At 68.5% G+C, this 57,671-nt stretch carries 43 protein-coding genes; 9 read left to right on the forward strand and 34 right to left on the reverse strand.

What is annotated here, in order from left to right:
* Window positions 1-371: 371 nt before the first annotated feature.
* The 4 genes from CSC68_RS04365 to CSC68_RS04380 form a co-directional block, all read right to left on the reverse strand.
* Window positions 372-1,565 (reverse strand): methyl-accepting chemotaxis protein, encoded by a 1,194-nt coding sequence (locus tag CSC68_RS04365; RefSeq protein ID WP_162202316.1) that lies wholly within the window; start codon window positions 1,563-1,565, stop codon window positions 372-374.
* 84 nt (window positions 1,566-1,649) lie between these two features.
* On the reverse strand, window positions 1,650-2,261 hold the full coding sequence (hflD, locus tag CSC68_RS04370; protein ID WP_162202317.1) for a high frequency lysogenization protein HflD: 612 nt from the start codon (window positions 2,259-2,261) through the stop codon (window positions 1,650-1,652).
* 9 nt (window positions 2,262-2,270) lie between these two features.
* Window positions 2,271-3,392 carry a tRNA 2-thiouridine(34) synthase MnmA gene (gene mnmA, locus CSC68_RS04375; RefSeq protein ID WP_162202318.1) on the reverse strand — a complete coding sequence of 374 codons (1,122 nt, stop codon included), beginning with the start codon at window positions 3,390-3,392 and terminating at the stop codon, window positions 2,271-2,273.
* Window positions 3,389-3,832: an NUDIX hydrolase gene (locus tag CSC68_RS04380; RefSeq protein WP_162202319.1), complete on the reverse strand. Its 444-nt coding sequence runs from the start codon at window positions 3,830-3,832 to the stop codon at window positions 3,389-3,391. The genes mnmA and CSC68_RS04380 overlap by 4 nt, the downstream gene beginning before the upstream one ends.
* 134 nt (window positions 3,833-3,966) lie before the next feature.
* On the opposite strand from CSC68_RS04380, the gene clpS reads away from it, so the two are divergent.
* Window positions 3,967-4,293, forward strand: a complete 327-nt coding sequence (gene clpS, locus CSC68_RS04385; protein ID WP_162202320.1) for an ATP-dependent Clp protease adapter ClpS — start codon at window positions 3,967-3,969, stop codon at window positions 4,291-4,293.
* A gap of 118 nt (window positions 4,294-4,411) precedes the next feature.
* Window positions 4,412-6,694, forward strand: a complete 2,283-nt coding sequence (gene clpA / locus CSC68_RS04390; RefSeq protein ID WP_162202322.1) for an ATP-dependent Clp protease ATP-binding subunit ClpA — start codon at window positions 4,412-4,414, stop codon at window positions 6,692-6,694.
* A gap of 108 nt (window positions 6,695-6,802) precedes the next feature.
* Here clpA and CSC68_RS04395 read toward each other — a convergent pair whose 3' ends face one another.
* From CSC68_RS04395 to trxB, 5 genes are all read right to left on the reverse strand, one after another.
* The gene (locus tag CSC68_RS04395) at window positions 6,803-7,162 is read right to left on the reverse strand and encodes a hypothetical protein (protein WP_162202324.1); all 360 of its coding nucleotides are present in this window, start codon (window positions 7,160-7,162) and stop codon (window positions 6,803-6,805) included.
* A 264-nt stretch (window positions 7,163-7,426) separates the two neighbouring features.
* Window positions 7,427-7,645, reverse strand: coding sequence for a translation initiation factor IF-1 (infA, locus tag CSC68_RS04400; RefSeq protein ID WP_162202325.1), 219 nt, complete (start codon window positions 7,643-7,645; stop codon window positions 7,427-7,429).
* A 78-nt stretch (window positions 7,646-7,723) separates the two neighbouring features.
* Entirely contained in the window at window positions 7,724-8,464 is a 741-nt protein-coding gene (gene aat / locus CSC68_RS04405) for a leucyl/phenylalanyl-tRNA--protein transferase (protein WP_425501203.1), read from the reverse strand.
* On the reverse strand, window positions 8,461-9,603 hold the full coding sequence (locus CSC68_RS04410) for a GNAT family N-acetyltransferase (RefSeq protein ID WP_162202327.1): 1,143 nt from the start codon (window positions 9,601-9,603) through the stop codon (window positions 8,461-8,463). The genes aat and CSC68_RS04410 overlap by 4 nt, the downstream gene beginning before the upstream one ends.
* A 79-nt stretch (window positions 9,604-9,682) precedes the next feature.
* Complete coding sequence (gene trxB / locus CSC68_RS04415; RefSeq protein ID WP_162202328.1) at window positions 9,683-10,636, reverse strand: thioredoxin-disulfide reductase; 954 nt, start codon at window positions 10,634-10,636, stop codon at window positions 9,683-9,685.
* A gap of 209 nt (window positions 10,637-10,845) precedes the next feature.
* On the opposite strand from trxB, the gene CSC68_RS04420 reads away from it, so the two are divergent.
* The 5 genes from CSC68_RS04420 to CSC68_RS04440 all read left to right on the forward strand — a co-directional run bounded on the left by CSC68_RS04420 (window position 10,846) and on the right by CSC68_RS04440 (window position 16,286).
* A complete protein-coding gene (locus CSC68_RS04420; RefSeq protein WP_162202329.1) occupies window positions 10,846-13,194 on the forward strand; it encodes a DNA translocase FtsK in 2,349 nt (782 codons plus the stop codon).
* A gap of 92 nt (window positions 13,195-13,286) precedes the next feature.
* Window positions 13,287-13,922 carry an outer membrane lipoprotein periplasmic chaperone LolA gene (lolA, locus tag CSC68_RS04425; RefSeq protein ID WP_162202330.1) on the forward strand — a complete coding sequence of 212 codons (636 nt, stop codon included), beginning with the start codon at window positions 13,287-13,289 and terminating at the stop codon, window positions 13,920-13,922.
* Between the two features lie 60 nt (window positions 13,923-13,982).
* Entirely contained in the window at window positions 13,983-15,395 is a 1,413-nt protein-coding gene (locus CSC68_RS04430) for a replication-associated recombination protein A (protein WP_162202331.1), read from the forward strand.
* 48 nt (window positions 15,396-15,443) lie between these two features.
* Entirely contained in the window at window positions 15,444-15,836 is a 393-nt protein-coding gene (gene crcB, locus CSC68_RS04435) for a fluoride efflux transporter CrcB (protein WP_162202332.1), read from the forward strand.
* A gap of 48 nt (window positions 15,837-15,884) precedes the next feature.
* Window positions 15,885-16,286: a DUF4124 domain-containing protein gene (locus tag CSC68_RS04440; protein ID WP_246193443.1), complete on the forward strand. Its 402-nt coding sequence runs from the start codon at window positions 15,885-15,887 to the stop codon at window positions 16,284-16,286.
* Window positions 16,287-16,520: 234 nt separating this feature from the next.
* Here CSC68_RS04440 and CSC68_RS04445 read toward each other — a convergent pair whose 3' ends face one another.
* Window positions 16,521-17,204: a hypothetical protein gene (locus CSC68_RS04445; RefSeq protein ID WP_162202421.1), complete on the reverse strand. Its 684-nt coding sequence runs from the start codon at window positions 17,202-17,204 to the stop codon at window positions 16,521-16,523.
* Window positions 17,205-17,357: 153 nt separating this feature from the next.
* Complete coding sequence (locus CSC68_RS04450; protein WP_162202334.1) at window positions 17,358-17,627, reverse strand: hypothetical protein; 270 nt, start codon at window positions 17,625-17,627, stop codon at window positions 17,358-17,360.
* 379 nt (window positions 17,628-18,006) lie between these two features.
* On the opposite strand from CSC68_RS04450, the gene CSC68_RS04455 reads away from it, so the two are divergent.
* The gene (locus tag CSC68_RS04455; RefSeq protein ID WP_162202335.1) at window positions 18,007-18,672 is read left to right on the forward strand and encodes a rhodanese-like domain-containing protein; all 666 of its coding nucleotides are present in this window, start codon (window positions 18,007-18,009) and stop codon (window positions 18,670-18,672) included.
* Here the strand turns inward: CSC68_RS04455 and CSC68_RS04460 are convergent.
* The 23 genes from CSC68_RS04460 to CSC68_RS04570 form a co-directional block, all read right to left on the reverse strand.
* Window positions 18,651-19,142, reverse strand: coding sequence for a type II secretion system protein (locus tag CSC68_RS04460; protein WP_162202336.1), 492 nt, complete (start codon window positions 19,140-19,142; stop codon window positions 18,651-18,653). The two genes, CSC68_RS04455 and CSC68_RS04460, sit on opposite strands and share 22 nt — an antisense overlap.
* Window positions 19,139-19,528, reverse strand: a complete 390-nt coding sequence (locus CSC68_RS04465; RefSeq protein WP_162202337.1) for a type II secretion system protein — start codon at window positions 19,526-19,528, stop codon at window positions 19,139-19,141. The genes CSC68_RS04460 and CSC68_RS04465 overlap by 4 nt, the downstream gene beginning before the upstream one ends.
* The gene (locus tag CSC68_RS04470) at window positions 19,529-20,008 is read right to left on the reverse strand and encodes a type II secretion system protein (RefSeq protein ID WP_211365686.1); all 480 of its coding nucleotides are present in this window, start codon (window positions 20,006-20,008) and stop codon (window positions 19,529-19,531) included. It lies immediately after the preceding gene.
* Entirely contained in the window at window positions 20,008-22,329 is a 2,322-nt protein-coding gene (locus CSC68_RS04475) for a secretin N-terminal domain-containing protein (RefSeq protein WP_162202338.1), read from the reverse strand. The genes CSC68_RS04470 and CSC68_RS04475 overlap by 1 nt, the downstream gene beginning before the upstream one ends.
* An 11-nt stretch (window positions 22,330-22,340) precedes the next feature.
* Window positions 22,341-22,832: a hypothetical protein gene (locus tag CSC68_RS04480; RefSeq protein WP_162202339.1), complete on the reverse strand. Its 492-nt coding sequence runs from the start codon at window positions 22,830-22,832 to the stop codon at window positions 22,341-22,343.
* Window positions 22,829-23,380 (reverse strand): hypothetical protein, encoded by a 552-nt coding sequence (locus CSC68_RS04485; protein ID WP_162202340.1) that lies wholly within the window; start codon window positions 23,378-23,380, stop codon window positions 22,829-22,831. Before CSC68_RS04485 ends, CSC68_RS04480 begins: the two co-directional genes overlap by 4 nt.
* Window positions 23,368-23,889, reverse strand: coding sequence for a hypothetical protein (locus CSC68_RS04490; protein WP_162202341.1), 522 nt, complete (start codon window positions 23,887-23,889; stop codon window positions 23,368-23,370). Before CSC68_RS04490 ends, CSC68_RS04485 begins: the two co-directional genes overlap by 13 nt.
* A complete protein-coding gene (locus CSC68_RS04495; RefSeq protein ID WP_162202342.1) occupies window positions 23,886-24,632 on the reverse strand; it encodes a hypothetical protein in 747 nt (248 codons plus the stop codon). Before CSC68_RS04495 ends, CSC68_RS04490 begins: the two co-directional genes overlap by 4 nt.
* A 4-nt stretch (window positions 24,633-24,636) precedes the next feature.
* A complete protein-coding gene (locus tag CSC68_RS04500) occupies window positions 24,637-26,343 on the reverse strand; it encodes a GspE/PulE family protein (protein WP_246193444.1) in 1,707 nt (568 codons plus the stop codon).
* Complete coding sequence (locus CSC68_RS04505; RefSeq protein WP_162202343.1) at window positions 26,340-27,518, reverse strand: type II secretion system F family protein; 1,179 nt, start codon at window positions 27,516-27,518, stop codon at window positions 26,340-26,342. Before CSC68_RS04505 ends, CSC68_RS04500 begins: the two co-directional genes overlap by 4 nt.
* A gap of 3 nt (window positions 27,519-27,521) precedes the next feature.
* On the reverse strand, window positions 27,522-27,959 hold the full coding sequence (gspG, locus tag CSC68_RS04510; protein ID WP_162202344.1) for a type II secretion system major pseudopilin GspG: 438 nt from the start codon (window positions 27,957-27,959) through the stop codon (window positions 27,522-27,524).
* Entirely contained in the window at window positions 27,956-31,807 is a 3,852-nt protein-coding gene (locus CSC68_RS04515) for an Ig domain-containing protein (protein WP_162202345.1), read from the reverse strand. The genes gspG and CSC68_RS04515 overlap by 4 nt, the downstream gene beginning before the upstream one ends.
* A 96-nt stretch (window positions 31,808-31,903) precedes the next feature.
* Window positions 31,904-32,365 (reverse strand): hypothetical protein, encoded by a 462-nt coding sequence (locus tag CSC68_RS04520; protein ID WP_162202346.1) that lies wholly within the window; start codon window positions 32,363-32,365, stop codon window positions 31,904-31,906.
* A 207-nt stretch (window positions 32,366-32,572) separates the two neighbouring features.
* Entirely contained in the window at window positions 32,573-33,472 is a 900-nt protein-coding gene (locus CSC68_RS04525) for a hypothetical protein (RefSeq protein WP_162202347.1), read from the reverse strand.
* A 103-nt stretch (window positions 33,473-33,575) separates the two neighbouring features.
* A complete protein-coding gene (locus tag CSC68_RS04530; RefSeq protein ID WP_162202348.1) occupies window positions 33,576-34,394 on the reverse strand; it encodes a hypothetical protein in 819 nt (272 codons plus the stop codon).
* Window positions 34,391-39,250, reverse strand: a complete 4,860-nt coding sequence (locus CSC68_RS04535; protein WP_246193449.1) for an RHS repeat-associated core domain-containing protein — start codon at window positions 39,248-39,250, stop codon at window positions 34,391-34,393. The genes CSC68_RS04530 and CSC68_RS04535 overlap by 4 nt, the downstream gene beginning before the upstream one ends.
* A 71-nt stretch (window positions 39,251-39,321) precedes the next feature.
* Window positions 39,322-45,735 (reverse strand): Ig-like domain-containing protein, encoded by a 6,414-nt coding sequence (locus CSC68_RS04540; RefSeq protein ID WP_162202350.1) that lies wholly within the window; start codon window positions 45,733-45,735, stop codon window positions 39,322-39,324.
* A 51-nt stretch (window positions 45,736-45,786) separates the two neighbouring features.
* Complete coding sequence (locus CSC68_RS04545) at window positions 45,787-47,334, reverse strand: hypothetical protein (RefSeq protein WP_162202351.1); 1,548 nt, start codon at window positions 47,332-47,334, stop codon at window positions 45,787-45,789.
* 68 nt (window positions 47,335-47,402) lie between these two features.
* A complete protein-coding gene (locus CSC68_RS16020; protein ID WP_162202352.1) occupies window positions 47,403-49,031 on the reverse strand; it encodes a hypothetical protein in 1,629 nt (542 codons plus the stop codon).
* Window positions 49,028-52,663, reverse strand: a complete 3,636-nt coding sequence (locus CSC68_RS04555) for an IPT/TIG domain-containing protein (protein WP_162202353.1) — start codon at window positions 52,661-52,663, stop codon at window positions 49,028-49,030. The genes CSC68_RS16020 and CSC68_RS04555 overlap by 4 nt, the downstream gene beginning before the upstream one ends.
* 536 nt (window positions 52,664-53,199) lie before the next feature.
* The gene (locus CSC68_RS04560) at window positions 53,200-55,119 is read right to left on the reverse strand and encodes a M61 family metallopeptidase (protein WP_425501204.1); all 1,920 of its coding nucleotides are present in this window, start codon (window positions 55,117-55,119) and stop codon (window positions 53,200-53,202) included.
* Window positions 55,120-55,423: 304 nt separating this feature from the next.
* Entirely contained in the window at window positions 55,424-56,035 is a 612-nt protein-coding gene (locus CSC68_RS04565) for an NADPH-dependent FMN reductase (protein WP_162202355.1), read from the reverse strand.
* 17 nt (window positions 56,036-56,052) lie between these two features.
* On the reverse strand, window positions 56,053-56,637 hold the full coding sequence (locus CSC68_RS04570) for a LysE family translocator (protein WP_162202356.1): 585 nt from the start codon (window positions 56,635-56,637) through the stop codon (window positions 56,053-56,055).
* An 83-nt stretch (window positions 56,638-56,720) separates the two neighbouring features.
* Between CSC68_RS04570 and CSC68_RS04575 the strand changes: the two genes are divergently transcribed.
* Entirely contained in the window at window positions 56,721-57,617 is an 897-nt protein-coding gene (locus CSC68_RS04575; protein ID WP_162202357.1) for a LysR substrate-binding domain-containing protein, read from the forward strand.
* Window positions 57,618-57,671 lie beyond the last annotated feature (54 nt).

Below are 57,671 nucleotides of genomic sequence, written 5' to 3' on the forward strand. Positions count from 1 at the left end.
TTAGCGTGGGTCCCCGCCCGTCGGTATACAACCGGTGGGGTGCCTCGGCAGCGGAGATGTTGATAAAGCGCCGGGCCTGCCGGGGGGGGGCTCGGCGGCACCCGCAGGCCCGGCCGTGTGGTCCGCGGTGGGGGCGGCGGGGGGAGCCCCCGCCGCACCGGGGACGCCAAGGTCCCAGTCCATGCATGTCAGCAGGGGCGCGGCAGGCGGCGTGTCGTCCGCCAAGGGTACAGCGCAGGCCAGTTCCTGCAGGGCCATGGCTTCCAGCCGGGCCATCAGCGTCGTCCGTGAGGCCGGGAATTCGGGAGCCTGCACGGCAGCAGGCCCCGGCATCGCGCCGGGGCCTGCGTCGGGAGTCGGACGGGTGGGGCTCAGAACAGCTCCACCGTGCCTGCGCCCATGCCCTGCTGGGTGACCGGCTTGTGCGGCGGGGTCTCCCAGTCGCTGCGCAGCTCGTTCAGGCGCTTGCCCAGCTTCTGCAGGGCGCTCAGCAGTTCGGCGTCATCGTTGCCGTTGTTGCGCTGGAGCAGCTCCTGCAGGGCGATGGCCTCGCGGTTGATCGCGTCCAGGCGGTCCAGGTGGACATGGGCACCGCCCAGCGCCTGGGTGGCGATGTCCTCGAACTGCAGGGCGCGCACGGCCTCGGCCACCGAGCCGTCGATCGCGCGGCCGCACTCGGAGATCTCGCGCATGCCGTCGCCCAGGGAAGCGTTGATCGCGGCGACGTTCGCCAGCATCTGCGCCGCCTCGGCGCGCGCCTCGCGGGAGCGGTCCAGGTCGCGGGAGGCCATGTGGGTCACGGTCTCGCGCACCTTGGCGATGGCGTCCTTGGAGCTGTGCGCCAGCTTGCGGATCTGCTCGTTGAACGTGGTCGAGCGCTCGGACAGGTTGCGGACCTCGTCGGCCACCACCGCGAAGCCGCGACCGGCCTCGCCGGCGCGGGCCGCCTCGATGGCCGCGTTCAGCGCCAGCAGGTTGGTCTGGTCGGCGATCGACTTGACGTCCTCCAGCAGGGCGAAGATGCCGTCCAGGTGCTGGGCCATCTGGTCGATGTGCTGCACCGTGGTCGTGCTCTGGCCGGCGACCTGCTCCAGGGCCTCCACCAGCTGCTCCATGCGGGAGCTGGCGTGCTGGGCGAAGCGGGCGACGTCGACGCCGCCGTTGCCGTCCTGGTCGGCGATGAGCCGGGCCATGGCCTGGCTCTGCTGCCGCGACTTGCGGTTCATGGCGTCGAAGCTGCCGCCCAGGCCGGCGACGGCCTGGCGGATCAGTTCGCGGGCACGCTCGATCTCGCTGCGCGAGCCCTCGATTTCCTTGCCGACGAAACTGCGCAGTTCGCCAAGCAGCTGTTCCTGCTCGCGGACCACGCGGGCATGTTCCCGCGACGGCGCCGACGGAGCCGGGCCGCGCAGCAGCAGCCAGGCGGCGAAGCCGAACCAGCTGAGCGTCTGGGTGGTCAGGATCGCCCAGCGCATCGGGGCCGGCCAGTCGAAGCCGATCGCGATGGGAGCGAGGAGGGTCAGCACCAGCGGTGCGGCCATGCGGAAGAACAAGCGGGAGTCCATGGGTGATCTCTGCGGAACCTCGTTCGCAGTATCGGCCGCACGGCCCTTGCCTTTAACCGGACATGCCCGAGTGCGAACTGCTGCTCAGTTGCGGTGGAGACGCACCGCTTCGGCCATGGCCCTGCGCGCGAACAGGAGGTGCCACTGGGCGCCGCCGAGCTGGCGCCAGAGCATGGCCGAACGCACCGCGGCAAGCAGCAGGGCCCGGATCTCCGACACGACCCCGGGCTGGCCGAGGTAGTGCGGGTTGCCCTGGACCATGATCCGCGGCCGCAGGTGGCTGATGGTGTCCGCATAGAGGCTGCCCAGGGCCGCCAGCACCTCCGGGTGGGTGCTGCCCAGCTCCTGCGCCCTCGGCGCGATCCCGGCCAGGCCGTTGGCCACGGCCTGCAGGGTCGCCGGCTCGGAGGAGAAACGGCGCTCCAGCTGCACCGTGGCCAGGGCCAGGCGCGGCAGCAGCGGATCGTCGGCACGGTTGGCCAGGTAGGCGTCGAGCAGGCGCAGTCCCGGCGCCAGGGCAGGAACGCCGCCATACACGGCCGCGGCCGAGGGGGCATCGATGCGGAACACGCTGTCCAGCACGGGCTGGGCGGAACCGGTGTCGCTGTGTCCGGTCTCGGCGATGCGCCGCACCTGCTGCAGGGATTGGGCCAGGCCGGCCAGTGCCAGCACGCGATCGCTGTGGGGATTTTCCATGCCCGTATTCTAGCCGGCGGCCCCGCCGCGCTGTCCCGGCACCGGCGCATCGGTGGAGGCGATGGCCGCCCCACCCAGGCAGGCCTGGCCGTCGTAGAGCACCAGCGACTGGCCGGGAGTGGCCGCCCGCTGCGGCCGTTCGAAGCGCACCGACAGGGTGCCATCGCCGCGCACCCGGACCCGGCACGGTTCCTCGTGCTGGCGGTAGCGGACCTGGGCGGCGCACCCGAATTCCGCCGCCGGCGGCGCACCTTCGACCCAGTGCATGGCCTCGGTCTGCACCGTGGTGGACATCAGCCAGGGGCTGTCGCGGTCCTGGTCCACGTACAGGATGTTGGTGGCCACGTCCTTGCCGACCACGTACCAGGGCGCGGCCGGGCGCCCGCGCACGCCGCCGATGTTCAGGCCCTCGCGCTGGCCCAGGGTGAAGTAGAAGACGCCCGGGTGGGTGCCGACCCGCACGCCGTGCGGATCGCAGATCTCGCCGGGCTGTGCCGGCAGATAGCGCCCCAGGAACTCGCGGAAGTCGCGCTCGCCGATGAAGCAGATGCCGGTGGAGTCCTTCTTGGCATGGGTCGGCAATCCGGCCTCGCGGGCGATCGCGCGGACCTCGGCCTTGGGCAGGTGGCCGATCGGGAACAGGGTCGCGGCGAGCTGCTCCTGCCCCAGCTGGTGCAGGAAATAGGTCTGGTCCTTGTCGCGGTCGACGCCGCGCAGCAGTCGCCAGCGCCCGCCCTCATGGGCGACCTGGGCGTAGTGGCCGGTGGCGATGCGCTCGGCGCCCAGCTCGCGGGCCGCGTCCAGGAAGTGCTTGAACTTCACTTCGCGGTTGCACAGCACGTCCGGGTTGGGCGTGCGCCCTGCGGCGTACTCGGCCAGGAAGTGCTCGAACACGCCGGCCCAGTACTCCTTCGAGAAGTCGCGGAAGTGGAACGGGATGCCCAGCCGGCCGCACACGGCCACCGCGTCGCGCCGGTCCTCCTCGGCGCGGCATTCGCCGCTGCCGTCGTCGTCCCAGTTCTGCATGAACAGTCCGGCCAGCGGCTCGCCGGCGCGGGCCAGCAGCAGGGCGGCGACGGAGGAGTCCACGCCGCCGGACACGCCGACGACGGTGCGCGGGTGCGTGCTCACAGCTGGCGCACCAGGTCCAGCGGCTGGCGCCGCCCGGCCAGCCAGTCGGCTGCGACCTGCCACACCAGCGGGCTGCGGTGGCGCGTGGATTCGGCCAGCAGTTCCTCCGGGGACAGCCACACGGCGCGCTCGATGCCTTCGTCCAGGGTGCGTTCCGGATGGTGCGCCAGGGCGGTGCCGGCGAAGGCGAAGCGCAGGTAGTCGCTGCCATCCGGCGCCTGCCACTGGTAGCAGCCGATGAAAGCGTCCAGGCGGATGTCCCAGCCGGTTTCCTCCAGGGTCTCGCGGACCGCGGCCTGGGCCAGGCTCTCGCCCGGCTCCAGGTGGCCCGCCGGCTGGTTGAGCACCAGTCGCCCGTCGATCCGCTCCTCGACCAGCAGCAGCCGTCCCTCGCGGGCGACCACGCTGGCGACGGTGACATGGGGGTGCCAATGGCTCATCGGATGCGTGTCCGTGTCGGTGGCGCCGGGCAACCGGCATCGGGATCCGGAATTGTCCGGCAGGCACGGCGGCGGCGTCCATCGCGCGCGCCGCGACCGGGCCCGCGTCGCGGTCGCGCCCTTATAATCAGCGCATGTCCAGCACCCCACGCCACGAGAACGAGCACGAACACGGCACCATGGTCGACACCGGCCGGCCGGAGATTGCCCCGCCGCCGATGTACCAGGTGATCCTGCTCAACGACGACTACACCCCGATGGACTTCGTGGTGCTCGTGCTCCAGCAGTTCTTCGGCCTGGACCTGGAACGCGCCACCCAGGTCATGCTCCACGTCCATACCCGCGGGCGCGGCGTCTGCGGGGTCTTCACGCGCGAAGTGGCCGAATCCAAGGTAGCCCAGGTCAACGAGTTCTCGCGCATGAACCAGCACCCGCTGCTGTGCACGATGGAGAAGGCCTGATGCGCGGGGGGACCCCGCCCGGTTGCCGGCCTGCCGCCGGCTGAACACGGCGTTGCGCCGGCACGCTGGAATTGCCGGTGACAGGCCGCATATTGTTGGCAAACCGCCGGAGCGAGCCATGTTCAGCAAAGACCTCGAACAGACCATCGGCCAGTGCTACAAGAGGGCACGCGAAGCCCGTCATGAGTTCATGACGGTCGAGCACCTGCTTCTGGCCCTGCTCGACAACCCGTCCGCCCAGGCCGTCCTGCGGGCATGCGGCGCCGATTTCGACCGCCTGCGCAACGACCTGGAGCAGGCCATCGAGGCCTCCGTGTCGCGCCTGGCCGAGGATGACGGCCGCGATACCCAGCCCACCCTGGGATTCCAGCGGGTGCTGCAGCGGGCCGTCTACCACGTGCAATCCTCGGGCAAGAAGGAGGTCACCGGCGCCAACGTGCTGGTGGCGATCTTCGGCGAGAAGGATTCGCACGCGGTCTACTTCCTGACCCAGCAGGACGTCACCCGCCTGGACGTGGTCAATTACCTGTCGCACGGCATCGCCAAGCTGGGCGAGGAATCCGACCAGGGCGCCGGCGCCCCGGACGGGGAAGGGCGCGCGGAAGGCGGCGAGGGCGAGGGCAAGACCGACGCCCTGACCGAATACGCCACCAACCTCAACGAGCAGGCCCGGGCCGGCAAGATCGACCCGCTGGTGGGCCGCGCCGACGAGATCGAGCGCACCATCCAGGTCCTGTGCCGCCGCCGCAAGAACAACCCGCTATACGTGGGCGAGGCCGGCGTGGGCAAGACCGCCATCGCCGAGGGCCTGGCCAAGCGCATCGTCGACGGCGAGGTGCCGGAGGTGCTGGCCGACGCGATCATCTACTCCCTGGACCTGGGCGCCCTGGTGGCCGGGACCAAGTACCGCGGCGACTTCGAGAAGCGCCTGAAGGGCGTGCTGGCCGCGGTCAAGAAGATCCCCGGCGCGATCCTGTTCATCGACGAGATCCACACCATCATCGGCGCCGGCTCGGCTTCGGGCGGCACCATGGATGCCTCGAACCTGATCAAGCCCGCGCTGGCCTCCGGCGAGCTGCGCTGCATCGGCTCGACCCCCTTCCAGGAATACCGCGGCATCTTCGAGAAGGACCGGGCGCTGGCCCGCCGCTTCCAGAAGATCGACATCGTCGAGCCGACCGTGGGCGAGGCCTACGAGATCCTGCAGGGCCTGAAGGCCCGGTACGAGGCCCACCACGGCGTGACCTATGCCGACGAGGCGATCCAGGCCGCGGTGGACCTGTCGGTCAAGCACATCGGCGCCCGCCGGCTGCCGGACAAGGCCATCGACGTGATCGACGAGGCCGGCGCCCGCCAGCGCCTGCTGCCGGAAGGCTCGCGCAAGGAGCTGATCGACGTCGAGGAGATCGAGACCATCGTCGCCAAGATGGCGCGGATCCCGGCCAAGCAGGTCAGCGCCACCGACAAGGACGTGCTCCAGCCCCTGGAGCGCAACCTGAAGATGGTGATCTTCGGCCAGGACCCGGCCATCGAGACCCTGGCCTCGGCGATCAAGCTGGCGCGCAGCGGCCTGGGCAACCCGGACAAGCCGATCGGCAACTTCCTGTTCGCCGGTCCCACCGGCGTGGGCAAGACCGAGGTCACCCGGCAGCTGGCCCTGCAGCTGGGCATCGAGCTGGTGCGCTTCGACATGTCCGAGTACATGGAGCCGCACTCGGTGTCGCGCCTGATCGGCGCGCCGCCGGGCTACGTCGGCTTCGACCAGGGCGGCCTGCTGACCGAGAAGATCGTCAAGACCCCGCACTGCGTGCTGCTGCTGGACGAGGTGGAGAAGGCCCACCCGGACATCTTCAACATCCTGCTGCAGGTCATGGACCGCGGCGTGCTGACCGACACCAACGGGCGGGAAGCCAACTTCAAGAACGTGGTGATCGTGATGACCACCAACGCCGGCGCGGCCCAGGCCTCGCGGCGCTCGATCGGCTTCACCCGCCAGGACCACTCCACCGACGCGATGGAAGTGATCCGCCGCAGCTTCAGCCCGGAATTCCGCAACCGCCTCGACGCGGTGGTGCAGTTCCAGCCGCTGGGCTTCGACCACATCCTGCGGGTGGTGGACAAGTTCCTGATCGAGCTGGAGATGCAGCTCAACGAGAAGCACGTGGCCATGACCGCGTCGCCGAACGCGCGCGAGTGGCTGGCCCAGCACGGCTTCGACCCGCTGATGGGCGCCCGCCCGATGGCACGCGTGATCCAGGACAGGATCAAGCGCCCGCTGGCCGACGAGCTGCTGTTCGGCAAGCTGGTCAACGGCGGCCGGGTCAACATCGACGTGGTCGATGGCGAGCTGGTGGTCGAGGCCCAGTCCGAGCCGGAAAAGCTGCTGCCGGCGACGGTCTGAGGCGACGTGAAAAGGCCCGGCATGGCCGGGCCCAGGAAAAAAAGTGGCGGCAATGCCTGCCGCCACCTTGCCGGATGCGCCCGCCGGAGCGGGCGCCACGGCGCAACCTCAGCGGGCGCGGCGCTTGCGGCTGGCGAAGTCGTCGGCGCTGATGGGCTTGACCGACTGCACCTGGCATTCGTCGCGCTTGGTGCGGACCACGGTGTTGCTCGGGCACAGGCGATCCTCGGTGCCCTCGCCGATGATCTTCAGCGAGCCGGTGGTGGTCAGCGAGCCGCAGTCGCTACGGAAGCTCACCAGGTAATGGGAATCACCGTCGCGCAGCGCCATGGTGCGGGCGCTACCGGCACGCACGATTTCCCGGTCGGCACCAAGGTCGGTGCAGCTCGCCAGCGAGTTGTTGGCGGCGTTGGCGCTGAAGGCGGCGCCGGACAGCAGGGCGGCCAGGATCAAATGCTTGGTGTTCATGACGATCCAGTATCTGTTTTTGCGGTCCTCATTGGACCTGGCGCGCAGACTACGCATGCGGCGATCCGTACGGACCTGCCTGTGGTGACAATGACCATAGTCACTGGCGATCAAGGCGCCGATGGTGTTGCATGCAATGAACCCATCCCTCGCGTGCATCCCGGCCGATGGCGAAGCCCGGATCGCGCGCATGAAAAAAGGCGGCCCGGAGGCCGCCTTTTCCGTGGGAGCCGGGCCACGTGCCAGGAGGCACGGGCGGGCCGCTCACTTCATGCGATACGTGATGCGTCCCTTGGTCAGGTCGTAGGGGGTCATCTCGACCTTGACGCGATCGCCGGGGAGGATGCGGATGTAGTTCTTGCGCATGCGACCGGAGATGTGCGCGATGATCTCGTGCCCATTCTCCAGGCGGACCCGGAAGGTGGTATTGGGCAGCGTCTCGATGACGGTGCCTTCGAACTCGATGGAATCGTCTTTCGACATGCGTTTCCGATATGCGCGGGCAGGGCGTTAAAGGCGGCAATTTTACGCGAGAAGCCGCTCCGGCGCAAAACAGCCGGTTCAGGCGGCCAGATCGGACGCCTGCAGGACCCCGAATGCGGCGGTCCAGCTCCCCGCCAGGCCGGGACTGGCGGCCAGCTCCCGCACCGCCGCCAGGAAGCGCGTCCGCTCCCAGCGCTCGGCGCCCAGGGACACCAGGTGCGGGTTCTCGACCTGGGCATCCAGCAACGGCCAGCCCCAGCCGTGCAGGCGGCTGGCCAGCGCCGCCAGCGCCACCTTGGAGCCGCCGGAGCATGCGCTGAACATGCTTTCGCCGTAGAACATCCGCCCCACCGCCACTCCGTACAGGCCACCCACCAGCCTGCCGTCCCCATCGAACACCTCCACCGAATGCGCGTGCCCCAGGCGGTGCAGGCGGCGGTAGGCGGCCTGCATCTCCTGGAGGATCCAGGTGCCGTCCTGGCCGGGGCGGGGCGTGGCGGCGCAGGCGGCAAGGACCGCATCGAAGGGGGTATCGGCCTGCACCCGCCAGTCGCAGCGGCGCAGCTGGCGGCGGAAGCGGCTGGACAGGTGGACCGCGTCGGTACGGAACACCATGCGCGGGTCGGGGCTCCACCACAGGATGGGCTGGCCGTCGGAATACCAGGGGAAGATCCCCTGCGCATAGGCCTGCAGCAGGCGCTCCGGCGACAGGTCGGCGCCGATCGCCAACAGTCCGTCGGGCTCGCGCAGGGCCTCCGTGGCGGGAGGGAAGGGGTCGTCCGGCCCCAGGATACGGGGGAAGCGGGGATGCGCCATCAGTCCTGCCCGGGGGTGCGGAACGGGCCATGGCGGGCCCGGGTGCGCGCATGGCGGGCGACTGCGTCCCGCTCCTGCGCACACCATTCCCGCAACGCCTGGCGGAATACGGGATCGACCACGTGGTGGTGGCTGTGCACCAGGGCGGGGAGGAAGCCCCGGGCCAGCTTGTGCTCGCCCTGGGCGCCCGGTTCGAAACGGGTGAGTCCCTGCTCCAGGCAGTACTCGATGCCCTGGTAGTAGCAGGTCTCGAAATGCAGGCCCGGGAGGGTGACGTCGCTGCCCCAGTAGCGCCCGTAGAGCGTGTCGCCGCCGCGCAGGCAGAGCGCTCCGGCCACCGGCTCCCCGTCCAGATAGGCAAGTATCATCAATAGGTTGCGCGGTATTGTTCGCGCAAGATATTCAATGAAATCCCGGGTTAGCGTCGGCGCGTTGCCGTACTCGAGGAAGGTCTGCAGGTAGAAGCGGTGGATCGCGTCCAGCTCGGCCGGGCCGGCCTCGTCGCCGTGCAGGCGACGGAACGCCACCCCGGCGCGCGACACCTTTGCCCGCTCCTGGCGGATGTTCTTGCGATGGCGGTGGTCCATGTCCGCCAGATAGTCGTCGAACGCGCGCCAGTGCCCCGGGTTGTGCCAGTGGTACTGGATGTCGGTGCGTTGCAGCCAGTCCCCGTCGAACGCGACCGACTCCCCGGCGGAATGGAAATTCACGTGCGCCGAGGACAGCCCGTCGGCCTGCGCCCGCCCGGCCATTGCCCGCACCAGGGCCCGGCGTGCCGCGGCATCGCGCGCCAGCAGCCGGGGCCCGGTGACCGGCGAATAGGGCACGGCGAACAGCCACTTGGGGTAGTACTCCAGGCCGTGCCCGGCGTATGCGCGTGCCCAGGCGTGGTCGAACACGAACTCGCCGTGGGAATTGGTCTTCAGGTAGCCAGGGGCCGCGGCGACGAGTTCATCCCCGTCCCACAGGGTGAGGTGGCGCGGGGTCCAGCCCCATCCGGCGCGCAGGCAGCCGTGGCGCTCCAGGCCGTCGAGGAAGGCGTGCAGGACAAAGGGGTTGTCGCCCCCGTGCAGGGCATCCCAGATGGCGGCGGGGACCGCGTCCAGCCGGTCGAGCACTCGCTGGCGGAGCCTGTCGCTCATGCCGCCGCCGGAGCGCAGGCAGTGCGCGCGGCCAGCCGGACGCCACCGCGAAAGCAGCGTCCGGCGTCCATGGACCGCCTCAGGCGCCCTTGTCCAGGTAGCGCTCGGCGTCCAGCGCGGCCATGCAGCCGAAGCCGGCCGAGGTGATCGCCTGGCGGTAGTGCTGGTCGGCCACGTCGCCGGCGGCGAACACGCCCTCGACCGAAGTGGCGGTGACATTGCCGCCCAGGCCCGAGCGGATGGTGATGTAGCCGTTGTCCATCGCCAGCTGGCCCTCGAACAGGCCGGTGTTGGGCTGGTGGCCGATGGCCACGAAGAAGCCGTGGGCGGCGATCTCGCGGGTGCTGCCGTCCAGGGTCGACTTGACCCGCACGCCGGTCACGCCGGCATCGTCGCCCAGCACCTCGTCGACGGTGTGGTGCCATACCGGCTCGATCTTGCCGGCTTCGACCTTGGCGAACAGCTTGTCCTGCATGATCTTCTCCGCGCGCAGGGTGTCGCGGCGGTGGACCAGGTAGACCTTGCGGGCGATGTTGGACAGGTACAGCGCTTCCTCGACCGCGGTGTTGCCGCCGCCGACCACGACCACGTCCTGGTCGCGGTAGAAGAAGCCGTCACAGGTGGCGCAGGCCGACACGCCACGCCCCTTGAACCTCTCCTCCGACTCGATGCCCAGGTACTTGGCGGTGGCGCCGGTGGCGATGATCAGCGCGTCGCAGGTGTACTCGGCGCTGTCGCCGACCAGCCGGAACGGCCGCTGCGACAGGTCCGCGGTATGGATGTGGTCGAACACGACCTCGGTATCGAAGCGCTCGGCATGGGCCTGCATCCGGGCCATCAGGTCCGGACCCATGAGGCCATGGGCGTCGCCCGGCCAGTTGTCCACCTCGGTGGTCGTCATCAGCTGCCCGCCCTGCTGCAGGCCGGTGATCACCACCGGCTTGAGGTTGGCGCGGGCGGCGTAGACGGCGGCGGTCCAGCCGGCGGGGCCGGAACCGAGGATGAGCAGGCGCGAGTGCTTGGTGGCGGTCATGTATAGTCGTTCGGATAAAGAAGGGGGCCCGAGGGGCCGCGCATAGAGTGGCGGCCGGGCAGAAGCGAATCAAGGCAAACAGTTCCGGCGGCGCGATCGGCAGGTCGCGGCCCGGTGCTGCACGGTTTCCTATGAATGGGCAGGCAGATTCGTTTAAGATCAATGCCTAACGCAGGATTCCTGCAGCCAGTTCAAGATTGCGGAGCAACGTGGCCAAGGCATTGACGGAACGCAGCAAGTCCACCCGCGGCAAGGCGCGCGAGGCAAGCGCCGCCAGCCCCGGGCGGCAGCGCCTGTGGCGGGACCCGGCATTGATCGTGATCGCGCCGGGGCTGCTGTACCTGCTGGCGTGCCTGTTCACCTATTCGCCCGCCGATCCGGGCTGGGCGCATAGCGGCAGCGTGGTCGCGCCCATCCAGAACATCGGCGGCAAGGCCGGCGCCTGGATCGCCGACGTGCTGCTCCACCTGTTCGGCTACGCGGCCTTCCTGCTGCCGGTGGTGCTCGGCGCGGTAGCGTGGATCGCGCTGTTCGGCCTGGGCGAAGAGGACGAGCTCGGTCCCGCGCTGCGGCTGGTTGGCCCCTTCGGCTTCCTGTTCGGCGCCACCGGGCTGCTCCACGTGCGCCTGTTCGGGGCCTACGTGCACGACGTCGCCCGCGCCGGCGGCGTGATCGGCCAGCTGCTGGGCAAGTCGCTGGGCGCGGGCTTCGGTCCGCTCGGCGCCAACCTGTTCCTGGTCGTGCTGCTGCTGGTGTCGATCACCCTGGCGACCGGGCTGTCCTGGTTCTGGGTGATGGAGAGGATCGGCGCATGGGTGCTGGCCATGCCCGAGCTGCTGCGGCGCAAGACCCAGCAGGCCGAGGAGTGGAAGCGCACCCGCGAGATGCGCGAGGAGCGCGAGGAGGTCCGCAAGACCGAGGCCGTGCGCCAGGCCAGGCGCGAGCCGGTGCGGATCGAACCGCCGGCACCGCCGGTGGTGGAGAAGAGCGAGCGCGCCAAGCGCGAGACCCAGATCCCGCTGTTCCAGGGTGCAGGCGGCACCCCGGACGGACTGCCGCCGCTGTCGCTGCTGGACGATCCCAAGCCGCAGGCCAAGGGCTATTCCGAGGAGACCCTGGAAGTCCTCTCGCGGCAGATCGAATTCAAGCTCAAGGACTTCCGCATCGACGTGCAGGTGGTCGGCGCCTATCCGGGCCCGGTGATCACCCGCTTCGAGCTGGAGCCGGCGCCGGGCGTGAAGGTCAGCCAGATCAGCTCGCTGGACAAGGACATCGCCCGCGGCCTGTCGGTGAAGTCGGTGCGCGTGGTCGACGTGATCCCGGGCAAGTCGGTGATCGGCCTGGAGATCCCCAACACCAGCCGGGAGATGATCTTCCTGTCCGAGCTGCTGCGCTCGAAGGAATACGACAAGTCCGCCAGCCCGCTCACCCTGGCCCTGGGCAAGGACATCGCCGGCCGGCCGACGGTGGCCGACCTGGCGCGCATGCCGCACCTGCTGGTGGCCGGTACCACCGGCTCGGGCAAGTCGGTGGCGGTCAACGCCATGGTGCTGAGCCTGCTGTACAAGGCCACGCCCAAGGAACTGCGGGTCCTGATGATCGACCCGAAGATGCTCGAGCTGAGCGTCTACCAGGACATCCCGCACCTGCTGGCGCCGGTGGTCACCGACATGAAGGAGGCCGCCAACGGCCTGCGCTGGTGCGTGGCGGAGATGGAGCGCCGCTATAAGCTGATGAGCGCGGTGGGCGTGCGCAACCTGGCCGGCTTCAACAAGAAGGTCAAGGACGCGATCGACGCCGGCCAGCCGCTGATGGATCCGCTGTTCAAGCCGAACCCGGAACTGGGCGAGGCGCCGCGCCCCCTGGAACCGCTGCCGTTCATCGTCATCTTCATCGACGAATTCGCCGACATGATGATGATCGTCGGCAAGAAGGTGGAAGAGCTGATCGCGCGCCTGGCGCAGAAGGCGCGTGCCGCCGGCATCCACCTGATCCTGGCCACGCAGCGTCCGTCGGTGGACGTGATCACCGGCCTGATCAAGGCCAACATCCCGACCCGCATCGCCTTCCAGGTCTCCAGCAAGATCGACTCGCGCACCATCCTGGACCAGTCCGGCGCCGAGACCCTGCTGGGCCACGGCGACATGCTCTACCTGCCGCCGGGCACGGGCATGCCCGAGCGCGTCCACGGCGCGTTCGTCAGCGACGACGAAGTGCACCGCGTCGTCGAGCACCTCAAGGCCAGCGGCAAGGCCGAGTACGTCGACGGCGTGCTGGACGAGGTACAGACGCTGGGCGACGGCGTGGTGGTCGGCGCCAACGGCCTGCCGGAGACCAGCAGCAGCGGCGGCGACGAATCCGACCCGCTGTACGACGAGGCGGTGCGCATCGTCACCGAGACCCGCCGCGCCTCCATCTCCGGCGTGCAGCGCCGGCTGAAGATCGGCTACAACCGCGCGGCGCGCCTGATCGAGGCGATGGAAGCGGCCGGCGTGGTCAGCGCACCGGAGCACAACGGCGACCGCAGCGTCCTGGCACCACCGCCGCCACGCGACTGACCGGACGGGGCAGGGCCTCGGGATCCGATGCCCGCCTGTTCAGGTTTCCCGCGCCACACTTCGCTCCAGCTTTCCTGCTACGCGAGATGACCATGCGTCCGAGTTCCCGTTTCGCCCGCCTTGCCGCCCTTGGCCTCGGCCTGGCCCTTGCCGTCCCGGCCTTCGCCGGCGCGCGCGACGAACTGAACCGCTTCACCGGCGGACTCAAGGGCCTGGAAGGGAGCTTCGAGCAGCAGGTGTTCGATGCCAACGGCCGCAGCAAGGAACGCAGCAGCGGCATCGTCGCGGTCTCCGCGCCGCGCCTGTTCCGCTGGGAGTACAAGAAGCCGTTCGCCCAGCTGATCGTCGCCGACGGCCAGAAGGTGTGGGTCTACGAACCGGACCTGCAGCAGGCCACGGTCAAGGCACAGGGCGAGGAGGAGCGCAACAGCCCGCTGGTGGCGCTGTTCGAGCCGGCCCGCCTGGACCGCCAGTTCGACGTCAGCGAGGAGGCCGTCCCCAGCGAAGGCCTGCAGTGGCTGACCCTGACCCCGAAGATCGACACCGAGGCCAGCTTCCAGATGGCGCGGCTGGGCTTCGGCCCGCAGGGCCTGAGCCGGATGCAGGTGGTCGACCTGGTCGGCCAGAAGACCGAGATCCGCTTCGATGCCTGGAAGCGCAATCCGTCCTTCGCCGCCGGCACCTTCAAGTTCGTTCCCGGCAAGGGCGTGGACGTCGTCGGCGAGTAAGCCCCACGGTGTTGGCCGGAGCATGCGCGGAGTGAGGTGCCGGCGCTCTATCATGGGCGCATGAGCCGCACCCGTCGCACCTCCGCCGAGCAGGACCTGCTGGCCCTCGCCCCGGAAACGCCCGCAGATCCCGCCCGCCAGGAGGCCCTGCGCCCGCTGGCCGAACGCATGCGGCCGCGCAACCTCGACGAGATGGTCGGCCAGCGTCGCCTGCTTGCCCCCGGTTCGGCCCTGCGCCGCGCCGTGGAGGGGGGCAGGGTGCACTCGATGATCCTCTGGGGTCCTCCTGGCTGCGGCAAGACGACCCTGTCATTGCTGCTGGCGCAGTACGCCGACGCCGAGTTCCGCGCCATCTCGGCGGTCCTGTCCGGCCTGCCCGAGGTGCGCCAGGTGCTGGCCGAGGCCGGCCAGCGCTTCGACGCCGGGCGCCGCACCGTCCTGTTCGTGGACGAGGTCCACCGCTTCAACAAGACCCAGCAGGACGCGTTCCTGCCGCACATCGAGCGCGGCAGCATCGTGTTCGTCGGCGCGACCACCGAGAATCCCTCGTTCGAACTCAACTCCGCGCTGCTGTCGCGCTGCCGCGTGCACGTGCTGGAAGCCGTCTCGGCCGAGGACATCGTCGCCGCGCTCAAGCGTGCGCTCGAGGACGAGGAGCGCGGACTCGGAGGGCAGGGGATCGCGGTGGAAGAGGGCGCCCTGCGCGAGATCGCCTCGGCCGCCGATGGCGACGTGCGCCGTGCGCTGACCCTGCTGGAGATCGCCGCCGAGCTGGCCGCCGACGAGGGCGGCCGCATCACCGAATCGACCCTGCTGCAGGTGCTGGCCGACCGCACCCGTCGCTTCGACAAGGGCGGCGAGCAGTTCTACGACCAGATCTCGGCGCTGCACAAGTCGGTGCGCAGCTCCAATCCGGACGCCGCCGTGTACTGGCTGGCACGCATGCTCGACGGCGGTTGCGATCCGGCCTACCTGGCCCGGCGCCTGACCCGCATGGCAGTGGAGGACATCGGCCTGGCCGATCCGCGCGCCCTGCAGATGGCCATCGATGCCTGGGACCCTTTCGAGCGCCTGGGCCGCCCGGAGGGCGACCTGGCCCTGGCGCAGGTCGCCATCTACCTGGCCAGCACCGCCAAGTCCAACGCGGCGTATGCCGCGTACAACGCCGCCAAGGCAGACGTCCACGAATACGGTACGGCCGAGGTACCCATGCACCTGCGCAATGCGCCGACGAAGCTGATGAAGCAGCTGGGTTACAACAAGGGCTACCAGTACGACCATGACGCCGAGGGCGGCGTGGCCCTGGACCAGACCGGGTTCCCCGACGCCATGGGCGAACGCGTCTATTACCGTCCGGTCGAGCGGGGCCTGGAGATCAGGCTCAAGGAGAAGCTGGACCGACTGCGCTCGGCCCGCGAGGAAGCGCGCAGGCGCAGCGGCCGTTCCGGACCGGAGGCGGGCAAGGGTGGCTGACCTGATCCGCGGCGGCCTGGCCGGTACTTCGAGGCACTGGGGACGTTGATGGACCTGTTGCGTGGCCTTATTGCCGTTGGCACCGGCGCCGCCCTGGGTGCCTGGATGCGCTGGGGTCTTGCCGCATGGCTCAACAGCGGTCGCGGCCCCGTGGCCCTGGGCACGCTGGCGGCCAACCTGGCCGGCGGCTACCTGATCGGACTGGCCTTGGCGTGGATCGCGTCCCGCCCCGGCCTCGCCCCGGAATGGCGGTTGTTCCTGGTCACCGGGCTGCTTGGCGGTTTGACGACGTTCTCGACGTTTTCAGCGGAGATCGCCCAGCAGATCGGCCGCCAGCAGTACGGTGCGGCGCTGCTGGGCGCCGGACTGCACCTGTTCGGCTCGCTGGGCATGACCGCGCTGGGGTTGTATACATACCGGTGGCTGCAGCCGGGAGGCTAGGTGGCCTCCGCGGGCAAGGAAGCGCAGCGGAGACATGGAATGCACAGGATGCTCTTCATCGGCGCGCTGGCGTGGATGCCGGTCGCCGCGCCTGCCCAGCAGGTCTACAAATGTGTCAGCGCTGGACAGGTCTCGTACCAGTCCAGCCCGTGCGCCGGGGACAGCGAGCTGGCCGGAATCTGGGACCACGGCGAATACGCGCCACCCACACCGCAACGATTGCCCATGCTGGACGCCGGAAGGCCGGTCCGCGGCTCCAGCACCCGTGAGGGCTACAACCACCGGGCGACGGCTTCCCGACACATCGATTCAAGCACGGCGGCGGACCGTCGCTGTGAAACCGCGCGCCGTCGCCGGGAGACGATCCTCAGGAACGAATCCATCGGCAAGCGCTCGATGGAATTGCGCCGGCGGCTGGATCGCGAGGTGGCGGAGGCATGCCGGTATTAGACCGGTCATGGCGCAAGGATCGGACCGGTAGCTGCGCCATGTGGCCTGGCCCTGATTGAACATAATCCATATTATGCGAAATCATGGACGGACGACGGACCGACCGTCCGGCTACTCCCGGCCCGCCTCCCACATCGGATTGCAGTCGGCCTCGGCTGTCCAGCTGGACACCCGTCCTGGTATCCCGACTGTCCTGGCGCGCCTGGCTACAGCGTCAGCGGCAAGCACCGAAGATCACTGGCGCCGACGCTTGGCGCGCTTTCCGTCTTCGCCCTGCGCGGTTCCGCGGCTTTGCACGAACTCCGGGAATACCTCCGCCAGCGGCTTCGTGTCCGGCAGGATGTAGAACACGCCGCCGCGTTCGAACGTCGGCTCGATCACCAGTTCGTAGAAATCGGGCGACACGTTGATGCAGCCGTGGGTGACACGGTTGTCGTCCGGCTCCGGCGATGCGAGCCGTTCCGGGCGCCGCTCGGAGCGTACGTTGGTGGCCAGCGGATGGATGGAGACACTCGAGTCGTAGTCGACCCACAACACGCGGCCGGCGTCGAGCGAAGGCCCGAATCCGCCGATGAAGCGCCCGGCCGGCGTGGTCCGGTCCTTGCCCGGAATCTCCCGCAACGCCAGGCCGGCGATGCCGGGAGCGATGTGGTCGCCGACCGCCGAACCGAAGAGCGCAGGCGCCGCACCACGCAAGCGGCCGTCGCCGCCGAACACCAGGATCTGCGCGGCGTCCTTGTCCATGATTGCAAATGGATAGCCATGGCTGTCGCCGGTCGCGACAATCCAGCCCGCCAGGTCGATCACCGTGTCGGATACGTCCTGGCCCTCGGGGATCTGGTCAACGGCGGCCGCAGGTTGCTCGCGGGCGTCGCCCTCGGCGTGTGCAACGAACGGAAGCGCAAACGCCAAGGCCAGCGCCAGCGTGCCGCGAGCGGCCCGGGACGCGGGACTCATGCACTTGATGATGGGACGAACTCCCTGACTTGACTGGGGCAAACAACCCGGTGGCCTGCCGGCCACCGGGTCAGGGCTTGATGCTGTCCCCTCAGGAACAGCACAAGCGGTCGATCAACCGCGCGGCTGGCGGCGCGGCGCGGCCTCGAGCGCCTGCACGCGGCTCTCGATCTGGTCCAGGCGCTGGTTGGCCTGCCGGGCGGACTGGTTGGCCGACTCGGCGCTCTGGGCGGCGTTCTGCACCCGGGTGTCGAGCTGGTCAAGACGCGAGTTGATCGTCGCGAACTCTTCTTTGTAGGTGGCGCAGCCGGCAAGACCGACGGTGGCAACGATCGCCACACCGACCATACGCGCCATCGCCAGATTTAGCTTGGTACGGGACATTCCTATCCTCCTTCGTCTGGGAGCTCGGAATATAACGATGTTTTCCGTTCACGCCAGAACCCGACTTCAGCCACGGTTCGGTTACGTAGATGAACTGTGACGAGATTCACCGTGTGGCCATGCTGATGTACACAATCGAAGCGATGACAACAGTCGCTGCTCGAGTCGGCGATCCTCCCTGCCCCGCGCCCACGACCTCCTGCCCCCAGCAGCCAGGTTCGCGCGAGCCCGTATCGTAGAATCCGCACGCTGGGTTCGGCGCGATAGGGGATGTCGCATGTGTTGGTACCGGGGGAAGGGCTCCTGCACGATTCATCCGAGGACGCGGACGCGCACGCGCGTCGTCGCGGCCCTGCTCGCTGCGATGTGGTGGAGCGGCGTGCATGCGGCCACCTGCCAGGCGGCCGACGCCCCCTCCCCCGCCACCCCGCCGGCGCCCTGCTGGACCTGCGGGGCGGGCGCCAGGCTGGTCGATGTCCGCGACCGTGCCGAGTATTCCAGGCTGCATATCCCTGGCGCGGAGAACCTGCCGCTGCAGAGCCTGCCGAATGCCCGCGGTTCCAGCCTTGTCGTCTACGACGGCGGCCGGCTGCGTGCGGACGCGCTGGTGCTGTGCGAACGACTTCACCGCTACGGCCTGCGCGACTTCAAGGTCATCGATGGCGGGATCGCCGCCTGGGCGCAGTCGCAGCGCCGCACGGAAGCGCTCGATGCGAGCCGCCTCACCGATGTCGAGGTCGCGGCGGCCCTGGCCGCGGGGCAGGACCGCGTGGTCGCCCACTCTGACGGGCTTTCCGCGATCCTGAAGAAGCACGCCATCGCCGCTGGTGGCACCTCGAAGAACGGCCGCACCATCGTCCTGGGCCATGGCGACCTGCCCCGGGACCGGCTCCTGGCGACGCTCTCCAGGCGTTCCGGCGGAAACATCGCCCTGTACTGGACCGGGGCGCCGGAACAGCTGGATGCGGCCATCGCCCGCCACAAGGCCCAGGAATCCCGCCGCCTGGATGGCCCGATGGTCGACTACAGGTGTCCCGGCCTCTGAGGCGCTCCCGGCAGCAGGCCGGGCTGGTCCGGCACCACCATGAAGCGCCATTCCTCGTAGGACCTGGCGTTCTCCAGATGCTCCTCGCCTGGATGGAAACCCGCGACCTTGATCGGCCGTGCGGTCGATAGCGAATGCACGCCGACGATCCTGCCGCCGACCCGTACCAGCCCCCATTCCGCTTCGCGGGTGACGGGATCGCGGTAGATCTTCCGCAGGTGGCGGTGCAGTACTCCGCCCCTCTCGTCCTCGAGCAGTTCCTCGAGCGTCAGCGGGAGCTCGCGGGTGCTGCCGACGGCCCGGTAGCTGGCGAGCGCGGCCTGGAACTCCCGTCCGATCCTCAGCAGTTCCGCTTCGGCCTGGCGCCGCTCGGTGTAATGGTGGACGGAGGCGGCGCCCACCAGGCCCACCGAGACGATGGCGATGGTGAAGAGCAGGAAGAGGTAGGTGAATCCGCCCTGCCGCTTCATGGCTCCAGGTCCCGGTATGGAACGCCTCCGGCATTGCTCCCGTGGGCGCCACTGCGCACGTCCACGATGCCCGAACCCTGTTCGGCATTCGCCGTGACCAAGATCCAGGTGTCACTGCGTCCGGTGACCGGATCGACCGGCAGGGCGCGCAAGTAACGGTCGTCCACCAGGCGCTGCAGGGAATCCGGATACCTGCCCTTGTCCTCGTAGTAGCGGTCGAGCGCGATCCGCAACTGCTGGATGTTGGACAGCAGCGCCGTGGTCTCGGCGCGATCGACGGAGGCCTGGTAGCGCGGATAGGCCACCATCAGCAGCACCGATACGATCGCCACCACGACGATCAGCTCGATCAGGCTGAAGCCCTTGCTTGCCGGATACCTGTCCATTCACCAGTCCCGGTAAGGAACGCCGTTGAGGCCGACGCCGGCGGCCAGGCTGTAGACGTCGAACACGTCGTCCCCCTCCTCCGGCGCGTCGGCGGGACTGGCGTAGCTGCGCAGGCCCCAGGTCTGCCCATTGTCCTCCGCCCGTCCCGGGTACATCGGGTCGCGCGGTATGCGCCGCAGGAAATACATCTTCCTGCCCGAAGGGCTGGCCTGGTCGACCACGCCGTCGACCAGCACCTGCAGGTCCGGCGGATAACCGCTGGCGCCGACCTCTAGCTGGATCCGCCCGGCGTCCGCGGCCTCCTTGTAGCGGTCTATCGCCTGCCGGATCTCCAGCAGCGATCGCCGCAGCTCGCCCTCGCGGGTGCGCTTGACGCTGGTCTCGGCGACCGGAAGCGCGATCATGAGCAGCAGCGAGCTGATCGCCAGGCAGGCGATCAGCTCGATGAAGCTGAAGCCATGGCTGCTCCGTCGCATCATCAGCGCACGACCACGCTGGCATCCACGGTCGTGACCGGACCGCTCTCCGGGATGCCCTGTGCGGAAAGGATGGTCAGCGCGGCGCCCTCGCTGGCGGCCAACGCGCGGAAGGTCACGTTGAGCAGGGCGCCCTGCCCCGAAACGGCGCTGCCGCGACGGGTCAGGGTGGCGCTGATCTTCCCTTCGCTGAGGTTGACCTGCTGGACCAGGCTGCTCTGCCCGCCGCCCTGGTTCATGAAGCTGCCCTCCTCCACCGAGACCACCTGCAGCACATGCGGCGGGAAGCCCAGCATGAGCGGCACCTGCTCCAGCGCCTGCATCGTGCTGATGTTCAGCACCGCGGTGAACTGCTCGCCCACCCGCACCTCGCGCGGCGCGCTCCAGCCCATCAGCGTCCGTGCCGGGGCCTGCGACTGCGTGGCCTGCGGGATCGGCTGGATGGCCGCGGGCGGTTCGGTGCCGAGGGGGGTCACGGTTGGCTGGACGATGGTGGGCGGCGCGGACGGCTGCGCCGTCGCCGCGGGCTGCACGGCGTCGATGTCCGAGCGCGCACTGAGCGCACGCGCACCCAGGCGGACCGCCGTGCCGCTCTCGAACAGCATGTCGGCCAGGTCGGCGCGCACCACGCCGCGCACCAGCCTCGGGGTGATCGACAGCACGATCTCGGTGTCCTGCGCATCCGTGCGGCGGGTTCCGAACAGGCGGTTGAGGACCGGGAAGCGGGTCAGCCACGGCAGGCCGGCACCGGTGCGGCGGTCCTCCTGGTTGATCAGGCCGGCGAGGATCTGGGTCTCGCCGTCGCGCAGCCGCAGCACGGTCTCGGCGTTGCGGGTGCCGATCTGGTACGACAGCGTGCCTGACTGGGTCTGGATCTCGCGGACCAGGTGGCTGACCTCGAGGTTGACCTTCATTGCCACTTCGTTGGACGCGTAGATCGTGGGCTGCACCTCGAGCTTGAGGCCCACGTCGACGTAGTTGACCGTCTCGGACACGAAGCCGGTGGAGGTCGAGGTCGAGGTGATCACCGGCACCTTGTCGCCGATCATGATCTTGGCCGACTCGCGGTTCTGCACCCGGATCTTCGGGTTGGCGAGGATGCTGGCGTTGGTGGTCGACTCGTTCAGCTTGATGCTGGCGTTGGGAACGTTGGCATAAAGGCTGGAGGAGTTGATCCCGCGCAGTTCGTCGACCGTCTGCCAGGCCGACGTGCTCTGGTCGGCGCTCACCGACACGCCGATCTCCTTGGGCAGGTTCACGCCCATCTCGCGCAGCGTGGTGCGGTTGACCTCCAGGATCTCCACTTCCAGCACCACTTCCGGCGCACTGGTGTCGTGCAGCTGGACCAGGCGCTCGGCCAGGCGGATGGCATCCGGCGTATCGCGCATGATCAGCATGTTGAGGTTCTCGTCGACCACCAGGCTTTCGGTCTTGAGGATGGTCTTGATGGTCTCGGCGACCGTGCTGGCCTTGGCGTTGTCGAGGAAGAAGCTCCGCACGCTCAGCTGGCGGTACTCGCTGATCTTCTGCGGCGTACTCGGGAACACCAGGATCGAGTTGGCGTTGATGACCATGGTCTCGAGCTGGGTGGACATGCCGATGATGCGGATCGCCTCGTCCAGCGGCGTCTTCCGCAGCTGCACGGTGACCCGCGCGTCCGGCCGGATTTCCGGGTCGTAGATGAAGTTGATCCCCGACGCCTGCGAGAGCACGTCGAACACGGCGCGCACCGGGATGTCCTTGAACTCCAGCGTGACCGGCATGCGGAACTGCGCCTCGAGGCCGTCGCCGGAGGCGTTGCGTTCGAAGTCGCGGGCGCGGATGCGGTCGCGGGCATTCATCGCGCGCGCATTGGACGGATCCTCCTGCAGGACCAGCTCGACCAGACGGCGTGCCTCGTCCCAGTCGCCCGCCTGGATCAGTTCGTCCGCCCTGGCCGCCTGCTGGTCGTGCCGGCGCCGCAGGTCCAGCGCATGGATGCGGCCGCGCGCATGCGCGTTGCCGGTGTCGATCTCCAGGATGGTGCGGTAGGCGCGCTCGGCGGCGACCAGGTCGCCCTGTGCCATGGCCGCGTCGGCCTTGCCGGAAAGCAGGGTGATGGCTTCGGCCCGTTTCGTCAGGTATGCCTGCCGGTACGGGACGTTGCCCGGGGCGGCCTCGGACGCGAGCCGGTACTTCTCGATGGCCGCCGCGTAGGCGCCTTCCTCGAACAGCCGCTGGGCGTCGCGCCGTGCGCCGGATGCCGCACAGGCGGAAATGGCCAGTGCCAGCACGGCCACCAGGAGCATGCGCGGGATCCGCACCAGTTTCCGATCAGTCTGCATGTGTTTCCTGTTCATTCGGCCGTATCCAGCTCACCGACCCGGAACATCCGGGTGGTGCCATCCGGCAGGTACGTGAATTCGGCCATCCCCTGCTCGATCCCTTCGAAGCGGTAGACGTCGTCCAGCGTCGCCGACGGGGCCAGCGCGTAGTTCTCGTCGTGCCATTCGACGAACACGTGTCGCATCGCACCCGATCCCATCCAGCCGAGGATTCTGGGCTCGGCCGGAGGCGGTGCGTACATCACCGCTGGGGGCGGTTCCTGCAGCGGCCCCGGCGGGGGCGGCGCCTGCTCCCCCGTCCCCGGGGTCGCGACCAGCGCATCCGGCAGCGAGGGGCTGCGCCCGCGGGTCCCCGGCAGCCCCGGCGCGTGCCCCGGCCGTTCGACCGCCGCGACGATGCCGGCGTCGCCACTGGTCGCCTCGCCCTCCGGACGCAGCAGCAGCATGGCGGCAAGCACCGCGATCACCGCGAAATAGATGCGCATGCGGGGCGTCGGCTTCATTCGCCGCCACCCCCGGGGGCATCCTGGTACACGAGGGTGAACTGCACGTCGGCCTCGACCACGGTGTCGTCGCCGTTCTCGCGGGAAAGCCCCAGGCCGGCGATATACGCGGTGGGCAGCTCGGCCTGCGCACGGTCCAGGACCGCACCGAGCTGTTCCCAGGGCGCCTGGATCTGGATCGCCAGCGTCTGGGTAACGAGACCCGGCTCCTCGTTGCGGTGCCAGGAGAACGCGGCCTTGCCCGGCGGCATCCCGTCGATGCCGAGCGCCTCCAGGGCGCGGGCGGTGTACTTGAAACGCTCCGCGTACGCCGGGAACAACGGCGCCTGGCCTGGCGCGTCATCGGAAGCCGGATCGACCGTCCCGGGCACCGACCGTGCCTCCCAGCGCTGTTTCAGCCCGGCATGCCGCTGCAGCGAGCCGGCAAGCAACGCCAGCGCGACCAGCACGCAGGCCAGTCCCGCGGCGATGCCCCAGGCGGCAGCACCGTGCACCAGGAAGAAACGGCTGGCGGCCCAGGCCAGCCTGCGGGGGTCTAGTCGCGCCATCGGGCCACCACCTCGAACGTCACCTGCCCGCCGGCGGGTTCCAGCGAGAGCAGGCGCACGTCATGCGCGACACCGCGCTGCTCGAGCAGCGCCGAGTACGCATTGGCATCGCCCGCACGCGTCCCGGTGCCGGAAACCCGCACCATGCCAGCCGCCGGATCCACGTTCACCGCGAGCAGGCGGACGCTGCCACCCTCCGGCACCAGGCTGCCCAGCAGCCTGCTCCAGTCCCGGTTGACCAGCCCGACCTGTCGTCCCAGCTGCGCAAGCGCGGCATCGCTGTAGTGCACGGACATGGCGGCCTTGCGCCGGGCGGCGGCCAGGCGCTGCTCCTGCTGTATCACTTCCAGTCGCTGTGCATAGGCTTCGGACCTGCGCTCAAGCGCCTGCCGCGCCACCAGCAGCGGCACGCACAGGACCAGCAGCGCGACGGCCGGCAGCAGCCCACGCAGGAAGCCGCGCCGTCCCCCGACCTGGAGCCCCTCGATGGCACGATCCATCCGGCTCATGCCACCGCCTCCAGCAGGTCGATGCACGCCGATGGGCTGCCGTTGGCCTGGGACGTCGCATGGCCTTCGAACGGCGGCGGGCAATGCGCCGGCTGCAGCCAGCGCAGCTGCCCCTCGCCGGGATACTCCAGGCGCTTGCGGCGGCACCAGACGTCCACGCTGTCCAGTCCGCTGCCCGCGTGCGACACCCATTCCACGTCCGCGATCAGGCCATCGTCGAGATGGACGCCGGTGATCCCGTCGTCCTCGGCGAAGCAGAGCAGGCCCGGTCCTTCAGGCATCTGCGGCCCCACGCGCGTGGCCGTCGCCACCGCGGTGGCCAGCGAGCGCCGTACTCCGAGTCCGGCCGCCGCGAGGGCTTCGGCGGCGCCCGCAAGCAGCTGCCGCGGATAGGCCACCGCGAACACCGGGCATCCGTAGCGCGGCCACTGGATCCGCAGTTCCCATCCGTCCGGATCCGCGCCAGTCGCGGCCAGGGCCTGCTCGGCCTGGCGCCGGATGGCGGCGCCGGAAAAAGTGCCCATCACCCACGGCACGCCGACGAAGCGCACCCGCGTCGAAGACAGCAGCAGGTCCACGTCCTTGGCGCGTCCCTGCCGCGAACGCAGCCAGCCCGCCGCTTCGGCCAGCGCGGCCGGATCGGGAGCATCGGCGGGCGCGCCGAGCGGAAGCTGCAGCGCTTCGGAATCCGCGGCCCTGGCGTACAGGTGCGCGCCAGCGATATAGAGGCTTGCCGTTACCATGGTCCTACTCGGCGAAGGTCACGCGGTTGACCTCGGCAAGCGTGGTCTGGCCGCTGAAGAACAGGTCGAGCGCGGCCGCGCGCAGCGTCGGCCCCTTTGCCGAACGGGCCTCCGTGCGCATCGCCGTCACCGGCGCGCGACTGGCGACCAGGTCGCGCAGCGCATCGTTCATCACCAGGTACTCAGCCACCACCCGTCGCCCCTTGTAGCCGGTGCCGCGGCAGTGCGGGCAGCCGGTGCCGGCGCGCAGGTCGCGCCCCGCGATGTCGTCCTCGGACAGGCCGGAGATCGCCATCGTCTCCGCATCCGGCTGGTATGGCCGGGCGCATTCGGGGCAGTTCACCCGGAGCAGCCGCTGCGCCCATACCCCGACCAGGGCCGAGGCCAGGCTGTAGGCGTCCACGCCCATGTGCAGCAGGCGCCCGACCACGTCGAAGGCGTTGTTGGCGTGGACCGTGGTCAGCACCAGGTGGCCGGTCAACGCGGCCTGCACCGAGATCTGTGCGGTCTCCTCGTCGCGCACCTCGCCGACCATGATCTTGTCCGGGTCGTGGCGCAGGATCGAACGCAAGCCGCGGGCGAAGGTCAGGCCCTTCTTCTCGTTGACCGGGATCTGCAGGACACCCGGCAGCTGGTACTCCACCGGATCCTCGATCGTGATGATGCTCTCGTGGCCGTGATTGATCTCCTGGATCGCCGCGTAGAGCGTCGTCGTCTTGCCCGAGCCCGTGGGGCCGGTGACCAGGATCATCCCGTACGGCTGCGCCACCAGCCGCCGCAGCGTCGCCAGCGCGTCCGGATCCAGCGACAGGTCGGTCAGGCGCAGCATGCTCTCGTGGTTGCCGGTGAGCGTGCTGCGGTCGAGCAGGCGCAGCACGGCGTCCTCGCCATGGATGCTCGGCATGATCGAGACGCGGAAATCCACGTTGCCACCGCGCGTGCGCACCCGGAAGCGCCCGTCCTGGGGGATGCGGCGCTCGGCGATGTCGAGCGACGACATCACCTTGATGCGCGAGATCAGCCGTTGCGCCACTTCCACGCCCACGATGTCCGACACTCCCACCAGCACGCCGTCGAGGCGGAACTTGACCGCCATGCCGGTCGGCGACGACTTCAGGTGGATGTCCGAGGCCCGCTGCTTGAGGGCGTCGTACAGGATCGAGCTGACCAGCTTGACCACGGGGCTGGAGTCGCCGGCGATGGCCTCGAGCGAGAGCAGCTCGGCGTCGCCGTCGGCCGCATCGCCCAATCCATCGTCGTCGGCGAAGGTGCGTTCGGTGGCTCGCACCGCCTGTTCGGCCGCCGACAACGCGGCGTTGATGTCGTCCGGGTGCGCCAGCCGCACTTCGTAGGGCGCATGCAACGAGGCCCGCGCCCAGGCCACGGAATCCTGGGAGAACGGGTCGGCCAGCACCAGGCGGATTCCGCCTGCTTCCGTACGCAGCAGCGCGCAGCACCGACGCACGCATTCCACGTAGCCGAGCAGCCCGAAGTCGACCGCGCCGGCGTACAACTCCGCGGTGGCTATGGCCGGGATACCCGAAAGCCTGGCGAGCATGTCGACCAGCGCCGGCGGCGCCAGCCCGAGTTCGTCCTGCAGCAGCAGCGGCCACGGACGCTGGCCGGAGAGCGCGCGCATGCGCACCTCCTGGACCAGGGCCAGGTCCAGTTCCGGCTGTTCGAGCTCCGGCGCCTGCAATTCGACGTTCACGAACCGATGTTCCCCACCAGGTCGAAGATCGGGGTGTACATCAACACGACGATGGCGCCGACCACGATGCCGATGACGGTCATCAGCAACGGTTCGAACAGGCGCGAGAAGGTCTCCACCTGCCGGTCGAGGTCGGCGTCCAGGAAGCCGGCGAGCTTGTCGCTCATCTCCGCCAGTGCGCCACTGCGCTCGCCGACGCGCAGCAGGCTGTCGGCGATCGGCGGCATCATGCTGCTGCCCATCAGGGCCTCGCTCAGCGGCAGGCCGGCACGCAACCGTTCCATCGCCACCGTCAGTTCGTCGGCGCGCACCGGGTCGAGGATGCCGCGCACCATGCCCAGGGCGGTGAACAGCGGGATGCCGCTGTTGAGCAGCAACGCCAGGGTCCGGTAGAAGCGCGAGAGGTTGAGCGTCACCAGGATCCCGGCGAGTACCGGGATCCGCATCGCGCCGCGAAGGAGCACGCGCCGGCCCGCCGGCTGGGTCACCAGCCAGGCCACCGCCGCACCCAGCGCCGCCAGCACCATCGCCAGTACCCACGGATGGCCGCTGATCGCCTGCCCCAGCGCCAGCAGGATCGAAGTGCCGGCACTGACCGGGCGGCCCGACCCGTCGAGGATGGTGGCAAAGCGCGGCACCACGTATCCGATCAGGAACAGGATTACGCCGCCGCCTACCAGCAACAGCAGCAATGGATAGATCGCGCTGGCCGAGACCTTGCGCCGGATCTGCTCCAGGCGCCCGTCGTACTCGAGATAGCGTTCGAGGGTGCCCGCCAGGCCGCCAGCTGTTTCGCTGGCGGCGATGCCGGCGACCAGCACCGGCGGGAACAGGCCCTGCTCGGACAGGGCGCTGGAGAAGGTCGCACCCTCGCGCAGGCGCTGCAGGATCCGGCCGAGGACGGTACGGAAACCGCCATCCCGTTCCTTGCGCTCCAGCGCCTCGAGCACCTCCACCACGTTGAGGCCCGCCTTGAGCAGGGTGAGGGTTTCCTGCAGGAACACGGTCTGCGAGAACCGCACGCGCCCGGGGGCGGACGCCTCGATGCCCGCTTCAACGCGCAGCACCCGCCCGCCGCCACGGCGCGCTTCGGCCGCCGCTGCTTCCAGTGTCGGAGCCTCGATGTCGAGCCAGGTCGTGCGCCCGCCCATGGCCACGAGCACGTGGTGCTTCATTCCTCAACCATCCCCGCCGATGTCGGCATCCTCGCCTTCCCCGCCCGGCTTGCCATCGCGGCCAAGCGAAAGCACCTCGTAATCCCCGAATGCGCCGGGCACGCGGTAGACGTAGGGATTCCCCCACGGATCCATCGGCACCCCACGCTGCAGGTACGGCCCCTGCCAGCGCGCCTCCCCCTCGGGTCGCACGACCAGCGCCTGCAGCCCGTCTTCCTGCCGCGGGAAGCGTCCCACGTCCAGGCGGTAACTGTCGATGGCCTTGCGCAGCGCGTCGATCTGGTTGGCCGCGGCGGTGCGCTCCGACTTGCCGATCTGCTGGAAGTAGCGCGGTGCCACCAGGGCCACCAGCAGCCCGATGATCACCACCACCACCAGCAGCTCCATCAGGGTGAAGCCCCCGCTGCGCGCCGCGCCGGGAATTCCGTGCACCTTCCTCATATTCCAACCAGTCTCCACGTCAAATCAGGATCGCCGTTGCCCTTGTCGGTGGGCGACATCAGGATGATGTTGGCAGTGCTGGTCACCGACTCGTTGTTGCCGATCGCCCCGAAGAGCAGCGTTCCGTTCAGCACGCTGTAGCCGGGCGCCGCGACAATCTGGGCACTCACCGCCGATACCCGCGGGCCGTCGTTGGACAGCACCACCTTGTACTGGTAGGTCCACTGCCCCAGCAGGTACTTCTTGGACACCAGGATGTACCGGGTGATGGCCAGCCCACCCGGCGCCTGCAGTCCGCTGTCCACGGTCACGCCGCGCACGCCCGGGCCAGAGACGCCGATGTAGTGGGGGTCGCGGCCCTGGGCCGGGCCGACGGTGATCTCGAAGGGCTGGTCGCCGTCGGCGATGCCGTCCTGCACGGCCCGCACGGTCGCGATCTGCGGCAGCCACCAGTTCTGCGGGGGGAACACCATCTGCTGCGGTTCGACCGTGGCCTCGGTCGTGTCGCTGGAGTTCAGCGGCACCACGATGTCCGAGGTCGGCGCCCGCGACAGCACCACCGAGAACATGCCCATGCCCAGAACTTCATGGAGGCGCATGTCCGGAGCGGTCACCCGGATGGCGCCGAGCTGCGGCTTGGCCGGCACCACGACCGCGCCCGGCGCGTACGCCCTGGACGTGCCGCGGTCGTCGTAGATCACGCCGTAGACGTAGTAGGCGCCCGGCGCGAGTCCGGCCGTGCTCCACTGGTAACGTCCCTGCCCCGTGCCCGGTTCGGGGGCCAGGCCATCGACGATCTTCGTGCCGGCGTAGCCGCTGCCCACGGTGTCGTAGTAGAGGGCCACGCGCGGCTCGATGTTCGGGTTGGTACCCGTCCATTCGATGGCCACGGTGCCCGACGCCGCGTCGACCACCGTCGCCGGCGAAGTCACGGCGATCGTCGGCGGGACGTAGTTGCCGGTACTGACGAACAGGGTCATGACCGGCGACCAGGCGCTGGCCGCGCCGCGCACGTCCTGGGCACGCACGCGCCAGTAGTGGGTGGTGCGGTCCTCGAGCGGGCTGGACGGCTGCCAGGAGCCAGTGGTGCTGGTCCCCGAGGCAACCAGCCGCCCCAGGCCCACGTCCGCATAGACCTCGAAGGCATAGACAATGCTGTCGCCATCGGGATCGGTCGACGGATGGACGGTGAAGGTCGGCGTGCGGCTAGAGACCCAGGCGCGGTCGCCCGGGTTGGCCACGACCGGCACGCTTGGCGACTCGTTGCGCGCATCCATGATGAAGTCGCCCACGACCCAGTCGCTCTGGCTGGCGCCGTCGCTGGCCCGCACACGCCAGTAGTAGTGCACGTTGTCCGCCAGGCCCGTCACCTGCCAACCGGTGGTGCCGCCGGAACCGGCCGGCACCTCGCCCGAGGCGCGGCGCTCGGAGGAGTCGAACGTCGCCACCACGTCCACCTCGAAGAGGTAGGTCAGCGCGTCCCCATCCGGGTCGGTCGCATTGCTCACCCGCAGCCAGACCGCGGCGCCATCGGTGATGCGCGTTCCGGGAACAGGGCTGGCAATGGCCGGTACCGTTGGCGCCTGGTTGCCCAGGGACACGCGGAAGCTGCGCACCGGAGTCAGGGTCCGTGCACCGTGTTCGTCGGTGGCGATGCCCCTCCAGTAATAGGTGGTGCGGTCCTCCAGCGGCGTGGTGACCTGCCAGCGGACATGGCCGTCATGTCCCGGCGGCAGTGCCACGGCGCTCGCCACCACCTCGGTCAACGTGGCGTCGGCATAGATCTCGAAGCCATAGGTGACCAGGTCGCCGTCGACATCAACGGCATTGGTCGCCGAGAGCAGCGGCGTCTGCGTGGCCACCACCGCGCCTGGCGCGGGCGATGCAAGGTTGAAGCTGCCCGGCGCATCGTTGAACAGGTTCACGAACAGCTGGGCGGTCACCCACTCGCTGTTGGCCTCCGCGGAGCGGGCCCGTGCCCGCCAGTAGTAGCGGGTGTTGTCGTCCAGGTCGGCCGAAGGCTGCCACTGCGTGGCCTCGCCCGGGGCCGGATTGCGCACCACCACGCCCTCTTCCACCAGCTCGCTCATGCCAGCGTCAGCGTAGAGCTGGAACTCGACGTCCACGGTCGGATCGCGGCTGTGCTCGCCGGTCTGCACGCGCAGCACCGGGCGCAGGCTTGCCACCTCTGCCCCGGACAGCGGCGAAACCACGCGCGGCGTCGCCGGGCCCGCCGGCGGCGCCGCGGATTCAACCCGGATCCGCGCCGAGCGCGCGCCGGTCAGGCTGCCGTCGGTAGCCTGGTAGGTGATGGTGTAGTCACCGGCCTGGCCGGTGCCGGGCGTCCAGTCGAATACGCCGACGCCCCCGCCCTGGTCGTCGAAGCTCGCACCCAGCGGCAACGGCGCCGCCGCCAGCGAAACCGGCCGCCCCATCGGGCTGGAAGCCTCGACGATGAACGAGACCTGCTGGTTCTCGGTGACCACGCGGTCGGGGATGAACTGCAGCACCGGCGGGGCCGGCACCTCGGACAGCGGCACGAAGGCCACGTTGTAGCTGCCCGGGGAATTGACGTCGAAGATGTTGAACCAGTGGTCCCAGCGCTTGGTTTCGGGATTGCGCGTCCGCGAGAGCCACACGTTCTCCGGCGCGATCGCCTTGGCGTCCGAGCGGACGACGGCGCCCAGCGCCATCCGGCCCTCGTACGGGTCGGGCTTGCGCACGTACATGAAGCCTTGCGACGCGGGAAGCGCCAGCCGGTAGCCACCGCCGCTGCCGGAAAGCGAGGCCTCGCCGGAACGATCGGTTACCTCGAAGTCCTGGCCCTCGGACTCGAACACCGTATAGGTGCCGCCATCCACCGCCAGGAAGTCGCGCACCATGTCGCGGCCCGGCAGGTCGACGCGCACGTCGCGGACCAGCAGGTGGGCGTTGGTCTCCTGCAGCAGCGAGGTCAGCGCGCCGCCGAGCTCGTCGGCATGGGTGAAGGACGCATTGAAGTCCACGAAGGTTCCGGACAGGTTGCTCTCCATCACCCAGCGGCCCATCTTCGCGCTGCCGCCGGGGATGTCGCCGAAGTCGATCAACAGCGAGTTGGCCACCGGCGTGTCCTGGACATAGCTGCCCAGGATCACGAAGTTCACCAGCAGCCCCTGTTCGTTCTCGACGATCCGCGGCTGCGCGGATTCGATCTTGAGCTTGCGGGCGACGCCGACGCCGTTGTTCTTGACCCGGACGCCGAGGGTGTACGGCTGGGGAGCCTCGATCTCGGGGGTGAAGGGGTTGTCGGCCTCCACGTCGCGTGTGAGGAAGTAATCCAGCGCGAGCTCGGGCATCGGGCGCACGGTGATGCTGTCGGGGCTCAGCTCCACCACATGGTCTTCGGTGCCGAAGCGGTAGCGCAGGGTCGCGCCCACCAGGTAGCGCTTGCCCATGGGCGTATTGCCCGCCGCACCAGGCGCCGGGATCAGCATCCAGTTGGCCACCGCGGTGGTCGAAGCCGCCACCTGGCCGGTGCCATCGGTATTGGCGATGTTCTCGGTACGGGTCTGCCGCAGGAAGAACGCCGCCGAGAGATTGTTCGGGTCGGTGGTGATGGTGACCGGCTGCCCAGCCTCATCCGTGACCCATACGTCCACGTGCACCCGCTCCAGCGCCGTGGACGGCAGGGTATTGGTGATCCGCATCTCCGCGTCGAAGGCCTGCCGCTCGAGCGTCAGCTCCTGCTTGATCTCGATCTTGACGCGCGCACACACCGTTTCCTGCGCCAACGCCGGCAGGCACACGGCGGCCGCGGTCAGCACCAGGGCACGGGCCACCGCCAGGCAGCGCTTCATGTTTGCTTTCATCTCGTCTTCCCCTGCTGCGTTCCCTGCACACCGGCCGGCGCTGCGGCACGGCCGGTCCAGACATCTGGCGCTTCCCCGCCCGCAGCCGCGGCCGCGTCATTCCCCAACTTCCGCCCTAGCCCCCGCGCCGGCCCAATGCCCGCGCCGTGTCGCCCTGTACTCCGCGATGGCCTGCGCCGAGGTCGGGTTCGACATCGCCATCCCGTTGAGGTAGACCGCGGGCGCCCCCTGCTTGAACACCGCCATCGCGCGCCGCATGCCCGCCACCTGCTCCCCGGTGGGATTGTCCACGTCGAAAAAGAACGAGTCACCCCTCACCACCGGGATGCCCGCACGCTCCAGGTCCCGGACCAGCGCCTCGGTCCGCCGCGCCTGCTCCGACGGGCAGTTGCGCGGCGCCAGCACCAGCACGGCATTGCGGGCGGCTCCGTCCGGCATCTCGACCGGGACGAAGCCGTTCTCGCTGGCCGCGGCGGCGGAGACCGGGTCGCGGTCCTGCCACCACTGGTAGCCGCCGTACAGGGCGCAGGCAAGCAAGATAAAGAAAATGGCTCTCATGACTCCCCCTCGAAAGCCGCTAAAAACAACGAACCAGACACGGAATTCCACCCTCGAAGCACAAATCCAGGGAACAGGAGCACTAAAACGTTCCCAGCTCACCTCAGTGTCGATCCCGACCAGCCCGCGATCTACCCGCCGGCATTCATTGGACGGCTCCGCGCCACATCGCCGACTACTACCAGAGCGATCAACAGGCTTACATATTCATCCGAGATCAAATTTCTGCGAACAGATTTCCGCGACTCGCTTCACCCTTCTTGCACCTGCGCTCCCTCCTTCAAAGCGCGACAGTGCCCATTCTAGGAGGCTTGCGTACTCTGCAATTTGTCCCTTCGCGGCTGCATACGCGGCGGGCGCCATGACGAGCTCGGCAGACGGCAGCGAAGCTGCCTTAGCCATCTCCATGAGCTCAAGTTCGATCTTCTCTGGAGTGGAGAAGCGATCCTGGAATCGGAGCACATCTTCCTCCCACGAACGCATATCCTTGGTCGCCGCTACGACATCTTGATCCGAGCGGATCGTCCAATAGCCACTCTCAGCAGCACTCATCTCCAGCTGGCTCAACCAGAAATCGTGCTCATAGTAGATACCTCCTATTTTTCCCTTCTCTGCTCGGAGGACCGGCGTGAGCTTGTTCACAACCGCGTAAGCGTGGAGGGAGCACACGAGTGTCCCTTGCCCGCTCGTCCTGCTGCGCGCAACCCTTATCGACAGCGTAATTTCCGGCCCCTTTGAACTGAGGCCTGACTTCATAGCTCTGAATCCATGCGGGACCCAGATCTGGGCCGCGGCGCCAACGACCTTGGTATGCAGACTATCAATCAGGTCAACCACGAATGACCTCCGTTGGAATGCCGCGCGGAAGAAGAGCGAGTCACTCCTCACCACCGGGATGCCCGCACGCTCCAGGTCCCCGACCAGCGCCTTGGTCCGCCGCGCCTGCTCCGACGGGCAGTTGCGCGGCGCCAGCACCAGCACGGCATTGCGGGCGGCTCCGTCCGGCATCTCGACCGGGACGAAGCCGTTCTCGCTGGCCGCGGCGGCGGCGACCGGGTCGCGGTCCTGCCACCAGTGGTAGGCGCCGTAGAGGGCGCAGGCGACCACAAGAAAGAGTACTAGTCGCACTGGACTGGCCCAAGCGAAGTGCCCTTCCCTATCCCGCTCCGACCGAAGAGGAGCTTCGCGACTCCGAGCATCGGACCCCCAATCACGAATCGACCACATTGTTGGCGTGGAAGTCGACGACCTGCAGCCGAGCGAGGACTTCTGCAGTCGCGGCGTCGATCGGGGGAATCCTGTTGTTCCATATGACGAGCCTTTTGAGGCTGGGCGACCCGACGAAATTCCAACTAGAGATGGGCGCACACGCGTCGATCTCCACGCTCTCCACGCCGGAGCCAATACTCGAATAATCGAAGCGATCCCGTCCGCAATTCTTCATCTCGAGCCTTCGCAGCCCATCGAGAGGGGGCAGACGCCTGAGATTCCTTGCACGCTCCACAACGAGCTCTGAGAGATCATCCATCGGATGGAGAAAGGCGATTTCATCATGATGAAAATTGAACAGGGAAAGAAACCCCAGCCTTGCGGGCAACGATAGCGTCTTGCTGTTACCCGAGGCCCCGAGCTCATAGAAATGAGCTTCCATGAGACGATTCGCATGTTCGATGCCAGAGCATTCTCGCGACCATTGATAGTGGAGAACCTCAAGCGACTGAAAATCGGAGAAATCCACTGCAATCTTTCGCCCGACAATTCTGAGAAACCGAGTGCCCCGAATAGACGCCAGATTGGAACCACGAAGCGATCCGGCGAAATTCACGAACTCGAATCGTCTCAATTCCGACGCACGCTGCAAAAAATCCCATTCATCAACCTCGTCCCCTTGGACGAGCAGGCCGACCGGATATCCTTCTTGTGACAGCGATAGAGCGAAGTCCACGGCCTCGAACTCCCGCCCGCGGAGTACCTTCACCAAAAACGGATCATGGCTTCGAAAATCATCCTCCCGCTTGAGAGCCCTCACCTTCGCCCCCTCATCCGTGCGCCGGGAGACCGAACTTTGTTGTGGGAGCCAGCCCCCCCGGCGTCCCCGGCTGCTTCCATGATCATGTCTTCCATGATGAAACTGGCGTCCCGACCTGTGACGTTCACGTGGACCTTGTTTGTACAACTGCGCTTTCCGCCACGAGTTTTCTCTCGAATCGACTGTCGCATTCTTTTCTCGTCACCCTTTCCGGCGTACCACGTTCCATCATCAAACTCCAGGAAGTAGGCACCATCGCCGTTGTGCGCAAGTACACCGTCTTCGCCTACGAAGAACGTATGCGCATACGCCACCTCGAGGTTGTAGACCGGCATCGTCTCCGTGCGAATGTCGACGCTGGCGATGCCCATCGGCACCAGCCGGCCTTCATCGTCCTTGACGTCAAGCTGCCCACCAGCCTGCAGAAGCTGCGCGGCTCGCCAGCCGCTTGGCGTGTGGATCGAATGACCACCCGTCACCTCGATGCGGTTTCCGTTCTCCAGGATGAGCGTGACGATGGTCTGTTCGCGATGCGAGAGCATCACGTCGGTGATGCGCTCTGTGCGTGACGTCTCCTCCCACTCCGCATAGGCGATCACTTCATCGCCAGGCTTCAGGGAGTCGATGCGGCGTTGGCCTTCGGGGGTCAGCACCAGCGTGTCGCCCGGGAAGCTGTTGCCCATCGCGCCGGCGGCGGCGCCAACCGCGGCGCCAGCCATGCCCCAGGCCTTGCAGGGCAGCTTGATCGGAATCAGGCTCCAGAGGCAGTCCTTCAGGCAGTGTGAAACGTCGATATCGCACGGGTTCTGGATCAGGTCTGTTACTGCGCTTACAGCAGCGCACTCGAGCAGACACATCCCGTACCTGCCTGCCACCCAGCGCACGGCCGCCCATGCGGCAGGAATTACGAAGGCAACCTCACCGGTCGGATCGATGAAGTTCTGCGGCGAGTTTTCCGCATAAGCATAGAGATTGCTCGACGAGGCAAAGCGAAGCGGGTCTTCGCTGATATACCGGCCAATCTCCGGGTCGTAGTAGCGACGCAGGTTGTAGTGCAGGCCGCTTTCCGCATCCAGGTACTGCCCCGGGAAGCGCCAGGGCTGCTCGATCTGTGAACCCGCGGCGACTGTGGCTTGGCCATAGGCGCCATACCGGCTCGCGGACCAGACCACGGCTCCGGCACGGTTGGTAACGCGCCAGGGCGTGCCCTGATGATCATTGTGGTAGTAGTAGTAAGCACCGTCGACGCGCTGGAACAGCGGCGCGGTCGCGTAGGGATTCTGCTGGTCCCAGCCGTAGCTGCGAAGGACCGTTCCGGATGCGTCGACCTCGGCCAGCAGGCCTTCCTCGCCATGCAGATAGAGGGTCGTCACGCCGCCAACGGTCTTGCTGAGACGATTATCGAAGGGATCGTAGGTGTACCTGGCGATGACTGAGCCAGCACCATCGCGGATTTCCACGAGGCGATTCAGCACGTCGTACGCGTAATGCGTCGTCCGCTGCGGCTCGTTACGGCTGGTATCGACCTTCCGGATCATGTTGCCGGACGCGTCGTAGGTATAGCTGACCGTGCCCCGCCGCAGCAGGCGATTGGCGTCGTCATACTCCCAGGTGCCGCTCACCGCGCTGTGGCTGATCCAGTTGCCCGCGGCATCGATCACGAAGGTTTCGCTGTTTCCGCCCGCGAACGAGGCATCCGTCTTGACCAGGCGCAAGGCCTCGTCATAGTCGTAGCCTGTCTCCCGGCCATCGACCCCACGGGCGGTCAGTTCGGCAAGCTGGCCGAAGCGGTTCGTCAGGTCGAACAGGGTGGTCTGCTGCGGACTGCGCACCCGCAGGCGCGTCAGGTTGAGGAAGCCGTCGCGCTCCTGCTCCTGGACCACGCCGCCGGGATACACCACTGTCGCCGGCGCCAGCCAGTGCCGGGCGGTAACGCTGATCGAGCCCTCACCAGGGATATCGACCCGCTCCAGGTTGTCGAACCCGTCGTAGGTGTACTGCAGGGTCACGCCGTCGGGGCCGGTGTAGCTGGCTACCGTGTCGTTCGGGTGATACGTGTAGGCCCGCGCGAGCGAGACACCGCCGATGGTGACAGTCTCCCGACGCAGCCGATCGGCGGCGTCGTACTCCAGCTCGCCGCTTGCGCCATTGGTGGTCCAGCCGGAGAGATTGCCCGCTGCACTCCAGGTGAAGCCGTCGCTGAGCTCCAGGCTTCCGCTGGCCAGGTAGGTCTTGCGGCCAACCACCTGGCCGGCATCGTCACGCTCGTAGACGATGCGCGCGCCGTCGTGCCTGATGATTTCCGCCACGTTGCCTACAGCGTCGTATACGTAGCGGATCTTCTGTCCGAGGGGATTGGTCTCCGCGACCAGGTACCCACGGCCGTCGTACTCGAAGCGGGTTACGCGACTCTTCTCGTCGGTGAAGGCAACCACGTTGTCGCGCTGGTCGTAGGCGAAGGACACGCCATTGCCCAACGGATCCGTGGCAACGACCACGCGACCGAGCCCGTCATACGCAAAGGTGTAGGTATGGCCATTCGGGTCCGTCACCGACTGAAGCCGGTTGAGGACATCATGGGCGGTGCCGGTGACACGCGCGTCCTCGGCGCTGATATCAGCCTGCTGGGTCTGGCGCCGACGAGCGTCGTAGCGCAGACGACGCTCGAACGTCGGGTACTGGATGCGCGAAGCCTGGCGGGTACCACGATCCGTGCCATCGACATCCGCGTAGAACAGGTCGGTCCGTCCACCCACCGGATCCGTGACGCCCGCCACGCGACCTGACGCGTCGTAGTCGACCAGGGGTTCATGGCCGGACGCATCCCGGGTTCGCCGCAGCTGGCCGCTCTTGTCGTGCTCCTGGACGAAGCTCTGGCCCAGCGGGTTGACCTGGCTGTACTCGCGCCCTGCGGCATCGTAGGTCGTGACCCAGGTGTTGTTGGCACCGTCGGTCAGGCTGGTTTCGCGCCCGGTCGGGTCATAGGTGTAACGCCACTTGTTACCCGTGGGATCGACGTCTTCAATGAGGTTTTCCAGGGCGTCGTAACTAGCCAGCCACTCCTTGCCATGCGGATCGACCAGGCGTACCTGGTTGCCCTGCGCATCGTAGCTGGCCTCCCAGCGGTAACCATCGCCGTCGGTATATGCGACGACGTTTCCGTTGGCGTCATGCTCGAAGTACTCGTGCACGTCCGGGGTCATGCCGCCATCCGGATGCGGCACGCCCTTGAGCACGACCTCCTTCAGCTGGCCCCGGCTGTCGTAGGTGTAGAGGCGTACCTGTTCCTCCGGCTTGCCCGCGGCCCAGGTGCTCCTGACGAGGTTTCCGCGCTCGTCGTACTCATAGCGATCGGCCACACCGGCTTCGTCGACCACCTCGCGCAGGTCCAGCGAGCTGGCCTCATAGGTGTACCTGACCGTCGAGCCGTCGGGATTGGTGACGCTCGTGACCTCGTCGAACGCGTCACGGCGGACCGTCGTCTGCCCGCCGCGCTCGTCCGTGTAGGTCGCGCTCCTGCGGTTCCCGGTGCTGCTCTGCAGTACGTGGCCGTTGACCTCGTAGCTGACCAGCCGGCCATCGCTGTCGACCTTGACGTGCAGGACGCGTCGCCCGCTCTCCGTTTCCGGATAGCGGACCGTCATCGCGAACTCTTTCTTGAGCTTGTCGTAGTCGTAGCTCAGCTCGGTCTCGCCACCATCGGGGGCGACGATCTTCGAGACCCTGCGCTGCTGCTCGCCGCGCAGTCCGTCGCCCGAGACGAGGCTGCGGGCCCCGGAGCCGCCGCCGCTCCCGCTGGCGCGGTAGGCAAGGCGCGAAACCGGCGGCGCGTTGTAATGAATGGTCGTGGCACGGCCGGCCGCATCGACCACCTTGGACAGCTTGGCGCCGCTGTACTCGAACCGCGTGACGTTGCCCCGGGCATCGATCACCCGGACCAGCTGGTCGTCGCTGTACTCGTAGCGCACCCTGCGGATGGTCCCGTCCAACGGCGTGTGGTCGCGGACCTCGGCCACGAACTCGGCGTCGCGGTCCGTGTAGAGCAGCGTGAACACGGTGCGGCCGTTGTCGTCGAGCACGCGCTCGACCTGGCCGTGGCTGCCGTACTGGAACCACACGCGCACATCGTTGCGGTCGCCGTAGCTGGTGATCCGGCCACGGTCGTCGTACTCGATCCACTGCCCGCTGCGATCGGTCCAGCGGAAGCCCTGGACCGTGCCCGCGGACAGGCGGGGATTACCGCGTGCCGGATGCGCATCGGGACCAGAGCTGGCTGGCAGCCTGAGCACCTGCTGCGGGCGGATCACGAAACGTGGGTAATCGCTGCTGCTGTAGCTCGTGCGATCGCTGCTGATCGAGAAGCCCACGCCCTTGCGGGTCAGGAACTCAGGAAGCTCCTCCGGGGCCTGGCCGGCGACGAAATCCTCGTCATTGAGGATCCGCATGGACCCACGGTTCTTGAGCAGGTTGCCGAAGCTGCTGGATACCGAGCCCGACTGCCCTGCCCCGCTGTCGCAGGTATTGATGCCGTCATAGATGGTGCAGCGCGAGAGCTTGCCGACCGAGGCGTAGAACGCCCGCGCGGCGGTGGGGGAATGCAGGCCAGACCACTGCCGGTTGATGGTCCACTGGACGCCGTCGAAGTCGCGGTTGATGCGGACATAGCCGCCGGGGACCTTGACCCGCAGGTCGTCCTCCGACACCACGAACTCGCCATTCATGGTCACGGACATGAGCCCGGTGGCGTTGAGCGGGTATTCCACCTGGGCGTGTGCCGGGAGGATGCCCGCCGCCACCACGACCAGCAGCCAGAGGGCGACAACCACGCCCCGGACCCAACGCTTTCCGCCTTCCATTCCGATCACCGGACTCTCCCCGTCCATTCCACCTGGGGCATGCGCCCCCTCCCCTTGCCTACCGCGCCGGGTCATTGCCCGCCCTCGTTGCCGCCGCCGGACTGGCCGTCGGGCGAGTTGAAACAGTCGCCATCGCCGCGCACGCAGGGCGGCAGGCCCGGCAGGCCGCTGTAGTTGCCGCCGCCGGAACCACCCCAACCGCCGCCGCCCCAGACACCACCGGAGCCACCGCCACCCGGGCGGGTGCCCGCCGGGCAATGGGTACTGACGACCTGGATCCAGGTTGCGTCGGAGCCGCAGTTCTCGCTCACCTGGCCGTTGGCGCACTCGTACTTGCAGCCCACGCGATAGCGCGACGTATAGGTGTAACAACCACTGTTGGTCGAACTGGCGGCCGGCGCAGCCGTCGCGACCGGGCGGAACGCGCCACTGCCTTCGGCTGCGGTGGCAATCCTGGAAACACCAGCCTCCGACATCGGCTGGGGAGCGATCGGCATCCCTTCGGGGCCGACGACACCTCCCTCGCCTGGCGAGCCCACCGCAATCACGCGGTACGGCAGGCGCACGCGCTGCTTGGCCTCGAGGCTGGTCGGCGGCGTGGCAAGGAACTCGAACTTGAAGTACGCGTCGTCACCCGGAGGCGTCGGCGTCACGTCGTCGGCGCGCACCAGTCCGTAATTGGTGAGGATCAGTTCGCCCTGGAACACCTCGCCCGGCGCCATCGGCGGCAGCGTGATGCTGGTCGGCTGGAGCACCACCACCGCGGCCGGGACGTCCGTCTCGAAGGTCGCCTCGAGGGTGATCTCGTAGCGGTCGTCGATGGTGATCTCGCGGACGGTCCAGTCGACCTGGATCAGGGTGTATTCCAGGAACACCGACTGGTTGGTGGTGATCCCCGGCCGCACCACCACGCGGCCACCCGCGTCCTGGTGGTTGGGGCCGCTGGCGCGGAACCGGTAGGAACCGGCCGGGAGGCCCTGGAAGAACGCCTCGCCGAATGCGTCGGTGGTCGCGTCGTAGGTCTGGCTGGCCACCAGCTCGTTCTGCAGCCGGATCCGCGCCCCGGCCAGGCCCGGGATCAGGTTCCCCTGCGAGTCGCGGGTGGCGGTGTAGATGTCCGCCACCTTGAACAGCACGTTGCCCTGGCCCGACTGGGTCACCGAAACGAACACGTTGATGTCGGCGTTGGGAACGTTGGCGCCCGCCACGCGCAGCACGAACTCGTGGATGCCCTCGGCCACCAGCTCGGTGGGCGCGATGCTGAGGTCGAGGCTGCGCTTCTCGCCGACGCCGATGCTGCCCAGCGCCGGCGAAGAGGCGAGCGCGATCCACGACGGAGCCGGGTTGCCGGCACGGTCCAGCAGGGCCGCCGTCATGTTCTCCATCGCCACGAAGCCGCGGTTCTCGATTTCCACCGACTCGACCACGCTCTGGCCGCGGGACAGGCCGGCCTCGACGTAGTTCGGGCGTGCGTTCAGCACCGGCTTGGCCTCGGTCAGCGTGTAGTCGACCGGGATGACTGCCAGTGGCTCGGCCGCCCCGTCGGCGAAGGCCGCGAGGAAGATCCGGCCGGAAGGCGGCGCCGCGTTGTCGCCGGAGATCGACACCGGCAGGGCCAGGTTCTGCTTCGGGCCGATCTCGATCGGCGCGCCGGGGACGACCTGGATGCCCGGGGTCAGCGCACCGCCGGACTGGTACTCGGCCAGGTAGGCAAGGCGCACGCCGGTCGCCCTGGTGCCAGCGCCGGACACCGCCCGGAAATCGATCCGGTAGGCGTAGTTGCGCGGCACCGTGACCTTGAACGAGGCCGGCGAGATGCTCACCCGGTTGATCGTGAACTGGGCCTGCTGCGGACGATCCGTCATGTCCGGATGGATCGCGCCCACGTAGTACAGGCCGGAGTCGGTCACGGTCGGCTTGTACACGTAGCGGAAGGCACCGGACGCGTCGGTAGTGACGCTGGCCAGGCGCTCGAAGCCTTCCTGGTTGACCGCGATGCGCAGCGGGACGTTGCCCACGGCGTCGCCCGAGTCGCGGTCCACCGCCCGGCCAGTGATCGTGACGTCGCCGGTGCCAAAGGACATCACCGGGCTGACGCTCTCGATCTGGCCGAAGTAAGGCGTGTTCGACAGGGACACGCCGCGCTCGCTGCCCAGGCCGGCGATCGAGACGAAGTCGGGCTGCCCGGTGTTGTAACGCAGGGCATCGACCTCCAGGCGCAGGCGCAGCTGGTCCGGGCTGGCAGCCGGGATCGGCATCTGGAACGTGTCGGATACGTAGCGCTGGCCCGGGGCGATGCGCGCCACCGTCTCGCCGGTCGGCACGGTGACCACGCCGGCACCCGTGGCCTGGCGGTAAGGCGTGGTGGACACCAGGTTGCCATCGGTATCCAGCAGCTTCAGGCGCAACTCGCTGGACGCGGCCGCACCGAAGTTGCGGGCGGTCAGCAGCTCCACCTCCACGTCCGAGGTGTTCTCCACCACCAGGCGCACCTTGCCGGTGGCGCCGCGGACGAAGCTGTCGGTCTCCATGCCCACGACCAGGGCGCTGTCGACCGCGGTGACGTCGACCATCCTGCCGACGGTGGCGCGCTCGCCCTCGTGCGGCTCGTTGACGACGGAAACGGTCATCCGGGTCGAGGCCGGCAGGTCCGCGTGGCCGCCCACGATCACCGGCACCAGCCGGGTGGCGTTGCCCGCCAGCTGGAACTCCTCGGAGCGGAAGCTGCGCGAGCCGGTGGTCAGCACGACCCTGGCCGAGGCCAGCGCCGCCGCGGACAGGTTGGAAACCTGCACGCCGACGCGGTTCATCACGTTGCGCTTGAGCGGCAGGCCCGAGACGACCTGGGTGGAGACATTGGGGAGCAGCAGGCTGCGCGACTGGCGCTCGCCGTTCTCGTCGACGGCGTCGACGGTGTACAGGCGCTCCCCGGCGGTGAAGCCGGTGTCCACCAGCTCGCGCGCCGTGGTGGGCGTCGGGGTGAGGGTCACGCGGCCCTCGCCTTCGCCGACATGCACGTCGAAGCCGACCGCGCCGGTGCCGTTCGGGGTCCACCGCAGCAGCGGCAGGGAGGTGCCGACCTGCTCGACCTCGATGCTGCGCACCGGCAGCAGGCTGAAGTTGAGGTACGCGGAGTTGGACACCGCCGACTCGTTGCCGGCCGCGTCGATCGCGGTGACCACGTAGGCGTGCTCGGACTGCGAGGGCACCGGGTCGATTGCCTGGGTGCCGACGATGTTGTCCCGCACCGGGGTAAGCCCGCTTACGTCGCTGATCGGCGAAGTCGCCGCACGGTAGAGGCGGTACGCCTTCGGCGCAGGGCCGACCGGCGGCTGCCAGGTGGCACCGATCCCCTGGCTGAGCAGGACCAGCTGCAGGTTGCGCGGCGCACCCGGCGCCACGCGGCTGCTGGTGGCCTCGGCCACCGGCGACATCGCGCTCAGCGACTCCGGGCCATTGGCCTGGCGCACCGAGGCCACGGCGTAGCGGTACGTGCCGTCGGCCGGCGTGGCATCGACATGGCTGGCGCCGGTGCTGCGGGCCAGCGGCAGCAGCTCGGCATCGCCTGGACCCTGGCGATACACCTGGTAGCCGGTGGCGCCGGTGACGGGCAGCCATTCCAGCGCGATCTGGCCGCCGGCACGTGCACGGGCGCCCAGGCCCAGCGGCACGTTCAGGGACGGCAGGTCACCCTGGTAGACCTGGAACGCGTTGGCCACCGCCACCGAGCTGGAACTGTTGCCCAGCGCATCGGCTGCCACGAAGTCGAACGCAAGGTCCTCGCTGCCATTGGCACCGGCATCGGCGGGCAGTTCCAGGGTCGCACGCCAGCGCCTGGCCGACAGGCGCTGCACGCCACCCAGCGCCACCGGGCCGCGACCGGCACCGGACAGTCGGTACTGGAACGAGGGCGGCGTCGCAGCCGGGATATCCTCGCCGAATTCGAACGTGGCCTGCACGTTGCGGTTGACGCCCGCGTTGATCGGTGCGGCCGGAGCCAGCTCGATCCCGGTCAGCGACGGACCGACCGTGTCGATCAGCAGCGTGCCACCGGCCAGGATGCTGTCGCCGCGGTTGCCGGCGAGGTCGCGGGCGGAGAACAGGACGTTGGCTTCGCCCTGCCCGGTCCCCGGCGCCAGGGTCAGCGAACCGGCGTAGCGGGTTTCGGTCTGGCGCACGAGCTCGACCGGGATCGGCAGGCCGCCGGCCGGGACCAGGCTCAGGTAAGGCGTGCCGAGCAGCTGCTCGCTGACCTCGACGACCAGGGCAAGCCTGCCCTGCCCATATACGCCGCGGCTGGCGTCATGCGTACCCTCGTGCGTGTACTCGATGGACACCACATGCGGCGGAGTGCGGTCGATCGAGGCACTGGCCATGGCCGTGGGCAGGCTCTCGGTGCCCGAAGCATTCACCGCGACCACACGGTAGTAGTAGGTGCCGTCGACGTCCGGCAGGTCTTCGATGCTGGACGTGTTCTGCCCCGGTGTGGCGACCCGCTGTGCCTCGCCGAGCACCTCGAATGGCGCCGCTGCACGGTAGACCCGGTAACCGACCACGTTCGGATCGCTGGACAGCGTCCATACCAGGCGGATGCGGCCGTTGAACAGCGACGCGGTCAGGCCGGTCGGTGCGGTCGGCACGCTGGTATCGAGGGTGACGGCCACCGGGGCCGAAGCCGCGCTGGTGCCGTACTGGTTGGTGGCCGTCGCGCTGAGCACGTTGGCACCGGGGACCAGCTCGACCTGGGCGGAGAAGTTGCCAGCGGTGCCGGCCGCCACTTCCGCGGCCACCACGCCATCGCGCAGTACCTGCACGGTGCTGCCAGCCAGCGCCGTGCCGGAGACGACGATGCTCGACTCGCGGGTGCTGGCTCCGTTCGCCGGGCGGGTGATGACCGGCGCCGGCGGACCGGCATGGGTGACCTGGATCGTGTACTGCAGGGTCGAAACGTTGCCCAGCGAGTCGAACGCACGCAAGGCAAGCACGTAGCTGCCGTTGGCGAGGCCCTGGATGGACAGCGGCACGGTGAACACGCCGCTGCTGTTGCGGATGGCGGTGGCGCGCACGACGCCGTCAAGCAGCAGCTCGATGCGGGAAATCGCACTGCGGTCGCTGGCCGTGAATGCCAGGGTCGAGTCGGCGCTGAAGGTGGCGCCGTCCGCCAGCGGGATGTTGCCGGCCTTGATGTCGGCCAGCTCCGGCCCCTCCAGGTCCGGCACCGGTGCGCCATGCGAAACGGTCACCGACACGCTGTGCTCGGCGGTGCGACCAGCCATGTCGGTGGCCACCACGCGGATGCTGTAGTTGCCGTCGGCAACGGCGTCGGTGTCCCACGCCAAGGCATAGGGCGCCGTGGCATCGGTGCCAAGCAACTGGGAACCGAGGAAGAACTGCACGCTTGCCACGCCGGACGCGTCGCTGGCAGCAGCCTCGATGGTGATCGGATCGCGGACCAGGCTGCCGGGCGCGGGACTGGTGATGCTGACCTGCGGCGCCTCGGTGTCAATCAGCACGCCATCGGCCAGCGTGGCGCTGACCACGTTGCCGCCCGGGCCACGGAACTGCGCGCCCAGCGTCTTGCGGCCATCGCCGGCGGAAACCTCGAATTCGATGGTGGTGCGGCCACCCGGCAACGGCTCGTAGGAGACGCCGGTGAAGTTGCCGTTCTCGGCCACGCGGAACTCGGTGGCGTTCACGCAGGACAGGTCCAGCGCGATGGTGCGGGTCTCGAAATACGGAACCGGCGCCGCAAGGCGCAGGGTCGGATTGATCAGCGGAAGCGCGGCAAGGTGGTTGGCGTAGTTGACGCCAGCGGACACCGCATCGCCCTGCCCCGCCGGATTGGCGGCCGGATCGTTCGGACCGGAGGCATGACCCCACCAGTTGCCGGTGGCCTTGATCACCGTGACGGGGGTCAGGTTGCTGATCGCCAGGACGCTGTTGCCGACGAACTGGGTGCTGGCAACCGTCGGCTGGCTGTTGCTTGCCTCCAGGCCGGTCTGGTTGCGCAGGAAGCTGGAACCGGTGATGGCCGGCGAAGCGCCATCGACCAGGCGCAGGCCGATGACGCTGTCGGTGACCTGCACGAACTGCAGGCCATGCGCCACCCCACGCATGGTGAACGCAGCGCCTCCCTCGGCCTCGCCACCACCGGCGTAACGCAGGGCCAGGTCGTTGTAGTTCACCACCCCGTAAGAAGCAGACGACTTCTCGATGCGTACGCCACGCCAGTCGCCAGCCGCCGGCGTGCCTTCCGGCGCGCCGTCCCTGCTGCTGGTGAACACCACGCCCTTGCCGGCCGCCATGCGGTCGCGCACGACCAGCCCCGCGTCCTGGCCGAACTTGACGACGACGCCATCCTCCACCGTGAGGTCGGCCGCGGGCAGGCCGGCCGCGACCAGAGCCAGGCCGAGGGCGGCAAGCGCAATCCGCCGCTGGATCCGGCGCCGCATCCGGGCACCGGCGACTGCTGGTGAGTGGCTCATCGATCGCGCGTCCTTATCGCGGAATGCTCGGGCGTCGTCTACAGGGTTGGGTCAGCCGCGGAAGCCGACGGCAGCCAGGGCCGCGTACGGCAGCTGGAACTGCTTGCCGGATTCGGTAACCAGGGTCGCCTGGGCGCTGCCTTCCAGTGCCACCGTCACGTCAACCCGCTCGACGCGCTCGTTCTGCGCAAAGCCCGACAGGCGCTCCTCCAGCACCCTGTCGTTGAGCGAGGCCACGGTGATCGAATAGGTCGTCGACGCCTGCAGGATCGTCGGCCCGGACGGCAGGGTGATCGAAACCGACGCACTGCCAGCCGCCGCGGAGCCTTCGATGGCTCCGCTGGTCGCCTCGACCACGGTTCCATACGCCGGGACCGCGCGCAGGGTCACCTGGTTGCCAAGCGGGATGTTGCTGCTCTCGAACACGACATCCATCGGCCCTTCGCTGGCCGAGGCAGGCAGCACAACGTCCGCGACGCCGGTGGTGTTCGCCGGAACCGCACGGCCCGCTACCGAGGCGATGCGCAGGGTCGGCGGGTTCGACAGGAACACCGGTCCGGGCGTATCACCGATGTAGGCCGGGTAGGAGTTGCCGCTGAAGGTGATCGCCTCGCCTTCGATGCGGATACGGCCTTCGGAGCCTCCGAAATCGGCCGTATTTCCAGCAATACCGCAGCGTTGACGTCGCGAATTGTTGTAGTTGATGCATCCGCCTTCTGCATACAGGTTTCCGTTCCCCTCCACCTTGGTTCCGATCAGACGGATTGCGCCGCCGGCACCGCCGGAACCTTGGCCACCGACATTCGTGCCGGCGATGCCACCACCGTCACCACCACGGGCATTGATGCTTCCGGTGATGCGCAAGGTGCCGGATGCGGCCACAAGAATGGCGCCGCCGCCGCCGCCGCCGCCCGAGCCAGGATAGTTGGCGCCGCCACGCCCGCCCCCACCGCCCGAGCCACCCAGAAGCGGCTGCAGGAGTTCGTTGCCGTAAGCCTTCGAGAATGGCCCGTAGTTGTTCGCGCAATAGTTCCGGGTCGAAGGCTTGTAGACATTGAAAGCGTGCGCGCCACCAGTACCGACGTACTTCCAGTAACCCGTCGTGGTGTTGCAGTTGTCATTGCCCTCGATTCCTCCAGCTCCGCCGCCGGGACCAAGCCCCGCGCCGCCACGGATGATGGCTGCACGCAACTGCTGGTCATCGCGACCACCGCGACCGCCATCGAAGCCACCAGGACCACCCTCCCCGGGAATACCGTCGTCGCCGAGATTGCCGTCCCCATAGGTGCCAGTGGGCTTGGCGTCCTGTCCGGATACGTCGATGGCACCAGCAATGGTCACGTCCCCGCTGGCGAGCAGGTACACCGGGGTATTGGCCGTGTTCCTGCGGAACTTCACGGTCACGCCTGCGGGGATATTGACCGAGGTGTAATTGAGGATCCCGGATTCGGGAAGCTGGATCTCGGTATTCACGGTCGGATTGAGCGCACCGTCGGCGCCCGTGCTCCCGCTATCGAAAGCCAAGACCGACGGAATGCCGAACCCCATGCCCAAGGCGGCGACAAGCGTTGCGCGGGTGAGCGATGCCACGTATTTCATGACCTGTTCCTTTCGCTTGTATGCGTTTCCGGAATGCTTCGTAAGGGATCTGCGACGTTAGCGGGCGATCATCCGCGGAAGCCGAGGGCGGCCAGGGCCGCATAGGGCAATTCGATGCTTCGTCCAGAAACGGTGTGCAGGGTCGCCAGTGGCTCCCCACCGATGGATACCCTTACGTCGACCTTCTCGACACGCTCGTTGTTGGCGAGCCGGGACATGCGCTCAACCAGCGCCTCATCCCCGAGCGTCGCCAGCACAACCGTATAGGTCGTCGTCGCCTGCAACGTGCTCGCGCCGGCCGGCAGTGTGACGGAAACCTGGGTCGTACCGGCCGATGTCGAACCCGCAATAGCTGGGCTGATCACCTCGACCGGCTTCCCGTGGCGCGGTACCACCCGGAGGGTCACCACGTTGCCCGGAGGCACGTTGGTGGTCTCGAATCCGATGACGTTCGGCCCCTCCGCAGCGGCAGCCGGGAGCGCTACGTCGTTGACTCCGGTTGGCTTCTGCGAGACAGGTTGGCCAGCGACCGAAGCAATGCGAAGCGCCGGCGCCCCGGAGATGAAGACGGAACCAGGCGTGTCACGAACGAACGCCGGCTGCGAGGTGCCATTGAACGCGATGGCGTCCGCCTCGATCCGGATCCGGCCAGGAGAGCCGCCGTACTCATTGGACCCGCCGTTGTGTCCGCAGGACTGGCGGCGATTGTTGTTGGCGTTAATGCATCCGCCGTTGGCATACAGGCGGCCGTTACCCTCCACGCGTGTAGCCATCAGACGGATTGCTCCACCGGAGCCGCCAGCCCCCTGGCCACCTGCACCGGCTCCTGCGAGTCCGCCACCATCACCACCATTCGCGTCGATGGTTCCGGTTACCGAAAGCGTTCCCGAAGCAGCAATCAGGATCGCGCCGCCACCGCCACCGCCACCCGATCCGGCGTAGTTGGAACCGCCACGTCCGCCTCCGCCCCCGGATCCACCAATAAGCGGCTGGAGCAGGTCGGAACCGTACGCAAGTCCCTTAGGACCGTAGCTCGCGCCACAGTAGTACGTCGTATAGCGCTTGTAGGCGGTGGCGCTGTACCCGCCCCCTACGCCGATGTATGGGTAGTAGGAACCATCCAGAGTGCAGTTGTTTCCACCCTCGATTCCACCAGGCCCGCCACCGGGCCCGAGGCCTGCACCGCCGCGCACCAGCGCGACGCGCTGCTGGGCATCCGCCCTGCCACCCCGACCACCGGAATAGCCACCCGGCCCGCCTTCGCCAGGGTTGCCGTCGTCGCCCAGCACGCCGTCGCCGTAGGTACCCGTGGCCGCGGCATCCCCGCCCCGGATGTCGATGGTCCCGGCGATGGTCACGTTGCCGCTGGCCAGCAGGTACACCGGGGTGTTCGTCGAGTTCTTGAGGAAACGGACGGTCACGCCCGACGGGATGTTGACCGTCGTGTAGTTCAGCACGCCGGATTCGGGCAGCTGGATGTCGATGTTGCTGGCTGGATGCAGTTCGCCGTCGGTGCCGGTACTGCCGCGGTCAAAGGCCAGCGCGGCCGGCGCGACCAGGAACGCAGCCATCGCGGCCGCGATCGGCAGGCGTGAGAGGAACGGCAGCTGCGACATGACAGACTCCTTGGGCGTTGGCTTCCCGTCGCCGTCTCTGGCGACCGTTTCGATGGAATGACGGGTGGTGCGAAGGTTCATGGGCGGACCACCTTGACCGTGTTGGCCGGGTTCGGCGTGGCCGTGGTCGCGCCGCCAGGCACGGTGAGCTGGAGCACGCGGTCGCCCGGCGCGGCCTGCAGGTCGACATGGAAGGTCAGCTGCAGCAACTCGCCGTACGTGTCCTGCGACCACACCGGCGTGCCGACCAGCCGCACGCCATCGCCGGGCAGCAGGCGCGCGCCGTCGACGTTGCGGAGCCCGGTGCCGCGCACGCTGAGCGTGGTGACGGTTCCGGCATCGAGGATGATCGGTGAGGTCGAATCCATCGTCGGCACCTTGCCGATGCCGAAGACCGCGTCCTTCGCGTCGACCCATGCGACCTGGCCGCCCGCCGTCGAGAGCCGCAGGCGCCGCTCAGCCAGCGTGGCATCCGCGGTCACCGAGAGCGGGATCTCGAGCTGGCTTCCGTCGGCGCTCGCGGCAAACGTGCCGAACAGCAGGCCATCATACGGCGTGGCCGAGATCGCAGCCACCTGGTCCAGCCCGGCGCCACGCACCACCAGCGTTCCGGACGTGCCCTGCAGGATGCCCGCGGGCGTCTTCCCGGTGGCAACGCTGCCGATCATTACCCGCACCTCGGGGCTGACCGCCGGAGCGTCGAGCTGGACCGGCGCCGGCGGATCGGATTCGATCAGCACGCCGACCACGTTGGACAGGAAGCTGCCGTCGACACTGGTGCCCAGACCGGTGTCGCCCACCGTCAATCCGACCAGCGGCGCGGCGATCGCGTGGTAAACCGGGCCGGCCTGCGTTGCCAGGTAGATGGTGTTGCCCTCGTGCGGCTCGCTCGTGGAGTCGCCCGCCGGCGTGGTGACCACCAGGCTGCGTACGCCCGGTGCGGCATTGGCGTCGACCACGATGGCGAATTCGAGCAGCGTTCCATCGGCCGACGCGGCCAGCGGATAGTTCACGGTGACGCCGTCTGCCGGGATCACGCGCACCTGCGATGCGTTGGCCAGATGACGGCCGCGGACAGCCAGCTTCTGCGCAGGGCCCCCAAGCGTGGCCACCTGCGGCGTGACCGAATCCAGCTCGGCCAGCGGTGCCGAGATCCGGAACGCCCCATCGAGCACCTTCGCGAACGCCAGCGGACCGGTAGGCGTATCCAGCACCAGCCTGCGCAGGCCCAGCTCCGCACCGGCATCGACCTCGACCGTGAAGACCAGGCGGGTGCCCTCGGCCTCCACCTGCGGCGCGCCGACGACCACGCCCTGCGACGGAACCAGCGACACGCTGGTCACGTCCTGCAGGCCCTGGCCCTGCACGGTAACGGTGGTGGTGGTTCCGATGATCGCCCTGGACGGCGCGATGCCGATGGCCGATGCGCCAACCACGATGCCGACATCGGACGTCAGCACCGGCAGGCCGACCTCGTCCGCCGGCGGTTCGGCGTCACCAACCACCACGCCGACCGTCGGCGCCGCCGCCAGGGACTCCGGCCCCAGGCCGGCGACGACGTGGAAGGTGTTCGCGGGTACAGCCGCGGCCTGGCTGCTGCCCGACGCCGTGGTCACGCGCACCACGCGCTCGCCCAGCGGCGCGTCGGCCAGCACTTCGATGCTTGCACGCAGTTCGGTGCCGTCGGCACTGACCTGCGGGATGGCATCGAGCACCACGCCTTCGCCCGGCAGGACTTCGAGCGAAGCGCCCTGCAGGTTGCGGCCACGCATGACCAGCGAGGCATTGGCGCCACGTAGCAGGCGGCCCGGGCTGATGGAGTCGAGCTGCGGCTCGCCGGAGGTCAGCTGCACTACCGAAGCGGCAGCGTCGGCGAACACCAGCTGGCTTCCCGCCGCATCGCGCACGACCAGCCGGCGCGGACCGGGCTGCGCGTCGCCGTCAGCGGTAACCGTCGCCACCAGCGTGCTGCCATCGGCCGCGACCACGCCCTGGCCCACGGTAATGCCGTCCGCCGGCACGAAGGAGAGCTGGGCACCGGCCGGGATGCCAACGCCATGGATGGTGAACGGCTGTGCCGATCCACGCTGCCAGCCACGCGGACTCGCACCGGTCAGCACGCCGCCGATGCTGACGCCGACCACGCCCTGCTGGGTGACCGTGACGTCATGGCTCGTGGTCGGTTCCACGCCGGCCACGGTGATGCCGACCGGCAGCGCGAAGCTCGTGCTTGCGCCCCGGAAATCCGGGGTGATGAACAGCGGCGCGCGGATCTCGGCCAGGGTCGGCGACTGCGCGATCAGCGTGACCGAGCCCTGCGCCAGCGGCGTGATCGCCAGGCGCGCCTCGACCTGACCCGCGGCAATGACCAGGGTCTGCGGCGACAGGCTGGCCTTCGTCGGGTCGGACAGCGAGAAGTTCAGCGTATGGTCGCGGAAATCGGCCTTGGACAGGCGCACCAGGATCTCGCGGGTCTGGCCGTCCGGCGGCATGGCGATCGGCGCCGGCTCGAAGGCCACCGTCGGCGGCACCGGCATCTGCACCTTGAGCGTCGCCGAGCTGGCCGACACCAGGTACTGCCCCTCGTCGAGCGGATCCGGGTTGCGGGCCTGCACCGGCAGGGTTGCCGCCGCCGTCTGGTTGGGCAGGCGCGCATGCAGCTCGGAGCTACTGACGTAGGTGGTGGGAATGGCGCTGGAATTCACCAGCACCTCGGAACGGTCGTTGAAATTGCGGCCGGTGACCGTGAGTTCGGTAACGCCGGCACCGGCGATGGCGACGTCGGGCGACACGGCGGTCACGCCCGGTGCCGCCTGGGTCACGCCGAGCGCCGCCGGGAACACCACCTCACCGGCATCGACGAGCACGCGAAGCGCCGCGGGGCCGAGATCGGCATCCGCGGCGGCGGTAACCTGGATGTTGAAACGCGAGGATGTTCCTCCAGGGAACACCGTCGCCGTCAGGCCTTTCCGATCGAACGTGGGTGACGTCGCGCCGGCGAGCCGGGTTCCATCCACGGTGATCGTGGCCGACTGGCCCTGCTCGAGGGTCGCTGGCGACGTGCGGGAAATGGACGGCGACGCGCCCACCGACACCGTGCCGGCACGGACCACGTAGGGAATGCCCCGCAGGCCCCACTTCACGCTGCGCTGGATGTCGCCCGGCGGGACTTCGATGCCGTCCAGGCCATTGTTGCGGGCACGGTTGCCGCTGCCGGTCGGCGACGCTTCAAGGTCGATGACGATCGCCGCACCGAGGTTGTTGCGCAGGTCGAGGAAGTTGAAGACCGGAGCCGCGCCCTGCACCGAGATGCCGTTGCCGTACTCGAGCACCACGTGCTCGAGCCGGCTGTCCACGGCACCCGGGAGGAAGGTCCAGCGCCCGAACGCGCCGGGCGACGCCGTACCGCCGTCGCGCAAAGATTCGGGACGCACGCGGATCGGCCGGGAGGCACTGCCCAGCGCACGCAGGCTGCCGGCCTGCACCGTCACCATGGCCGAATCGCGCATGTAGACATCGACGCCGGCATCGATCTCCAGCGCCGCGCCGTTGCGGATGACCAGCTCGCCGCTGACCACGTACGGGCTTCCCGCCTGCGTCCAGCGCGTATCGCTTTCGATCACGCCGGAAACGTCGGTGCTCGCGTGCACCAGGGCCGGCAGCAGGGCGAGCAACGCCAGCACCGATGCCGGATGGAAGACGCGCTTACGCATCGAAAGGCCACCCGCACGCCATCCTGGCGCAGGACTCCCGGACAGTTTCCCGAGCATGCGGACGAGGCCGACGATGCACGTTGTCATGGTGCGACTCCATCCCTGGCTCTGGCTGGCAGGCAAAGCGTGCCGACATCAGGCGTGCCCCGGGCGGGACCCACCTTCCCCAACTGCTAAGGCAAAAGCACTGCATCGGCCGCGGATTTCCCCGCGGTCGTGATCCGGTACCTAGTGACTACGTTCCTGCGAACGCGGAGACGAGGCGGCGCAAGCGGCCGATACCCCACCTATGCGGGCGCACAATCCCTGTACGAAAAGCATGAATTCCCCTTTCGAGACGTAATTCCTTCCCCAAGGAACTGCCTGGCCTGCTCGCGATTGCGCGGACGCAGGCACTCAGGGCTGGCATCGTAGAAGCTGCCTTGCATGGCAGTCAAGATGTTGGCGCCCGACGTGGCGTCGGGAAAGTGACGCGTGCAATCGTTACGTCCATGCGCGGCACTTCGCCGCGCATGGCTTCCAGCTCCCGGCGCCGCCTATCGCGGCGCGAGCAGCCGCGACAGCGTGTCCGGCGTGCCGGGGATCCGGGCCAGTCGCGGATACCGCAGCGATCCACTGTAGGGAATCACCATCGCGACGCGCTTTCCGTCCTGTTCGACGAGCAGTTCCACCGGCTGGTTGCCGGCGTCGCGGACTGCATCCAGCAGTCGCGCGACGTCGAAAGGCTGGCCCCGTACCTCCACGATCCGGGCGCGAGGCGCCAGGCCCGCCTTGAAGGCCGGTCCATCCCACACGACCGAGGCGAGCACGCCCTGCGCGGTCACGCCCATGCCCAGCGAGTAGGACAGGTCGACCATCCCCGCCTCTTCCTCCTGCTGGCGGAACGCCTCGGTGGGCGTGTCGGTATAGACCAGCTGCCATCCATGCCCGGCCAGGCCGGCATTCGTATCGACCTCGTCGTGGCCGTCCACCCAGGCTCGCAGGTGCCTAGCCCAGTCTCCCGGCGCCGTGGCCTCCAGCGCATCGCACAACTGCGCGAAGGTGTAGGTCCTGGCGGGAGCATCCGGTGTCGCGCCGGCGAAGAACGACCGCGCGAAATCGTCGATGCCCTTCCTGCCCCGCGTGAGCGCGCGAAGGCGCGCGTCCACGTGCAGCCACAGCATCACGCCTTCCTGGTAGTAGTCCTTGCGCCGCTGCCACTCGGTCCAGCGCACGCGCTGCAGCAGCATGAAGGACGGATAGTTGACGTCGTCCGAAAGGCTGCGCCATGCGCGGCCCGGTGTATTGGCGACGCGCGCGGCGTCGATCGCGAGCTGGTCCAGCGTCTCCCCGCGGCTGCGCAGGCCGGCGCGCGCAGCCAGGACGCGTCCCCAGAACTCGCTCTGCCCCTCGTACACCCAGAGCAGGCTGCCCGACTGCGGCGTGTTCGGCGTCGGAGCCCACAGGTCGGCCGGTACGCGGTAGAGGCCATTCCAGGCATGGACCAGCTCGTGCGGAATGATGTCGCGGCTGCCGAGCTGCGCAGGCCACTCCCGGAAGTAGCTGGACGCAATGGCAATCTCGCCGGAACGCCGGTGTTCGGTGCCGCCGGTGGCGCCGTCATCCGACATCCGCGCGAGGATCTCGTAGCGCTCGAACGGCGCAGGCCCGAAAACCGCCGCGGCCTGGGCGACCATCCGTCGCAGGTCGGCGACGCGTTCGCGCGGCACCTCGAGATCCTCTTGGCGCGGAGCCATCAGGTTGAGCGTCACCTCCGACCCACCTGCCTTGCCCAACGGGATCCGCCCGAGGTGGCGCGCGGCAAGGAGCGGAGAATCCAGCAGGGATTCGAGGGTGACGACGCCCAGCTCGAGCGCGCCGGCGGTGGACGACACGGCCTCCAGCGACGAGGCAGGCGCCAGGCCAGGCGGCAGCGACACGGACGGCCTCACCTGGATGTTGCGTGCGTACCAGCCGGCCGGATAGAGGACCAGTTTCTGCCAGGGAACGACGACCATGTCCGGCGCCAGCAGGTCCTCGCCCGCAACCACCTGGTACGTTGCCTCGATCGTCGTCGCGCCGGCCGGCACCTCCAGGTGGAACGCATGCGGCTCGATCGGATCGCGCCGCCACTGCACGCGCCTGCCGTCCACCGACACGACCAGTCCCGCAAGATTGGTCACGGTCAGGCTGGGTCCATGGCTTGCACTCTCCCAGCGTGGGTACAGCAGCGTGACCCTCCCCGCCTCCTGCACCGGGATACGCACCCGCACGTTGAACACCTTCCGCGCCACATCGGTGGCGTCCACTACGAGATCGACAACGCCATCGTGGTTGCGGTCCACCGGTGCCGGGATCGGCCATCCCGCATTCGCCTGGACGGGTTGCTCCGCTGCCGCCGCATGGCCGCATGGAACCACCAGCAGCATTCCCGCAAGGATGACACCCGGCATCAGAGCGCGCGGGACAAGTGGCATGCATGGCGGAGCCTTGCTCCGGCGACAGGGGAAAGGATGCACCCGATTACTCTCCCTGGCTTGACGGACGGTCCGGCGACTCGCGCACCGATCCTACAAGCCACGACTCTCCATGCGAGCCGGGAGTTCTCCACTTCCCCCTGCAGGCCGAATCGCGGTTCCGTCGCGTTCATTTTGTCGCGGCATTGCGTCCAGCACGGGTTACACGAAGCGAACCTCGGCAAGGATTCTTTCCTCCCCGCGTCACCAGGATATGCAACTAGCGCGCAGCCGGCGCTGCTGTCACGCAACGTGCGCGCGCCACTCATGATTCCGGTGCCGCGAAGCGCCCGTCTCCGGCCAGCGAAACCCGCCCGATCCACTCCCGGAACGCTTCCAGGAACGTCCCGAGCCGCCGCGCCGTGGCAGCGTCGAACGGATCGGCATCCGGCCCCTGCCCGCCCGCACCGGCGATGTAGACCTGCGGCGTCGCCATCACCAGCGCTTCCATGGCTGAAAGCGCATGCCGGACCTGGGCCTGCGCGACACGCGTGCCCCACCTGCCGGGCGTTGCCCCGACGATGGCGACCGGCTTGCCGGCAAGCACCTCGCCATATGCGGGATCCTTGCGCGAGAGCCAGTCCAGGACGTTCTTGAGTACCCCGGGCATGGACTGGTTGTATTCGGGCGTGGCGATGAGCACTCCGTCGGCGGCGGCGATGGCGGCGCGCAGGAGCCTGACGCCCTCCGGGCCGCCATGCGTGTCGGCTTCCACGTCCTCGTCGAAGAGCGGGACGTCGTGGATGTCGTGTACCAGCAGCTGGATCCTTCCAGGCGCGGTCGTGGCCGCAAGGTCCAGCAACCGCCGGTTATAGCTCCGCCTGCGGAGGCTGCCGGCGAAACCGAGGATGCGAAGCGGGGAGTTCGTCTCTGGCATGGCGGTCCCTTTTGGGGTCAAGACAGGAGGAGGAGGCCAGTGCTGGCGAGCAGTGCCAGCCCCATGATGCGGGCGAACACGCGTTGCCGGGCCGGCATGCGCAGGAAGTACGCGAGGTACCGGCCGGCCAGCGCCCAGAGCAGCAGGCAGGCGAAGGGAACGAAGAGGAACAGCGGCCCCAGCCACAGCAGCGTGCCGGCCACGCCCTGGCCGGGAAACGCAGCCACCAGGGCCAGGACCATTGCCCAGCCCTTCGGATTGAGGAACTGGAATGCGAGCAGGCCGGCGAAACCGGCGGGAAGCCTCCCTGCGCCACTTTGCCCCGCCCCGCGGACCATGCCGACACCGAGCCATCCCAGGTAGATCGCCCCGGCCGACGCAACGACCCACCGCAGGGAAGTCCAGCCGGCCGGCATCGCATCGGCGGCAACCGTCACCACCACGAGCATCAGCACTCCACCGAGCACGATGCCCGCGATCGCCGACGATACCGCCGCGAGGTCGCCCCTGGCCGCCGCCCGCAGGACCACGAGGTTGTTGGGGCCTGGCGTGAGCGCCGCCACCAGCAGCATGCCGGTGGCGGCCAGGATACCGGGGGGCATTCGCAGACTCCGCTGTAAGGACGATGCAGTCTGGCAGCCCGCGGCGGTGCAGGTGCGCACCATGACGGTCTACTATCCAGACCATGAAGCCCCTCCCCCTCAACGCCCTGCGGGCATTCGCCCTGGTCCACGCCCATGGAGGCGTGCGCGCCGCGGCCCGCGAGCTCGACATTTCGCACTCGGCGGTCAGTCGCCACCTGGTCGAGCTGGAAACCTGGATCGGGGTGCCGCTGGTGGAGCGCTCGACGCGCCGGTGGACGCCGACGCCGCAGGGCGCAGCGCTTGCGCGCCGGCTGCAGGAGCTGTTCCGGGAAATGGACGATGCGACCGAAGCAGCGCGCGAGTCCGGTTCCCCGTTTTCGGTGACGATCGCCGCCGCACCCTCGTTTGCCAGCCGCTGGCTGCTGCCCCGGCTGCCCGCGCTGGAACGCGCACATCCGCGGATCGCGCTTTCGCTCCTGGTCAACCAGCGCCTGGAAACCCCGTCCGAAGGCATCGACCTGGCAGTGCGCATGGGTGCCGGCCCCTGGCCGGGACTGGAATGCGAACCACTGATGGATGAGCGCCTCTACCCTGTCGCCAGCCCGGCCTACTGGCGGCAAGCCGGTGGTGGCGAGGAGGTCGATTGCCTGCACGGCATGCGACTGCTGCACGACCGCGATCCCTCGGCGAGCTGGGAACTGTGGCGTCGCCATTTCGGTCCGGCCTCGCTCGCGCTGGAACACGGTGCGCGGCTGGCATCGTCGGACCTGGTACTACGAGCCGCCGAGCTCGGCCAGGGCGTGGCGCTGGCGCGGGAACGCTTCGCCGGCGACGCGCTGGCGGCGGGCACGCTGCTGAGGCCATTCGACGGAAAGGCCGTGCACCTGCCGCAGGCCTACTGGATCGTGCGTCCGGCCAGGCCGCGCGCGGGGGCATCGAAACGCCACGCGATCGCAACCGTGGTGCAGTGGCTCAAGGAGCAGGCCGGGGCAGGCTGATCGCAACCGGTATCGCCCGCATCACCGGCGCGCGAAGGCACACGGCGATGCATG

Source organism: Pseudoxanthomonas suwonensis (assembly GCF_010093235.1).
In the GTDB taxonomy this organism is placed as follows: Bacteria; Pseudomonadota; Gammaproteobacteria; order Xanthomonadales; family Xanthomonadaceae; genus Pseudoxanthomonas; species Pseudoxanthomonas suwonensis.

Coding starts and splice junctions, on each gene's coding strand:
- CSC68_RS04365 (WP_162202316.1), bottom strand. CDS start 1,565: ATGGACTCCCGCTTGTTCTTCCGCATGGCCGCACCGCTGGTGCTGACC.
- hflD (WP_162202317.1), bottom strand. CDS start 2,261: ATGGAAAATCCCCACAGCGATCGCGTGCTGGCACTGGCCGGCCTGGCC.
- CSC68_RS04380 (WP_162202319.1), bottom strand. CDS start 3,832: ATGAGCCATTGGCACCCCCATGTCACCGTCGCCAGCGTGGTCGCCCGC.
- clpS (WP_162202320.1), top strand. CDS start 3,967: ATGTCCAGCACCCCACGCCACGAGAACGAGCACGAACACGGCACCATG.
- clpA (WP_162202322.1), top strand. CDS start 4,412: ATGTTCAGCAAAGACCTCGAACAGACCATCGGCCAGTGCTACAAGAGG.
- CSC68_RS04395 (WP_162202324.1), bottom strand. CDS start 7,162: ATGAACACCAAGCATTTGATCCTGGCCGCCCTGCTGTCCGGCGCCGCC.
- infA (WP_162202325.1), bottom strand. CDS start 7,645: ATGTCGAAAGACGATTCCATCGAGTTCGAAGGCACCGTCATCGAGACG.
- CSC68_RS04410 (WP_162202327.1), bottom strand. CDS start 9,603: ATGAGCGACAGGCTCCGCCAGCGAGTGCTCGACCGGCTGGACGCGGTC.
- trxB (WP_162202328.1), bottom strand. CDS start 10,636: ATGACCGCCACCAAGCACTCGCGCCTGCTCATCCTCGGTTCCGGCCCC.
- lolA (WP_162202330.1), top strand. CDS start 13,287: ATGCGTCCGAGTTCCCGTTTCGCCCGCCTTGCCGCCCTTGGCCTCGGC.
- CSC68_RS04430 (WP_162202331.1), top strand. CDS start 13,983: ATGAGCCGCACCCGTCGCACCTCCGCCGAGCAGGACCTGCTGGCCCTC.
- crcB (WP_162202332.1), top strand. CDS start 15,444: ATGGACCTGTTGCGTGGCCTTATTGCCGTTGGCACCGGCGCCGCCCTG.
- CSC68_RS04440 (WP_246193443.1), top strand. CDS start 15,885: ATGCTCTTCATCGGCGCGCTGGCGTGGATGCCGGTCGCCGCGCCTGCC.
- CSC68_RS04450 (WP_162202334.1), bottom strand. CDS start 17,627: ATGTCCCGTACCAAGCTAAATCTGGCGATGGCGCGTATGGTCGGTGTG.
- CSC68_RS04460 (WP_162202336.1), bottom strand. CDS start 19,142: ATGAAGCGGCAGGGCGGATTCACCTACCTCTTCCTGCTCTTCACCATC.
- CSC68_RS04465 (WP_162202337.1), bottom strand. CDS start 19,528: ATGGACAGGTATCCGGCAAGCAAGGGCTTCAGCCTGATCGAGCTGATC.
- CSC68_RS04470 (WP_211365686.1), bottom strand. CDS start 20,008: ATGATGCGACGGAGCAGCCATGGCTTCAGCTTCATCGAGCTGATCGCC.
- CSC68_RS04475 (WP_162202338.1), bottom strand. CDS start 22,329: ATGCAGACTGATCGGAAACTGGTGCGGATCCCGCGCATGCTCCTGGTG.
- CSC68_RS04480 (WP_162202339.1), bottom strand. CDS start 22,832: ATGAAGCCGACGCCCCGCATGCGCATCTATTTCGCGGTGATCGCGGTG.
- CSC68_RS04485 (WP_162202340.1), bottom strand. CDS start 23,380: ATGGCGCGACTAGACCCCCGCAGGCTGGCCTGGGCCGCCAGCCGTTTC.
- CSC68_RS04490 (WP_162202341.1), bottom strand. CDS start 23,889: ATGAGCCGGATGGATCGTGCCATCGAGGGGCTCCAGGTCGGGGGACGG.
- CSC68_RS04495 (WP_162202342.1), bottom strand. CDS start 24,632: ATGGTAACGGCAAGCCTCTATATCGCTGGCGCGCACCTGTACGCCAGG.
- CSC68_RS04505 (WP_162202343.1), bottom strand. CDS start 27,518: ATGAAGCACCACGTGCTCGTGGCCATGGGCGGGCGCACGACCTGGCTC.
- gspG (WP_162202344.1), bottom strand. CDS start 27,959: ATGAGGAAGGTGCACGGAATTCCCGGCGCGGCGCGCAGCGGGGGCTTC.
- CSC68_RS04515 (WP_162202345.1), bottom strand. CDS start 31,807: ATGAAAGCAAACATGAAGCGCTGCCTGGCGGTGGCCCGTGCCCTGGTG.
- CSC68_RS04520 (WP_162202346.1), bottom strand. CDS start 32,365: ATGAGAGCCATTTTCTTTATCTTGCTTGCCTGCGCCCTGTACGGCGGC.
- CSC68_RS04535 (WP_246193449.1), bottom strand. CDS start 39,250: ATGGAAGGCGGAAAGCGTTGGGTCCGGGGCGTGGTTGTCGCCCTCTGG.
- CSC68_RS04540 (WP_162202350.1), bottom strand. CDS start 45,735: ATGAGCCACTCACCAGCAGTCGCCGGTGCCCGGATGCGGCGCCGGATC.
- CSC68_RS04545 (WP_162202351.1), bottom strand. CDS start 47,334: ATGAAATACGTGGCATCGCTCACCCGCGCAACGCTTGTCGCCGCCTTG.
- CSC68_RS16020 (WP_162202352.1), bottom strand. CDS start 49,031: ATGAACCTTCGCACCACCCGTCATTCCATCGAAACGGTCGCCAGAGAC.
- CSC68_RS04555 (WP_162202353.1), bottom strand. CDS start 52,663: ATGCGTAAGCGCGTCTTCCATCCGGCATCGGTGCTGGCGTTGCTCGCC.
- CSC68_RS04560 (WP_425501204.1), bottom strand. CDS start 55,119: ATGCCACTTGTCCCGCGCGCTCTGATGCCGGGTGTCATCCTTGCGGGA.
- CSC68_RS04565 (WP_162202355.1), bottom strand. CDS start 56,035: ATGCCAGAGACGAACTCCCCGCTTCGCATCCTCGGTTTCGCCGGCAGC.
- CSC68_RS04570 (WP_162202356.1), bottom strand. CDS start 56,637: ATGCCCCCCGGTATCCTGGCCGCCACCGGCATGCTGCTGGTGGCGGCG.
- CSC68_RS04575 (WP_162202357.1), top strand. CDS start 56,721: ATGAAGCCCCTCCCCCTCAACGCCCTGCGGGCATTCGCCCTGGTCCAC.